Here is a 57,671-nt window from a genome sequence, read left to right as displayed (position 1 = left end):
CGGGGTGTGCAGCGAGATGGGCTCACGGCCGTACTTCTGGACCTCGATGACCTTCTCGGGGGTCATGTCGAGTTCCTTGGCCAGCTCCTCCGGGGTGGGCTCGCGGCCCAGGTCCTGGAGCATCTGGCGCTGCACGCGCGCGAGCTTGTTGATGACCTCGACCATGTGCACCGGGATACGGATGGTGCGGGCCTGGTCGGCCATCGCGCGGGTGATCGCCTGACGGATCCACCAGGTGGCGTACGTGGAGAACTTGTAGCCCTTGGTGTAGTCGAACTTCTCGACCGCGCGGATCAGACCGAGGTTGCCCTCCTGGATGAGGTCCAGGAACAGCATGCCGCGGCCGGTGTAGCGCTTGGCCAGGGAGACCACCAGTCGGAGGTTGGCCTCCAGCAGGTGGTTCTTGGCTCGGCGGCCGTCCTCAGCGATGATCTCCAGCTCGCGCTTGAGCTTCGGGGCGAGCTTGTCGGCGTTGGCCAGCTTGTCCTCGGCGAACAGACCGGCCTCGATGCGCTTGGCGAGCTCGACCTCCTGCTCGGCGTTGAGCAGCGGGACCTTGCCGATCTGCTTGAGGTAGTCCTTGACCGGGTCGGCGGTGGCACCGGCCACGGCGACCTGCTGGGCCGGCGCGTCGTCCTCGTCGTCGTCGGAGAGGACGAAGCCCTTGTTCTCGGCCCCCTCCTCTTCCTCTTCACCGGGCTTGATCTCCTCGAGGACCTCGTCCTCGGCGACCTCGGCGTCGTCCTTGCCGGAGGTCGTCTTCTTGGCCGCCGTCTTCTTGGCGACCGCCTTCTTCGCGACCGCCTTCTTCGCGGTCGTCGTCTTCTTGGCTGCGGCCTTCTTCACGAGCGCCTCGTCTTCGACGGAGGCTTCGGCGGAGGCTTCAGCGGCAGGCGCCGCCGGGGTGGCGGTGGCGGTGGCCTTCTTCGTGGTCACCGTCTTCGCCGCGACCGTCTTGGTGGCGGTGCGCTTGGCCGGACTCTTCGCTGCGACGCTCTTTCGGGTGCGCTTGGGCTCCGCGGCACTGACCATCAGCGTCACACCCTCTTCCTCGAGGATCTGGTTGAGGCTGCGCAGTACGTTCTTCCACTGAGTGGCCGGAATCTGGTCAGCTTCGAAGGCCCGACGCACGTCGTCGCCGGCGATCTGCCCCTCAGCCTTTCCCCGCTCAATCAGAGCCATGACAGAGACGGACTCGGCGATCTCCGGCGGGAGCGTACGGGATGTGCTGGCCGACACGAACAACCTCTCGGAACGTTGGAAAACGGCTTCCGGCCCCGTCCACGGCGGACAGGAGCCGACCACCGGCCTGGGTAGTGGCCGACGGCGCGGGCGGGGGCCGGGAAGATGCACAGCGCCTGAAACGGCGTCCGTATTCCCTCCGCGGCTGTCACCTCTTAGGTCATCGCGCTGTTCCCGCGAGCGTTACGCCCAATCTGCGTGGCCCGAGTCACACCCCGTAAGCAACCAAAAACGATCAAACATGGACAGACAAGGTCACCGGGCCGTCCCGACCAGTAGCGCCCGGGATGCCGTCACCGCGCCGCGCCGGTCGGACCCCGCAGGATCCCTGGGGGACCTGCGGGGTCCGACGGAGGCGGTTCGGCGGCCGAACGACGCGACTGGAGGAGGACATCCTCGGCCGCACTGCCCGCGGTGTGCGGTCAGTGCTCGCGCGGCGCGGGCACCACGCGCTCCACCTCAGGATGGACGGCGAGCAGTTGGCGCATGGCCGCTTCGGCCGCCGCACCGTCGCCGGCGGCGAGGGTGTCGGCGATCCGGCCGTGGTGGGCGAGCGACGACTCGGTCGGTCGGTCACAGCCGGTGACCGGGCCGCCGGAGACCTGAAGGGCAGCGGAGACGATCCCGGAAAGATGCTCCAGCATGCGGTTGCCCGCGAGCTGGATGAGCAGGGAATGGAACTCGGCGTCGGCACGGGAGAAGGTGAGCGCGTCACCCTGACTCATGGCGTGTCCCATGATCTCGACCATGTCGCCGAGGCGCTGCTGGACATCCGCACGGCCGTGCCCTGCGGCCAGTCGCGCGGCGAGGGGCTCGATCGTCCAGCGCAGTTCGCTCAGCTCCCGGCGCTGGTCGTCGCGCTGCGGCCCGAACGCCCGCCACTCGATGATGTCCGGGTCCAGGAGGTTCCAGTCGCTGACGGGACGCACGCGCGTGCCGACGTTCGGGCGGGCACTGACCAGGCCCTTGGCCTCCAGGACGCGGAGCGACTCACGGACGACGGTACGGGAGACCTCGAAACGCTGGCCGATCTCCTCGGGGACCAGTGGCCGGTCGGCCCCCAGGTCACCGGAGACGATCATCTGGCCCAGCTGCTGAACGAGTTGGCCGTGCAGTCCGCGCCCGCGGCTGCCTGCGGCCCGTCGGCCCACGCGGCCCAGTTCCGGCTCCGAGCCGTCCCAGATGGAGGCTCCGACACGGCCTGCGGCCGGGGCCTCGGCATAGGGGTAGCGGTCGAGTTCGCCCGGGCCGGCCAGACCGGAATCGGCGGAGCGGGCGGCGGTCATCATGGTGTGCGCAAGGGTACTCACGGATCCTTTGTCGGCGCCGCCTCCAACTCCCTTGAGGTCTTTGGTGAAAAGCACACGAAAGGGTGATCGCTCACGCCGTCGCAATTGACGCCTTATCGGAAAGAAATGCGCTTCCATCGGGAAATTGTGCGCAGGTCGGGACCGGAAGCGCCCGGACGATCGTCATCGGACCCTGCTCCGCAGGGCCGTGAGCAGATATGCGCACAGCAGGGCGGTCAGCGACAACGTCAGTGCGCCGCCCACGGGTTGGGCGACCACACGCACCGCTCCGGCCACATAGCGCTCTCCGCCGAAGGGCCACTGCAGCAGGAGAACCTCGCGCAGCCGCGCGGGAAGTCCTGCCGCCGCCCGCACGGACCCCCCGTCCAGCGCTTTCCGCACGAGAGGTACGACGAGAATGGGCACGGCGACCACCGCGGCGAGCCCGGCCGTGGTGGACCGGAAGATGCCGGCGGCCAGAACACCTGCCCAGGCGCACCCGACCACGAGCCCGAACCAACTAGCGCTCAGCGAAACCCAGTCGGCGGGAACTTCCGCGAGTTCCCGTCCGTAGACGATATAGAGCACTTCGGCGTCGCAGCCCACCACGAGAAGGGCAAGCGCCAGCGTGGTGACGGCGGCGACGACGAGTTTCGCGGTGAGCAGCCCCAGTCGGCGGGGGACGGTGCCGCGGTCCGCAGCCAGCGCGGGGTGCCGGAACTCGTCACCGAACGCGAGCGCGCCGAGCAGCCCGGCCCCGAGCGCCGCCGGGGGCAGCGGCAGCTCCCTCGGCCATGCGGCCAGCAGGCGCGCCTGTGGAGTATGACCGACCCGTGCCAGGAGTACGGCGGTGAGAGCGGACGTGACGAGTACGGCGACGCCGGTGAGGAACCCGGTGCCGATCCCAGCCGCGCGGCGCAGTTCGTAGCGCAGGGGGCGCAGGGGACTGGGGGCGGACCTGACGGAGATCGGGGGCGGGAGGGGGGGCGGGGGGGCGGGGGCCCTGGAGTCCGTGGCGGGGCTCAGAGCGGCGTGACCGCTTGCCTCAGCCGGGCCGCTGTGGGTGGCCCGGCTGCTGTGGGGCGCCTGGTCACCGTGCGCTTTCGGGTCTGCGGGCGCCACCCGGGCACCGCGCGTGTGTGAGCCGCTCTGTGATGCGGAGTCGTCTTGCGCAGCTGGGCCGCCTCGCATTTCCGGCCCGGCCACCCCGACAGCCCCGTCGCCAAGGAGCTCGCCGGTCTCCGACCCCGTGGCCCCCGTCCCCGGGTCCTGGGCGGCTTCTGCGGCCTCGCCGGGAAACGGGCCCGCACCGGGTCCCATGTCCCCGATCTCGTCGGCGAGTTGGTGGACCAGAACACCGTGGCGGAAAGCCGTTTCGCCGACGTCGGCACATGTACTGCCGTACACGGACAGACGGTTGCCGCCTTCCCGGACGACTTCGACAGAGCGGTGCGCCGTGCGGGCCTCCTTGGCGAGCAGGGCTGCGAGGCGGGCGGCGTGGGGAGTACGGACGGCGACACGGGGGCGGAGTCTGGTGCGGGCGAACTCCGTGGCCTCCTGGTCCGCGACGAGTCGGCCTTGTTCGAGGGTGATGACGTGATCTGCGGCGCGCGCGGCCTCTTTGGGCTCGGACGTGGTGAACAGGACCGAGCCTCCCTGGGCGGCGTGCGCTCGCAGCATGCCGTGCAGCCAGTGACTCTCGCGCGTGGAGAGCCCGTCGGCGGGGTCGTCCAGGACGAGTGTGTGGGGGTCCGGCAACAGAGCGCAGGCCAGACCCAGGCGGCGGTCCATGCCGCGCGACAGGGTGCCGAGACGCTCGTCGCGCAGGCTGACGAGGCCCACCGCTTCGAGCACTTCGTCAGCGCGCCGGACCGGGACGCCGGCCGCGGCGCACAGCATGCGCAGATGGCCGCGGACCGTGCGCGCGGGATGGCCGGGCACATCTCCCATGAGTACGCCGACCTCGCGCGAGGGATGCGCGATGCGATGCAGCGGGCGGCCTCTGAAGTAGGTGAGGCCACGGCCCTGTTGGAGCTCGAGCATCAGTCTGAGCACCGTCGTCTTGCCCGCACCCGTCGCTCCGAGAAGCGCGGTGACGTGGCCCGCACGGGCCTCGAAGGACACATCGTCGACCGCGGGCGGGAGGTCCTTGCGGGAGTTGCTGGTCAGTCCGAAGGCCTGGATCACCCGCAGCAAGATAGCGCGTTATGTCCGTTTTTCGGCGCCGTCACACTTCGGGGCGCAGCATCGGAGGGTTGAGAAGAGTGGCACCACCGGCCCGGAAGAGCTGGGCAGGGCGGCCGCCCTGTCGCGTGGTGGTGCCGCCAGTGGGGACCAGGAAGCCGGGGGTGCCCGTCACCTTGCGGTGGAAGTTGCGCGGGTCCAGAGCCACGCCCCACACCGCCTCGTAGACGCGGCGCAGCTCGCCCACGGTGAATTCGGGCGGGCAGAACGCGGTGGCCAGCGACGAGTACTCGATCTTCGAGCGGGCGCGCTCCACTCCGTCCGACAGGATCTGCGCATGGTCGAAGGCGAGCGGCGCGACCGGTTCCCCGTCTCGACCGTAGCCGCCCTGCTGCAACAGCTCCTCCACGGGCGCCCACCGCGCGTTGCTGGCGTCACCGCCGGCCCGTGGGGCGGGCAGGTCGGGGGCGAGGGCGAGGTGGGCGACGCTCACCACGCGCATTCGGGGATCGCGCTTGGGGTCGCCGTAGGTCGCGAGCTGTTCCAGGTGCGCTCCGTTGTCCTGGACGGGGACGGCCGGATCGTGGGCGCGCAGCCCGGTCTCCTCGGCAAGCTCACGGGCCGCGGCCTGCGCCAGATCCTCGTCGGCCCGTACGAAACCGCCGGGAAGTGCCCAGCGCCCCTGGAACGGCGGCTCACCCCTGCGCACCGCGAGCGCACACAGGGCGTGGCGGCGCACGGTCAGTACGACCAGGTCCACGGTGACGGCGAAGGGCGGAAAGGCTGACGGGTCGTAGGGCATGCGGCGATCATAGTCGTCTGCCTGACGATAAACACTTCCTTCGCCGGCCGCATCAGTAGCTGATCCACTCTGGCTCCGAGCAGGTCCGGTCCCCGGTACCCGGTCCTTTCCGGAGGGAGTGTCGTCCGAGGTCACGACCTCAGCTGCAGCCTCCCGGCGGCCTCCTCGACCATGGCGAGCCCGAGTCTGCTGACCCGGACCGAGAACGGGGCCCCCGCGACCCTCAGTCCGGTCAGTCCGATCTCACCGAGAGGCGCACTGCGTACGGGGCGCAGTGTGACCGTCCCCGCCGGGGCGTCGGGGCGGATTCCCGCGAGGGCGCTCAGCAGCAGGACGCCAGCGGCCGCTGCCATGGCCGCCGGACGGCAGGCCGCCGGGTGGGGAAGGGGAGCGCTCCCGCCGGTGCGCTGCTCACCCGCGTACATCTCGGGGAGCCGGTGGCCGAACGTCTCAGCCGCCGCCAGCAGACCCCGCAGGAGCGAGCCGGCCTCCTTTTCGTACCCGGCGGCGGCCAGGCCCGCGATGGCGATCGCCGTCTCGTGGACGCGTACCGCTCCGGTGCGATGGCCGAACGGGTTGTATCCCGCCTCTTTCGTACTCAGTCCGCGCAGCCCCCAGCCCGAGTCCATGACCGGGCTTCCGAGCAGCCGGGCGAGCTGCTCGATCTGCGCCCTGTCGAGCAGGCCGGGTGCCTGTTCACCCCCGCCCAGCAGGCCGGTGTCCAGGAGATGGACGGCTGCGGCACCGAGTTGCGGCACAAGACGTCCGTCGGGGGCACGCGCGGCCGCAGGGCGGCCACCGCCGCGGTCCTCGACCCAGAACTCCTCGCGGAAGGCCGAGCGCAGCTCGCCGGCCCACTGCCGCAGCGCCGCCCCGCCGGGTCTGTCGAACGCGTCGAGCAGATCAGCACCGAGGACGGCCGCGCGATGCGCATGGGCCTGAGTCTCGCAGCGGACGGGGCCGCCGGGCTGTGGATCGCACAGATACGTCCCCTCCCTCACGGCTGCTCGCAGCCAGCCCAGACAACGCTCGGCTGTCGGGAGCAATTCTTCTGTCTCTTCTCGGGAGAGCCCCCAACGTGAGGCCTCCGCGAGAAGGGCGGGGAAGAGCAGGGTGGCCTCGGTGCCCGTACAACTGGCCGGAAGATGTACGCCCGCGTCCCGGCGTGGCCCGGGGATCATGCCGGACTGTGCTGTCTGCCCCCGGAGTTGGGCGCGTGCGAGGGTGCGCAGGGTCCCGGCGGCGAGCCGGGTGCCCAGCGGCAGTGTCATGCGGGCTGCGACGAGCGCGTCGGCCGGGGCCAGGCCGACGCGCCAGGGGGCTCCGGCCGCGAGGTGGGTATCGATGGGGTGTGCCGGGTCGCGCAGCAGCAAAGACTGCAGATCGTCAATGCTCGTGTCCAGGAGCGGCCCGATTGCGGGGTGGTCTCCCGTCGCGCGGGCGGAAGCCAGGGGGCTGGTCGCCGCGCGCCCGACGGCCTGGACGGGGCCCGCCCCGTCCAGGCGTACCCGCAACTCAAGGCCGGCCGTGCCTCCGGGAGGCAGGTCGAACTCCCAGCGCAATAGACCTGCAGACGCCAGCGCGTCGGAGGGCGGTGGGTCGGCCGTGACCGACGCCCCGCCGGCGGCGCAGGACCAGCGCAGGCCGGAGTCGTGGACAGTCGCGGAAAGTTCGGGTCCCGCTCGGCCCGACGCGATCGCGCCGAGGTCCGCCAGATCCGTACCGAGTGCCACCTCCACCGGCAGTCGCAGTGGGCGGACGGCGGCGCTGTGCAGCGTGATGCGCTCCGTCCCGTCCGCGTGGCGTGTGCGTTCGACGACGACGTCCGGGTCCGGGCCTCCGCCCTGGGAGACACGAGCGGTGGCCACGAAACGTGCGCGATCCGCCGCGGTCGTCCGCGCCTGGACCGCGAGTGGCTCACGGCCGGCGATACGGATCTGGCACCGGGAGAGCACGCGTCGGCCCGCGCGGTAGAAGCCTTCCAGCCCGTGACCGGTCAGCTGACCTTGATCCGTGGAGATGGCGAGGCCCGGAAGGGCCACGCAGATGATGACCGAGTGCGCCGGGGGGAGTTCAGCTGGGCCTCGGGGGCCCGAAGGGTGGCTCTGCGGCGGCGCGGGTGAGGGCGGGCGAGATGGACGGCTCGGGGTCTGAGGCGGTGCCCAGTCCTGCCCCGGTGTCGACGAGCGCCGCGCAGGCGCCACCGACGGAGACCGCTCCCGGTCCCGTGACAGCGAGGAACCGGTGTTCTCCTGGTCCTGGTCCGCAGCCGCGTTCCAGCGCTGCTCAACGGCCACCGAGGTGCGCTGGGTGCCGCTCGGAAACCTCGGCTCAGACTCACCGGTGGCCGCGGCCCGCGGCGGCGGACCGGCGCTTGCTTTCCCTACCGTCGTCGGCGCGCCGAGGGCCGAACGGTCGTCGTCGGTGGAGGGCGGAGTCGGCTGATGCAAGGGGCGCTTCCTCTGCACTCTGCGCGGCTCGGGCGTGTTCGGCGCCCGGTGCGTGGCTCCTGCAGGACATGGGTGCTGCTGCGGTACGGCCCGATCGGGCGTTCCGCCACTCAGGTGAACGGGACGGACCTGTTCGGGGTCACGCCCACGAGCGCGGAAGCCGACCGAATGGCGGCGACCCGGAACCGTTACCCGGCGACACAGGCGGGACCACCCGCGTGTGACACACGTCCAGTGGTCGCTCATCCCTCCTCCTCGGTGGCACCCCCGGGCCGTGTGCCCTGGGGTCGGCGCTCGTCGCCGTTGCCCGTGGTGCGGCGGGCGGCACCGGGACGTGTACTGCGGGCCGGTCGAGAGCGCGGGCGGAATACCTCCGCGCGGGGCTGTCGCCCTTCCGCTTCCGCGGCATCCGGACGGGCGGCGGGGCGAGTGCCGGGACGCACACGCTTACGTCGGCGGGAGGATGTGGCGGGCGGTGGCACCGGCAGAGAGCGGTCGGAACCGGACGGGCACGGCGGCAGCGCGTCTTCGGCACGGGACGGGCACGCCGACGGCATGTCGCTGCGCTTGCCGGGCACAGGCTCGCCCGCCATGCCCCCGTCCGAACCTGGCTGGGTTGCCACCTGACCAGGAACGGGCGTGTTCGGCTGCACCAGGTCGTCGGTCGTCTCCACATCGTCCCCATCGGCGGACTGAGTGGTTGCAGCCCGCGCGGTTGCCTCGCGCCCCTCGCGTTCCGCGCGCAGGCATCGGCGAATGGATTCCGGGTCCAGTCCCTCGTTGCAGGCTTGGTGCAGGAGCCGGGCGAAGAGGTAGCCGGGATCCGCACCCAGGGCCATGGCCAGCGCTTCCCTGGCCTCGATCTCGTCGCCCGCGGCCCACGCGACCCATCCGGCGAGCGTGAGCGGCGCCGCCGCATGCTCGCCGTAGGGTCCGACGCAGCGGCGGGCCAATGCGCGCCACAGGCGCAGTGCCGGTCCGGCCTCCTCGGCCTCCATCCACTCGGCCGCGCGGTCCCGGGTCGTGCGGTCCTGCAGGCCGAGGATGAGTTCCGCCGCCTCTTCGTGCCCCAGCAGTTCGTCGTCTCGCAGGTCGGCCTGGAGCGCGCCCGACACGGGCGCTGCCTCGGCGAAGCGTGCCATGGTGCGCCTGGCCAGGCGCACCGTCTCCTCGGCCACCTCCGCCCTGCCCGTCAGGTCGAGCATCCTGGGGACCAGGGCCATGCCTGCGGTGTCCAGAGCGACTTCCTGTTCCAGCGCGGCCGCGGTCTCCCAGGGCTGCAGCCTGGCCCGCAACTCGCGCAGTGTGCCGCGCACCTGCAGTCCGGCATACGTGGCCGCCGCGGCGAGCACCGAGGTGCCGGGCAGACCCATCGGAAGTCCCTCAACCGGGCAGCATTCCTCGCTCGGGCAACAGTACGACCAGTAGCGGCCGTCGGAGATGCACAACGCCTCGATCACAGGAACGTCGAGCCGGCCGCACTCCGTGCGCAGCAAGGAGGCAAGCGGGGCGAGCCGCTCCGTGATCTGCCTGCCGGTCTCACCGGCCGCAGGTTCCTGGCAGAGGTAAGCGACCATCTGCTCGGGGCGGGCGCCCCGGCGCTCGCTGCCGGTGATCAGTCCGTGGGCCAACTGCCTGGCCACGGCCGCCCAGTCGTCCTTATTGGCGGGAATGCCGAGCCGGGCTCGCCCGCCGAACCGGCCGCGGCCGCACCGGTCGTGCAGGGCGACCAGAACGATGCTGTCCTCGGGCCGGTACCCGAGCAGGTAGGGCAGGGCGTCGGCCAGTTCCCCCGGGGTCCTCAGGGTGACCTGGTGTTCGGCGCCATGGGCGTCGAATCCGACGCGGTCGCTGATCCCCGAGCCGTCGTTGTTGCGTCCGTCGTTGTTGCGTCCGTCGTCGTCCCGCCCGCCGTCATTGCCGTTTGCGGCGGGTCCGGTCGTTTCGCTGTGATTCGTCATGCGCAGACGATCTCGCGGATCGCGACGTTCCGTTTGCTCCTGTGGATAAGTTCGATCAGGGTCACGACAAAGCCATTCCGTCGTCCACAGCCTGGCCGCCTCGAGGTCCCGCTGTCGGAGGCGTCCTGTTGTATGGAGGCATGACGCACACGAGCAAGACGGAGTTGCGCGAGGCTGCCGACCGGATCCTCGTCCGGCTCGTCGGGGACAGCACCGGATCGGCGCGCCTGCGCGAGGACCAGTGGCGGGCGATCGAGTCGCTGGTCGCCGACAAGCGCCGGGCCCTGGTCGTGCAGCGTACGGGGTGGGGCAAGTCCGCGGTGTACTTCGTGGCGACGGCCCTGCTGCGCGAGCGCGGTGCCGGGCCGACCGTGATCGTCTCTCCGCTGCTCGCGCTCATGCGCAACCAGGTCGAGGCCGCCGCCCGAGCCGGCATCCACGCCCGGACCATCAACTCCTCCAACCCCGAGGAGTGGGAGACCATCCGAGCCGAGGTCGCCGCGGGCACCGTGGACGTGCTGCTCGTGAGCCCCGAGCGGCTCAACAACCCGGACTTCCGCGACAACGTCCTGCCGGAACTGTCTGCCGCCACCGGCCTTCTCGTCGTCGACGAGGCGCACTGCATCTCCGACTGGGGCCATGACTTCCGCCCCGACTACCGCCGTCTGCGCACCATGCTCACCGATCTGCCTCCCGGGGTGCCTGTGCTGGCCACCACCGCCACGGCCAACGCCCGGGTCACCTCCGACGTGGCGGAGCAGTTGGGCACCGGCACCGGATCGGACGCGCTGGTCCTGCGCGGCCCGCTCGACCGCGAGAGCCTCAGCCTCGGCGTGCTCCAGCTCCCCGACGCCGCCCACCGGCTGGCCTGGCTCGCCGATCACCTGGACGACCTGCCGGGTTCCGGGATCATCTACACGCTGACGGTCGCCGCCGCTGAGGAGATCACCGCCTTCCTGCGGCAGTGCGGGCACACCGTCGCCTCGTACACGGGAAAGACGGAGAACGCCGAACGCCAGCAGGCCGAGGAAGCCCTCCTCTCGAACAAGGTCAAGGCGCTGGTGGCCACCTCCGCGCTCGGCATGGGGTTCGACAAACCCGACCTCGGCTTCGTCGTCCACGTCGGTTCACCGTCCTCCCCCATCGCCTACTACCAGCAGGTCGGCCGCGCCGGACGCGGCGTCGAGCACGCCGAGGTGCTGCTCCTGCCCGGCCGCGAGGACGAAGCGATCTGGTCGTACTTCGCCTCCGTCGCGTTCCCGCCCGAAGAATCCGTACGGCGCACCCTCGATGCCCTCGCCCGAGCGGACCGGCCGCTGTCACTGCCCGCGCTCGAACCACTGGTCGAGCTCAACCGCACCCGCTTGGAGATCATGCTCAAGGTGCTGGACGTGGACGGTGCGGTCCACCGGGTCAAGGGCGGATGGATCGCCACCGGAGAGCCCTGGTCGTACGACACCGAGCGCTACGCCTGGGTCGCCAAGCAGCGCGCCACCGAGCAGCAGGCCATGCGGGACTACGCCACCACCACGGGCTGCCGTATGGAGTTCCTGAGGCGGCAGCTGGACGACGAGGAGGCGGCCCCCTGCGGCCGCTGCGACAACTGCGCCGGACCCCGCTTCACCGCCGACATCTCCTCGGCCGCCCTGGACACGGCGGGCGGCTCGCTCGCCCGCGCCGGTGTCGTGGTGGAGCCCCGCCGAATGTGGCCCACAGGCCTCCCGGCCATCGGCGTCGACCTCAAGGGCCGCATTCCGCCCGGCGAACAGGCCTTGCCGGGCCGGGCGCTCGGGCGGATGTCGGACATCGGCTGGGGCAACCGTCTCCGCCCGCTGCTCGCACCCGGGACTCCGGACGCTCCCGCCCCCGACGACGTGGCGAACGCCGTGGTGACCGTGCTCGCCGACTGGGCCAAGTCCCCCGACGGTTGGGCGTCAGGCGCCCCGGACGCACCGGCACGCCCTGTCGGGGTGGTCGCCGTTCCCTCGCGCAGCCGGCCCCAGTTGGTCACATCCCTCGGGAGCCGAATCTCCGCCGTCGGCCGTATCCCGTTCCTGGGATCCCTCGCATACACGGACCACTCCGACGACCTCTTGCTGCCCCGCTCCAACAGCGCCCAGCGCCTGCGGGCCCTGCACGGAGCGCTCAGCGTCCCTCCGCCCCTGCGAGAGGCGCTGCAGGCAGCCGGGGGCCCCGTCCTGCTCGTCGACGACATGACCGAGACCGGCTGGACCCTCGCGGTCGCCGCCCGGCTGCTGTTGCGGTCAGGTGCCCAGGGGGTGTTGCCTCTGGTGCTGGCCGTCCGTGGCTGAGCAGGCACCGGGGGCGACGGCGCGCCACGCGCCCGTACCGATTCCGCCTCTCGAACGGCCGGGCTCGGAGGTTCCCTCGCATCGCCGGTCAAACACTGGGTAGGGATATAAGCCACGAACCGTCAGATTCGTGTCGGTGGACCCAATTGCTCGTTGCCGCAACCAAGTTCGACAGGAAGAATTGAGGTCCGCTCCCCGCACGGCTCGTCCGTTGACCGGTAGGGCTCTGCTGCGGTGCGCGCTCCCCCGAATCCGACCCCGCCCGCCGTATGGGCGCGTAGCCGAAGGGAGGACCGTGACCTTCGGATTCGCTCCGTCCTCCGCGGCGTCCACGTCGTCAACCGACCTGTCCGCCGCATCCGCCAACCCTCTGGCCCGTCTGCTCGAACCCGCCGAGTGGGCCGAGGCCGGCATCCCGCTGCTGCGCAATCCGCGCGAGGTCGTCAGCGGGCTGCACTCCCGGCACCGCCCCAAACCGGCGACCGCGATCGTGGCGGTCCTCGACCCCGACGAACGACTGCGGGCGAGCGCCTCGTTCACCCGCCGTCCGGCACCGGCCGACGGCTGGATGTTCCGGAACACGCTGCTTGCCCAGCTGCGCCGGGTGATCCCGCACGACCTGCGGCGCCGCACCCCCGTGCGGACCGCTGTGCTGCTCTACTGCCGTGAGGGCGACGCACGTTGGACCGAGGAGGACGGCGCGTGGATGTGGGGCCTGCGTGACGCCTGCACTTTGCACGGGCTGCGCTGCGGGGCATACATCACGCTGACGCGCGACGGCTGGCAGGTGCTCGGCGAGGGACGCGGCGGACGTCGGCCGAACGCGGACTCCGCGCCGGAGCCGTTCGCCACGTCCGAGTCACCCCCCCTGCTGCCACGCACCGGCGGCGCCGCCTCGGAGGTCCTGCGCCGTGTGGCGGCTCGCTGAGGGCTGAGCGCCGAGACTGGCCCGGTCGCCGTTCTTCGGCCGTACGTCCCGGACGTACGGCCCACGACGTCGTGGCGCACCGGGCGCACGCGTTCCTGGCACCGGCATGGCGCGTTCGCGAGGGGACACCCGCTCGGACGCGGGCATGCCGAAGGGCTCACTGTGCAGGTGCCGCGCAGGCGGCACCTTTCATCACCCCGACGTCCCTCCGGACGTACCGGAACCGGCTCAGACGCCGGCGCCCAGTACCGAGTTGATCTGCTGCGGGTCGCCGCAGACGATCAGCAGGGCGCCGGCCCGGGCGTGCGCCAGAGGCAGGGCCTCGGCGGCAGCGGCGGCGGAACCGCCGTTGACGGCGACCACGACCACCGGACGGGACGCGGCACGCGAGACCGCCGTGGCGTCCGCGTAGAACACGTCGTCACCGGCGTCGTGCTGCGCCCAGTAGGCGGCTTCACCGAAGGACAGCTCGTGGGCAGCCCACGGATGCTGTTCGCCAGTGGTGATCACCAGCACGTCACCGGGGGCGCGGCCCGACTCCAGCAGGAGGTCCACGGCTTCCTCGGCAGCGTCGAGCGCACCAGCGGCCGAGGCCGGGATGAGCTGGATCTGCGGGGCGGCCGAAGCTGAAGCCGGGGCTGGAGTCGCGGCGGCGGTGGCGGGGACAGCGGGGCCCGGCACTCCGGGCTTGGCCACGGCGACGTCGTGCGGCGTCCGCTGCACCGGCGGCGCGGGCCGCAGCGGGCCGGGGCGACCGGGGCGCGGCGGAGCCGCGGGGCGTGGACCGGGTACGGGACGAGGGGTCGGCGCGGTGCGGCCGCTGGCCGGAGTGGCGCGGGGACCCTGGGCACTCTCGTGAATCTGAGGCTCCTCGGGAATGAGAGGCATGGGCTGATGTTTATCAAACGTTGGTGCGGCTCACGTCAGCGGGTGGCACATCAGTGCGAGCGGAATCGTCAGAAGTCGAAGCCGAGCTGGCCCTCGATCTCCGGAACGCTTCCATCCGCCCAGCTGCGGGCCTTCTTGAGGTGCCGCCACTGAGGCAGCGCATCAAGATACGCCCACGACAACCGGTGGTACGGGGTGGGGCCCCGAACCTCCAGCGCGGCCTTGTGCACGGGCGACGGATACCCGGCGTTGGCCGCAAAACCGAAGTCTGCATGGTCGATACCCAGTTCGGCCATCATTTTGTCGCGCTGAACCTTGGCGATCACCGAGGCCGCCGCGACCGCCACACAGGATTGGTCACCCTTGATCACGGTCCGGACATTCCAGGGCGCTCCGAGATAGTCGTGCTTCCCGTCGAGGATCACCGCGTCCGGCCGGACCGGGAGCGCCCCCAGGGCGCGCACGGCGGCAATCCGCAGGGCGGCCGTCATCCCCAGGTCGTCGATCTCTTGGTGACTCGCGTGCCCCAGGGCGTACGACGTCACCCACGTCCGCAGTACCTCTGCGAGTTCAGTACGGCGTTTGACGCTGAGCAGCTTGGAGTCGGTGAGGCCTTGGGGCGGTCGACGCAGTCCGGTGACGGCCGCGCAGACGGTGACGGGGCCGGCCCAGGCACCTCGCCCCACCTCGTCGACACCGGCAATGATCTTCGCTCCGGTCGTGGCGCGAAGGGAGCGCTCGACGGTGTGAGTAGGTGGTTCGTACGGCATGGCGCCCTTAGCCTACGCCGCCCGGATCACCCTGCGACACCCGGTTTCCCCGGACGGCGTCCGGACGTCCACGATCAGCGCTCACAGGCCGGTCGGCCGCAGCAGCGGCAGCAGGAATTGGTCGATCATCTCTTCGACATCCCGGTCGCCCCATTCGCTACCGCGCATCTTGGAGCGATACATCATCATGGCGGGAATGGCATCGAAGACATAGTCGTTCGCCGCGTCAGGACGCACCTCACCCCGCTCTATTCCACGGGTGATGATCTCGCGAAGCAGCCTCACACTCGGCTCCACGACCCCGTTGAAGATCACGGCATGGAAGCGTTCAGCCTGAGCCTGGTCGCATTCGTGAATGACTGCGCGCAGCGCGAAGCCAGGCCTCGAGAACATCGCTTCGCGCGCCTGGTGGCACAGTTCGAGCAAATCCTCGCGCACACCACCGAGGTCGGGCGCCTCCTCGAAACGCGGCAGTCCGGCCCGAAGGGCGTCTGCGACCAGGTCCTCCTTGGAGGGCCAGCGTCGATATACCGCGGCCTTGCCGGTCTGGGCTCCGGCAGCGACACCTTCCATCGTGAGGCCGTTCCAGCCGACCGTGCTGAGCTGTTCCAGCGCGGCGTCGAGGATCGCACGCTCCAGCACGGCGCCGCGCCGACGGAGGGAGACCGCCTGAGCGGGGGCGGTCGTCCAGCGCGAGGTAACCATCTGAGTGACTCCAGCGAACAGGGAAGCGGGGATTTCGGGGAGGGACGGGGCAACGCGCGGCGACACAGGGGGACGCGCCACGCGCCAACAAACTTAAGTGAACGCTTGCGTTCACTACTAGGGACTCACTACCGTTGACGCAACAGTGAACGCAACCGTTCACTAACGTGCTTGTGGGGGACCCATAGTGACAACCTCTCAGTTGATCAAGGATCAGAAACCAGGTGCGGCCCGCCGGGAAGGGCGACCCGGCATCGCGCTCGCCGTCATCGCGGCCTGCCAACTCATGGTGGTACTCGACGCGACGATTGTGAACATCGCGCTGCCGCACATTCAAGACGCTCTCAAATTCAGCACCACCGACCTCACATGGGTCGTCAGCGCCTACACGCTCACCTTCGGCGGCCTGCTCCTTCTGGGCGGTCGCGCGGGTGACATCCTCGGGCGCCGCCGGGTGTTCATGACCGGCATCCTGCTGTTCACCTTCGCCTCGCTGCTCGGCGGCCTCGCCCAGGAGCCCTGGCAACTGCTGGCCGCCCGCGTCCTGCAGGGCGTGGGCGGCGCGATCGCGTCGCCCACCTCGCTGGCGCTGATCACCACCACATTCCCCGAAGGTCCCGAGCGCAACCGGGCCTTCGGCGTCTTCGCCGCCGTCTCCGCGGGCGGCGGTGCCATAGGTCTGCTGGCGGGAGGCATGCTCACCGAGTGGCTCGACTGGCGATGGGTGCTCTTCGTCAACGTGCCGATCGGCGTGCTGATCGCGGTACTCACCCCGCTGTACATCAGCGAGTCCGAGCGCCACAGCGGCCGCTTCGACATCGCGGGCGCCCTGACCTCCACAGGCGGCATGGCCCTGCTCGTCTACGGTTTCATCCGCGCCGCCGACGAGGGCTGGCGGGACAGCCTGACCATCGGGTCCTTCGGCATCGCCGTGGTGCTCCTGCTCGCCTTCGCCTTCATCGAGTCGCGCGCCAAGGAGCCGATCACCCCTCTGCGGATGTTCGCCGACCGCAACCGCTCGGGCACCTACGTGATCATGCTGAGTCTCGCTGCCGCAATGTTCGGCATGTTCTTCTACATCGTGCTCTTCGTCCAGAACGTGCTGGACTACACCCCGATCCAGGCCGGTCTCGCCTTCCTGCCCGTGACGGTCGTGATCGCGCTGGGGGCAGGCCTCTCGCAGCGGTTCCTGCCAGTGCTCGGCCCCAAGCCGTTCATGCTCACGGGTTCGGCGCTCGCGGTCGCCGGGCTCGCCTGGCAGGCACTCATCAGCTCCGACAGCTCCTACGTCGGTGGAGTTCTCGGACCGATGCTGATCTTCGGCTTCGGCATGGGCCTGAACTTCGTGACGCTGACGATCACCGCGGTCTCCGGCGTCGCCCAGCATGAGGCCGGCGCGGCCTCCGGGCTGCTCAACGCCACACAGCAGGTGGGCGGTTCGCTCGGTCTGTCCATCCTGACGACCGTGTTCGGGTCGGCCAGCAAGGACGAGGCCGAGAAGCAGCTGCCGCATTTCATGGCCGACGGTTCGGCGGAGCAGAAGGCGGAGTTCGCCAAGACGCACCAGCTGCCCGCCCCGTGGGGACACGAAGTGCTCGCCCAGGGCATCTCGTCGGGCTTCGTGGCAGCTGCCTCGATGGCCGTACTCGCCCTGGCCAGTGCCTGGTTGGTGATCAAGGTCCGCAAGAGTGACCTGGAGGCGCTCGCCGGCACGGCGGGTCCGGGCCTCGGCTGATGGAGCCGGGCTCACGATGAGCAGCGGATGGCCGGGCCGGGTCCGGAGGATCGACGGCGAGGACGAGAGTCCGGCCATCCGCACGACAAGCACCGTCCACAGCAGGGCGAACACCACCAACCACCCCATGGCCACACCCCGCGCCTCTCACGTGGCTTGTGCGTGCACCGGCCCATCCGTCGCACGGCAACTGCCACGACAACGAGCGGGCGGTTACGCAGAGTTCCCGGCATGCACGGAGAGTTTTCGAGGATGCGGCCGGAGGCGAGGCCTGGGCTCCTAGCCCGGCACCCGCAGCCACTCCGGAAACGCCTCGGTCCGTTGCACCCACTCGGCGGGCGGCGCCCCGGCCTTCCCCCCGGCGATCACACCACCCACGATGGCGCAGGTCGTGTCCACGTCACCGCCCACCTGGGCGGTTGTCCAGAACGCCTCCTCGTAGTCGCCCAGGGACCGGGCGGCGGACCAGAGCGCGAACGGCACAGTGTCGTGGGCCGTCGTCCGGCGCCCGCAGCCCAGAACGGCCGCGACGGTGGAGGCGTCACCGTAGTCGAGCATGTCGCGTGCCCGCCGCAGCCCCGCGCCGACGGCACTCTTCGGGACGAGAGCGATGACGCCGTCAAGAAATGCCCCGGGGCTGGGCGGACCACCGGGGGCGGCGGCCAGCGCGGCGGCCGCTGCGACGGCCATGGCGCCGACCACGGCCTCACGGTGCTGATGCGTGGGATACGCCGAGATCTCGGCCTGGTGGGTCGCCTGCTCCGGGTCGTCCGCGTAGAACGCTCCGAGGGGCGGGATGCGCATCGCGGCGCCGTTGCCCCAGGAACCCTGCCCGTTGAAGAGAGCCGCGGCGAGCTCGCGCCAGTCACCGCCCTCGCGGACCAGCCGCAGCAGGCGGTTGACTGCGGGGCCGTAGCCTCGATCGAAATCGTGGTGTTCGGCGAAGGACTGGGCCAGGACGTCCTGGTCGATGCGGTGGTGGGCGGCCAGGACGGCCACCACCGAGCAGGCCATCTCGGTGTCGTCCGTCCACTGCCAGTGGCCGGGCGGCAACTCGCGGTTCTTCAGCAGGGGGTAGTTCACCGGCACGAAGAACTGCGAGCCCAGCGCGTCCCCCACGGCCAGGCCACGCAGACTGGCCAGGGCGCGGCTCAGGCGCCCCTCGAGTGCGGAGTCAGCGGTCATCGGTCTGCCACTCTAATCGGTGATCCCGTAGGGTTCCGGCTCTCGCCAGCGCCCGAAGGGCCGGTCAAGGGCGTACTTGCCGTCGTCCCCGAGAACGAGCATCCGCATCTCCGCGTTCCCCGGGTTCGACAGTGACTCGAATTCCGCGACCGTCCAGTGGAACCAGCGCATGCAGAACAGCCGCATGGCGAGGCCGTGCGTCACGATCAGGACATTCGGCGGATGGTCGGGCGCCTCGAAGCTGCGGAACAGGCTCTCCAGGAAGCCACCCACCCGGTCGTACACGTCGGCGCCGGACTCACCCTGGGCGAACCGGTAGAAGAAGTGCCCGTAGGCGTCCCGGTACGCCTTCTGGAGACGTACGTCGTCGCGGTCCTGCCAGTTTCCCCAGTCCTGCTCCCGCAACCGCGGTTCTTCGCGCACCCGTATGAGCTCGGGGTCCAGATGGAAGGCGCGGAGCGTCTCGTGTGTACGGCGGTAGGGAGAGACGTACACACTGACGCGTTCGCGGCCCAGCACCTCTCGCAGCCGTTTACCGGTCTCCTCCGCCTGCAGCCAGCCCCGTTCCGTCAGGGCCAGGGCGTGGTCGGGCTCGCGTTCATACACGGTGTCATCAACATTGCCCGTTGACTCCCCGTGCCGGACAAGGACGATTCGCCGTGGTCGTGCCATGCCAAGACCCTAGATCGGGTGAGGGCGTATCGAGCACTCGTACGGGCTCCATACGGCGTAGGTCACACATTTCCCGCACCATCGGCCGCGCAGACGAGCACGAATGGTGAGTCGGGATTTCAAACCGTCCAGGCCGGTTCAAGATCCAGGATGTCGCCCGTGAGGGCGGCGACGTCGGCGTCGGTCTGTGCGCGCAGCGCGAGCCGTTCCACACGTTCGGTGCGGTATTTGCCGTGCTCGGCGGCCGACCGCCACATCGAGAGAACCAGGAACTCGTGCCCTGGGGCCTCCCCGAACAGACCACGGATCATGCCCGGCGAGCCGGCCATCGCCGGATTCCAGACTTTTTCCTGCATGAGCGTGAAGTGCTCCGCACGCTCTTCGTGGACGCGGCAGTGGGCGAACCGCACCAGGTCGGCGTCGGTGAAGCGCGGTTCGAAGCCCGTCTTCACGTCGAAGCGGTAGTCGAACAGCTTGACCTGGACGTCCTTGAACGTGCCTGACTGGGCCGCCGCGAGCCGGTCATGGGAACGGGCCATGAAGGAGTCGTAGAAGGAACGGCTCTCCCAGAAGGAGAAAATGTGCGCCACACCCTGCCGCCCCCGGCTCCAGCCTCCGCCCTGTCCCCGAAACCCCGGCTCTCCGAGAAGCCCCGCCCACTTTCGCTGCCCCCGCTCGAAGCCGCGGCGGTCCACCACGGTGCAGCGAATCCACTTGACCAGCACCGCGCCATGGTAAGGCCACAGAGCGTGGCGCCGGTCACGCTCGGCGGCAGAGGTGACGCTCAAGTGGCACACGCGCGTGGCAGGATGGACAACCGGTCTTGTCTGACTGGCAGTTCGGGCCGTGGACACAGGGGGAAGGGGAAATCCGGTGAGCGGCATCAACAAGGGGATCCGCAAGGTCGAGGTCGCGCTCAAGTGGGATCCGAGTCCGGCGGGCCAGCCGGACACCGACCTGGACATCGTCGCCGCGACCTACGTGGCGGGGGATCCGTATGGCGATCCCGCCTATGTGGTGCACTTCGACAGCCGTTCCCCCGACGGCACCATCTATCTCAACCGGGACAGCAAGGACGGCAAGGGCTTCGGCTGGGACGAGGTCATGACCCTCGAACTCGACCGCCTGGACGCCCGGTACACGCGCGTGGTCGTCGGCACCGTCATCCAGCAGCGTTCCGCACCCCGCACTTTCGTCGGCGTGACCAACCCGGCCCTGCGCATCCGTGAGGGCTACACCGTCCTGGCCGAGGACGACTTCGGCGGCGTCCTGGGCGCTACGGCCGCGAAGGTCGCGGAGTTCGTACGTCAGGAATCCGGCACCTGGGACTTCCACCCCGGGATCAACGGCTTCGAGGACGACCCCGCGACGTTCACCCGGAGCATGGGCCGGGCGTGACGTGTCAGCCGGCGGTCCAGTCCGGGACCGTCGGCAGCACCGTCTCGGCGACGCGGAGCAACGCGAGGTCATCGGGCACGACGTCGTCCTGACGCCATATGGAGACCTCGTAGAAGCCGCCGCCGTCCTTGGTGTCCTTGGCGACCAGCAGGCTGCGGGCGATGCCGCCGGGACCGGTGTCGACCTTGCCGCCACCGAGGTTGAAGTTGAGGGCGATGGTCCGGTCCGAGTAGAGGACCGCCGGGTGCCCGCCTATCGTCCTGTTCTGCGCCGAACTTCCCAGAAAGCCCGCCATCTCGGCCACCGGGATGTCGTCGTCGGACGTCGAGAGCTTCACGGAGTAGGTGGACAGCTGGACCTCCGCCTCAGGTGTGACGGTCTTGGTTCCGTCGGCCCAGGTGCCCATGCTCTCGTTGCCGCTGGCGTTCATCGCGTACTCGGTCGGCGTGCCGAGCAGTGTGGGCAGGTCCGCACGGTTCAGCGCGTTGCACAACTGCACCCCGGATACCGGCTTCGACGGCCGGGCGTCGTCCGACGTGTGGCACACGGCCGGTTCGGGATCGCTGGACTTCTGCTGAAAGAGTCCCTGACAAGAGAAGAGCCGCGAGGCCCCCGACCACCACCAGCGCCGCGACAGCCTGGCCCCACTCGCTCGGGCCCTTCTCGGGCTGCCTCACGCTCCCTGGGACATCCGCAATCTGCTGCTCAGCCATGTTCCCCGTGTCCCCCACCCTGCCGTTCGCGCCGGTCGTGCGCTGGGGGAGCCTAACGTGTGATCGTCCCGTGGAGAAACGGAAAAGCCGAAGGCGGTGCAGCCGATGTCCGACTGCACCGCCCCGGGCTCACATCAACTGCAGCCGCTGGTCGAACCGCAGCCCTCGCAGATGTAGCAGGAACCGGCCCGCTGCATCTTCGTACCGCAGGAGAAGCACAGCGGGGCATCGGCCTGGATGCCCAGCTGCATCTCCACCAGCTCGGCGCTGGTGTGGGCCTGCTGCGGGGCGGGCTTGGCCGCCTCGACCTCGGCCTTCGGCGTGACGACCGCCTTCAGCTCCTGGGCGCGCGGCGCCGACTGGGCCAGACCCTCGACGTCGACCTCCTCCTCGGTCGGCTCGTAGGAGCCGGTCTCGAGGTGGCGCTGACGCTCCTCGGCGGAGTGGATGCCGAGCGCGGAACGCGTCTCGAAGGGCAGGAAGTCCAACGCCAGGCGGCGGAAGATGTAGTCGACGATCGACTGCGCCATCCGCACGTCCGGGTCGTCCGTCATGCCGGCCGGCTCGAAGCGCATGTTGGTGAACTTCGAGACGTAGGTCTCCAGCGGCACGCCGTACTGGAGGCCCACCGAGACGGCGATGGAGAAGGCGTCCATCATGCCCGCGAGGGTGGAGCCCTGCTTGGACATCTTCAGGAAGACCTCGCCGAGACCGTCGTCCGGGTAGGAGTTGGCGGTCATGTACCCCTCGGCGCCGCCGACCGTGAAGGAGGTCGTGATGCCGGGCCGGCCCTTGGGCAGACGCTTGCGGACCGGACGGTACTCGACGACCTTCTCGACCGCCGCGCGGATGGTCTCCTCGGCCTTCTCCGTGACCTCTGCCTTCTCCTTCTCCTTGGTCTTGGCGGAGAGGGGCTGGCCGACCTTGCAGTTGTCGCGGTAGATGGCGAGCGCCTTGACGCCCATCTTCCAGGCCTCGAAGTAGACCTCTTCGACGTCCTCGACGGTCGCCGTCTCCGGCAGGTTGACCGTCTTGGAGAGCGCGCCGGAGATCCAGGGCTGGATCGCGGCCATCATGCGGACGTGGCCCATCGCGGAGATGGAGCGCTCGCCCATGGCGCAGTCGAAGACCTCGTAGTGCTCGTGCTTGAGGCCGGGAGCGTCGATCACATTGCCGTTCTCGGCGATGTGGGCGACGATCGCCTCGATCTGCTCCTCCTGGTAGCCCAGGCGACGCAGGGCCTGCGGGACGGTGCCGTTGACGATCTGCATCGAGCCGCCGCCGACCAGCTTCTTGAACTTGACCAGCGCGAGGTCGGGCTCAAGACCGGTGGTGTCGCAGGACATCGCGAGACCGATGGTGCCGGTCGGAGCGATGACGGACGCCTGGGCGTTACGGAAACCGTTCTTCTCACCGAGACGCAGCACGTCCTGCCAGGCCTCCGTGGCGGCGGCCCAGATCGGCGTGTCCAGGTCGTCCATGCGGACGGCCTTGGTGTTCTCGTCGGAGTGCTGCTTCATGACACGCAGGTGCGGCTGCGCGTTGCGGGCATAGCCGTCGTACGGGCCGACGACCGCGGCGAGTTCGGCGGAACGCTTGTACGACGTGCCGGTCATCAGGGAGGTGATGGACCCGGCGAGAGCGCGGCCGCCGTCGGAGTCGTACGCGTGGCCGGTAGCCATGAGCAGAGCGCCGAGGTTGGCGTAGCCGATGCCGAGCTGGCGGAACGCGCGCGTGTTCTCACCGATCTTCTGCGTCGGGAAGTCCGCGAAGCAGATGGAGATGTCCATCGCGGTGATGACGAGTTCGACGACCTTGGCGAAGCGCTCCACCTCGAAGGACTGGTTGCCCTTGCTGTCGTCCTTGAGGAACTTCATCAGGTTCAGCGAGGCGAGGTTGCAGGACGTGTTGTCCAGGTGCATGTACTCGCTGCAGGGGTTCGAGCCGTTGATACGGCCGGACTCCGGGCAGGTGTGCCAGTGGTTGATGGTGTCGTCGTACTGGATGCCCGGGTCGGCGCAGGCCCAGGCGGCCTCGGCCATCTTGCGGAACAGCGCCTTGGCCTCGACCTCTTCGATGACGTCGCCGGTCATACGGGACGTCAGGCCGAACTTGCCGCCCGTCTCGACGGCCTTCATGAACGTGTCGTTCACGCGGACCGAGTTGTTGGCGTTCTGGTACTGCACCGACGTGATGTCGTCGCCGCCCAGGTCCATGTCGAAGCCCGCGTCGCGCAGGGCGCGGATCTTCTCCTCCTCCTTCACCTTGGTCTCGATGAAGTCCTCGATGTCGGGGTGGTCGACGTCGAGGATGACCATCTTGGCGGCGCGACGCGTGGCGCCACCCGACTTGATCGTTCCCGCGGAGGCGTCGGCGCCACGCATGAAGGAGACCGGACCGGAGGCGTTGCCGCCCGAGGACAGCAGCTCCTTGGAGGAGCGGATACGGGAGAGGTTCAGGCCGGCACCGGAGCCGCCCTTGAAGATCATGCCCTCTTCCTTGTACCAGTCGAGGATCGACTCCATGGAGTCGTCGACGGCCAGGATGAAGCAGGCCGAGACCTGCTGCGGCTGGGGCGTACCGACGTTGAACCACACCGGGCTGTTGAAGCTGAAGATCTGGTGCAGGAGGGCGTACGCCAGCTCGTGCTCGAAGATCTCCGCATCGGCGGGCGACGCGAAGTACTTGTAGTCCTCGCCGGCCTTCCGGTACGTCTTCACGATGCGGTCGATGAGCTGCTTGAGGCTCACCTCGCGCTGGGGGGTGCCGACAGCACCGCGGAAGTACTTGCTGGTGACGATGTTGACCGCGTTCACCGACCAGAAGTCGGGGAACTCGACGCCACGCTGCTCGAAGTTGACCGAGCCGTCGCGCCAGTTGGTCATGACGACGTCACGATGCGCCCATTCCACCTCGTCGTACGGGTGCACGCCGGGGGTGGTGTGGATGCGCTCGATGCGCAGGCCCTTGTTAGCAGCCGCCTTGGTGCCCTTGGCGCGGGAACTCCGTGCCGGACCGCTCGCCGTCTCTGTCATGCCGCCTCCCTGTACGGGCGAAAACGCCCTGAAGTGCCCCGTTGTTCCCGTGGCACGGTGTTCTGTCTGGTATTGCGGGCACCCAACTCACTACTGCCCGCAACAGGTCTTCGGTCGCCGCCGTCCGGCCGGCCCGGGGCCCTGGCCCGGTCCGGCCCGCCGATCAGTCGGCGGCGCGGGCGGGCTCGGGGAGTTGAGCAGTCCCTCCGGGCCCGCGATCGTCTTCCTGGCTCCCCGCGACGGCCCCTTCGCCGTCCGCAGCCCCTCCGCGGTCCTCGTCGTCCGCGGCGGGGGGTCCCGTCTCCCTCAGTTCCGCGATGGCCGCATCGAAGTCCTCGAGCGAGTCGAACGCCCGGTAGACGGAGGCGAATCGCAGATAGGCGACGAGGTCGAGCTCCTGCAACGGGCCGAGTATGGCCAGCCCCACGTCGTGGGTGGTCAGCTCGGCACTCCCGGTGGCTCGCACCGCCTCCTCGACCCGTTGGCCGAGCTGGGCGAGCGCGTCCTCGGTGACAGGCCGCCCCTGGCATGCCTTGCGCACGCCGTTGATGACCTTGGTACGACTGAAGGGCTCGGTCACTCCGGACCGCTTGACCACCATGAGCGAGCACGTCTCCACGGTCGTGAAACGACGGGAGCAGTCCGGGCACTGGCGGCGCCTGCGGATCGACGTGCCGTCGTCGGTCGTACGACTGTCGACGACGCGGCTGTCGGGGTGCCTGCAGAAGGGGCAGTGCATGAACTCCCAACCCTCCTCACAGCAGACTCAATAGCCTCGCTGAGCCCCATGGGCCCCTCGAAGCAGCCCCCAGCATAGGCGATCGCGGCGGGCGTGGAGACCCGGGGGACCACAACTTCTGGGCTGCTGTAGCAATCCAAGCACTACATGTAGGGATTGGCACGGCATACACGCCGTACATGCACGTCGCGCCTGTATGGGCATGTGCCATACGACTGCCCCGGCCCCCGGCGAACACGACGCACAGCCGTATCGCTGCGGCGCATGCGGAGATACCGTGGGCGCCACAAGGAGGGGACGTGGGATTCCCGCACAGATGGGAGCCGGTACCCGGCCGACTGGGCACTGGATGGCAGACTGGGGCAACAACCCGTGAGGTCGCCATCCGGCGGTGAAGAGTACAGCAATGGGCCCTTTTGTTCGGCAGGCGGAGCGTTAGCCATACATCCAGACACATGATCGCGTCAGGTGATCCGCGATTTTTCACTCGAACGTGTGTTTGGCGCAACCTTTCGAAAGCAACTACCGTTGTCCAGCAGGGAGACCATCGAGAGGGGCCGACGTGACCACGACCGCAGACAGTGCCACCATCACTGCCCAGGACCGTTCCCAGGGCCGACTCGAGCCGGTGCATGCGATGAACGAAGCCGCGAATCCCGAGGGACACAAGCGATCCCTCCCGGGCCGACCTCCAGGCATCCGGGCGGACAGCTCGGGACTCACCGACCGGCAGCGCCGGGTGATCGAGGTCATCAGGGACTCCGTCCAGCGGCGCGGCTACCCGCCGTCCATGCGGGAGATCGGCCAGGCTGTCGGGCTGTCCAGCACCTCATCCGTCGCACATCAGTTGATGGCACTGGAGCGCAAGGGCTTCCTGCGCCGCGACCCGCACCGCCCGCGCGCGTACGAGGTGCGCGGCTCCGACCAGGGCGCCTCGGTGCAGCCCACGGACACCGCGGGCAAGCCCGCCGCGTCGTACGTCCCGCTCGTCGGCCGGATCGCCGCCGGTGGCCCGATCCTCGCCGAGGAATCGGTCGAGGACGTGTTCCCCCTCCCCCGCCAACTCGTCGGCGACGGTGAGCTGTTTGTGCTGAAGGTCGTCGGTGACTCGATGATCGAGGCCGCGATCTGTGACGGCGACTGGGTCACCGTCCGCCGCCAGCCCGTCGCCGAGAACGGCGACATCGTGGCCGCGATGCTGGAAGGCGAAGCCACCGTCAAGCGCTTCAAGCGCGAAGACGGCCACGTCTGGCTCCTCCCCCACAACTCCGCGTACGAGCCGATCCCCGGCGACGACGCGACCATCCTCGGCAAGGTAGTGGCAGTACTGCGGCGCGTCTGAGCACCGCGGCAGGCCTCGCCGATCCGACCGGGCCCCGGAACCTCTGCGCCGGTTCCGGGGCCCTGCGCTGTCCGGCCCCGGTGACGGGTCGCTCCGCATCGCGGGTTGGCCGGACCCATCACCGGGTCAGGCCAAGCTGCGATCATCCGGCTTCCGCCTGCGCCTTCTCGGCCTCTGCCGCAAGTTCCGCCGCTTCCATCGCCCTCGCCGCGGCGTCGATCGCCGTCAGCGACTTCCGCACCTGATTACGGTCCGTGGTGTACCAGAAGTCGGGCAGTGACGCCTTGAGGTAGCTGCCGTACCGCGCCGTCGCGAGCCTCTGATCCAGTACCGCGACCACACCACGGTCCCCCGAGGCCCGGACGAGGCGGCCGGCACCCTGGGCCATGAGCAGCGCGGCATGCGTGGCGGCGACCGCCATGAAGCCGTTGCCCCCCGCGTCCTCCACCGCCTTCTGGCGGGCGCTCATCAGAGGGTCGTCGGGGCGCGGGAAGGGGATCTTGTCCATGACGACCAGCTGGCAGCTGGGGCCGGGGACGTCGACGCCCTGCCAGAGCGACAGGGTGCCGAAGAGGCAGGTCTGCGGGTCAGCCGCGAAGTTCTTGATCAGTTCGCCGAGGGTCTCCTCGCCCTGGAGGAGGATCGGGAATTCCGGGATGCGGGAGCGCAGCTCCTCGGCGGCCAGCTGGGCAGCCCTCATGGAGGAGAAGAGCCCCAGAGTGCGGCCGCCTGCCGCCTGGATGAGCTCGGTCAGCTCGTCGAGCATGTCCGCTCGGTCGCCGTCACGCGCGGGGCGCGAGAGGTGCTTGGCGACGTAGAGGATGCCTTGCCTGGGGTAGTCGAAGGGCGAACCGACGTCGAGGCCCTTCCACTTCGGCACGTCTTCACCCTCGGTTCCTTCCGCAGCGAGCCCCAGGGACGCTCCTACGCCGTTGAAGTCGCCACCCAGCTTCAGGGTCGCCGAGGTGAGGACCACGGAACGGTCCGCGAACAGCTTCTCCCGCAGCAAGCCGGACACCGACATGGGGGCCACGCGCAAGGAGGCGCCGAAGCGGTCGTGGCGCTCGTACCAGACGACGTCCCACTCCGAGCCGTTCGTGATCCGCTCCGCCACGTCGTGCACCGCCTCCACGGAGGCCAGCGCCTGTTTGCGGACCGCGTCCTCGTCCTGGACCGACTTGTCGCGGGTCGCTCCGATCGCGGAGATGACCGTACGAGCGGCGTCGCGCAGGGCCATGAGCGCGTACCCGAGGTCCTCCGGGATCTCCTCCAGCCTGCCGGGCAGGGCGAGCTCCATCAGCCGCTCGAAGCCTTCCGCCGCGGTCTGGAGCTGATCGGCCGCCTTTTCGTTGACAAGCTTCGCGGCGCGGCGCACCGCCCGGTTGACCTGGCCGGGGGTGAGCTCGCCGGTGGCGACACCGGTGACCCGGGAGACCAGCTCGTGCGCCTCGTCGACGATCAGTACTTCGTGCTGAGGGAGCACGGGGGCGCCTTCGATGGCGTCGATCGCGAGCAGTGCGTGGTTGGTGACGACGACCTCGGCGAGCTTCGCACGCTCGCGGGCCATCTCGGCGAAGCACTCGGCGCCGTAGGCGCACTTCGTCGCTCCCAGGCACTCCCGGGAGGACACGGAGATCTGTGCCCAGGCGCGGTCGGAGACACCCGGCGTGAGGTCGTCGCGGTCACCGGTCTCGGTGTCCTGCGACCAGTCCCGCAGCCGCAGCAGATCCTGGCCCAGCTTGCTGGTGGGCGCGGCGGCCTCGAACTGGTCGAAGAGCCCCTCCTCCTCGTCCTGCGGGACGCCCTCGTGGAGGCGGTGCAGGCACAGATAGTTCGACCGGCCCTTGAGCATCGCGAACTCCGGGCGGCGGCGCAGCAGCGGGTGCAGCGCCTCGACCGTGCGCGGCAGGTCGCGCTCGACGAGCTGTCTCTGCAGGGCGAGGGTGGCCGTCGCGACGACGACCCGCTCCCCGTGCGCGAGCGCGGGCACGAGATAGCCGAGCGACTTTCCGGTACCGGTGCCGGCCTGCACCAGCAGGTGGGAGCCGTCGTCGATCGCGTCCGCGACGGATTCGGCCATGGTCACCTGGCCGGGGCGCTCCGTACCGCCGACGGCAGTGACGGCAGCATGCAGGAGTTCGGGGAGTGAGGGCTTCGTCATAGCGCGACCACCCTACGGCCCGGCACTGACAAAGGGGTGATCAAGGCGGGGGCGAGAGGCGGGATCAAGACCGGGAACTCCTCGGAGGGGTAGGGGGGCGGGGTCGGATCAGCTCGACTCGCTTCGACTTCGGTCGGGTCCGATCCGGTCGGAGGCGACTTCGGTCGGGCGGCGGCCGGAATCGACCGAGGCCTTGTGGGCGGGACCGGTATGGCGGAACCCCGGGGGGTGCGAGGTCGTTTGCGGAAGTCGTGCACCCCGGGTCGTGCGTCCGGGAACGTGGGTCCGGGGGTCGCGCGTCCAGGGGGCGTGCGTCCAGGGGTCGTGCGTCCAGGGGTCGTCGAAAAAGTCTCGCGGCGGGTGGGAACCGGTTCGGCGCGAGCGGTGTACCAAAAGTGATTGCACGATGACGCATTGCTACAGCAGATCGCGCAGGGACCGGTCTCGGATCATGAGGGCCGCCCGCTTGGCGGGCAGGTCGACCTCAGCTGAGAAGCGAAAGCCTGCGCTCAGAAAGGCGGTGACGGACGGGATGTTGCGAAGGTCGGGTTCCGCGATGACACGAGCACAGGCTGGTCGCCTGTCGAGTACGAGATCGGCGACGGCTCTGAGAAGAGTGCCGCCGAGACCGCGCCCTCGATCGGTGACGGCGCCGATGAGGAGATGGATACCGGTGTCGTGCGGTCTGACCGGATAGTGGCGAGCCAGCGGATCCAGGTCTGCCCGGTAGATCTCCCAGTAGCTCATCGGAGTGCCCTCCAGCACCCCGAGGCAGGGAAAGCTGCGCCCGTCACCGGCCAGCTGGGGACGCAGGTGGTCCTCCGTCACGTTCTGGGGCCCGGCCAGTTCCCAGAACGCGGTGACGGCGGGGTCGTTCATCCAGCGGCACACGAGGGCAAGGTCCCGTTCGACGCGTACGGGCACGAGTTGGAACACGCCTGCCGGGGTCGCGATCGGCCCCCAGTCGGCGACCCCGTCCAGCAGGTCGTCGCCGCCCGGGGTGCGTGCGGCGTGCAGGGCGGTGCTGTCGCTCCAGCTCCGTTGCCCGTGACCGGCTGCAACATCGGCCGTGGCTGCATCGACCCTTGACCGTCCCTCCTCGAAGAGCGCGACGAGTTCGTCGGGCAGGCGCAGTTCCAGCGTGTCCTCGTTGTCGGTGCTCCGGCCGATGCCCCGGGCAACGCTGTCCTCGCTCTCGTCGGGACCGGCGCCGTCGCCGACGTCGGTCGAGGCGGCGGAAACGGCATCGGCACTCGCGTCGGTGGGAGACACAGGACGCTCCTCTCAGAAGGCGGGGCGGGTCATGTCCCTCAGGAGTGAAGGGGGTTGGGGATGGTGACGTAGACGGACTGGGTGTCGACCGGGCCGACGAGTTCGTCCAGACCGTGCACGCGGGTCAGCAGATTGGCCTTGCAGCGCAGGACGGGTGAGTCGAGCAGGCGGCCCGGGAGCGTGGTGCGCAATCGGGCGGGTCCGCAGGCCACGTCGTCGAGGAAGCGACGGAAGGCAGCGAGCAACAGCCGTTCGTCGGCCAGTCGCTGCGAGCCGAACGCACCGATGAGGCCGAAGACGTTGTTGATCGCGAGGTAGTAGGCGAAACGCTCGTCGGTGACCTCATCGGAGACGAAGGTGTCGCTGTGTGCACCGATGCCGGCCAGGCGGGCGTCGAGCTCCGCCCGTCGGGACTCGCGGAAGTAGTAGCCCTGGTTGTCGCGGTACCGGCCGCCGGCGGGCCAGCCGTCGGCGTCCAACAGGACCAAGGTGTTCTGCTGATGCGCCTCCAGAGCGATGCCCGCCTCTCCGTCGAGCCACAGCACCGGGCGGATGACGTGTTCCAGGTAGCGCAGGAACCACTCGGCGGCGACGACTCCTCGATGGCGGCCGGTGCGGGCGGCGAGACGGGTGACGACCTCGGCCAGACGGGACCGCCAGACCGGCCGGTCCGTCTCCGGACGGTCTCGGTCCGGCCTGTCACTGCGCGGGCGGTCCTCGGTGGCAGCGGCCCGGGCGCGGGGATCGGGACGGGGTGAGACGAGTCCGGCGATGCAGGAGACGTCGTGAGAGGGGCTGAAGGGGTTGTGCCGGATCATCACGTCGATGCCGGGGACGGGACTGCCGTCGGGCCCGTCGACGGCGAGCCAGGCAGGGTCACGGACGATGTCGAAGGCCGGGTGGACCGCCTGCCACTGCTTGGACAGGCCGCTGCGCAGGAGCCGGTGCACCTCGACACCCCGGTGAAGTTCCTTGCGGAGGTTTTCGCGGCGGGAATTGGTGATGCGCAGGCCCAGCGAGAGCTTGAGCATGGCGGGGGCGCCGGAGCGATGGACGGTGCGCACGGAGGAGGTGGGATGCCACGGGGAGCCGTGGGCGCCCAGGTCCTGGAGCAGTCCGGCATCGAACAGCGAGGCGGTCTCGGAGCGGTGCCGGACCTCGCGGAGTTGCCAGGGGTGCAGCGGCAGGGCCGTGCGGCCGTCGGGCAGCGGAAGGTCGGGGCCGGCCAGACGTTGGGTGAGCTGGACAGCGGTGACGGGACGGCCCCGCTCGGTCCAGGCCGAGTCGGTGGCGAGGAGAGAGGGGTCGACAGCGATCCAGTGCAGGAGAAAGGAACCGCGCAGCTCGGGTGAGTACGAGGCTGCTTCGGCTTCGGCGAGACCTTCGCGGCTCTTCGGGGCCGGGTGCAAAGGGTGGCCGAGGACGAGTGCCTGTTCGGCGGCGCGGAAGAGGTCGGGGCCGTCGTCGGGGTGCTTGCGTCGCTCGCGGACGAAGGTGGCGGTACGGCGGACGGAGTCGGCTACCCGGGCCACGACTTCGGCACCGGCTGCAGAGGCGGGGGATTCTGCCGTCAGTGACTCCCGGGTGAGCAGCGCCGAGACGGTGACCGCATCGACCGGCGGGGCCTGCCCGGGGGCGTCGGCGAGATGGGGAAGGCCGAAGCGGTGCCATCCCGTCGGCGACCAGTAGCGGACGGGGACGAGGAGGGAGGTGCCGCTGGCGGGGAGGGGAATGTGGAGGGTGCCGCCGGTGGGGGCGGGCAGGTCCGTCTCGCGGGCCCAGCAGCGCAGCAGATTCTCCACAGTGGCGGCTTCGGCCGCGGCCTGCGGGTCCGGGTGGTTCAGCGGGTCGCTGGTGGCGCCCCGCAGGCGTTCCCGTTCGGGAGGGCCGCCCTGGAACGGGGCGTGGTCGGGGCGGGAGGGACGCTGCGGAGAGGGGGCTGTCTCGGAAAGGTTGAGCGGGTGCGTGGGGGTGCGGTCCTGGGGGGTGGGGGTGGTGTTCAAGTTCGATGTTCCTCGGGGTGTTTCTGCCTGGGAGGGACGCTATGTCGTAGTGCGAGGGCGACCGGTTGATCGGGGATCTGGGGCACAGAGAGCGGTTGCATCGCGTGGAGGTGAGGTGAGTGGTGTTCGGGAGGGATCCGGTGAGCAATCGGCGTGATGACGGTGACTGTTCAGAGGCGTTGGTAAGCGGCTCGCGTCTCGGCCTGTGGCGCGAGGGGTTGCGGAAACTATGGGCCCGGCCCGGACTCCGGCTTCCAGCCGTTGCCCGATTCCGACTCAAGTGCAGACCCCGGATCCAGTCCCGGCTCCGACCTCAATACCAACCCCAGTCCCAGCTCCGACCCGAGCCCCGACTCCGGGCCCGGCTCCGTGTGCGGCTGTCACGCCGACTTCGCCGGGAGTTGTCGCTCCGGTTCAGGGCGTGGGTGCGGCCCCAGTTCCCGGTGCGGCTCCAGCCGATACGCCAGTTCCTGCCGCCCCTTCGGCCCCCGCCGCTACCCCGTCCCCTCGCTCCGGCGCCGACGCTGCTGTTGTCTCCTGGCACCGCTGCCGTGGCCGCGGGCCGCTGCTGCCACGGCGTCGGCGAGTCGGTCGAGGACGGCGGTCGCCTGTTCGTCGGTGATCGTCAGAGGTGGGAGCAGACGCACGACGCTCGCGTGACGACCACCGAGTTCGACGATCAGGCCACGCCGGAGGCACTCCTGCTGGACGGCGACGGCAAGCTCAGGAGAGGCAGGGCGAGGGGACGGGTTGGAACCCGGCGTCACCACGGCCCCGGCACCACCGGCGCTACTCAACCCGACCGAGCCCAGCAAGCCAGCGGTCCCACCGTCCTCATCGAACCCACCGGACCTACCGGACCTGTCAGACCCACTGGGCCCACCGGACCTACCGGACCCCTCAGACCCACTGGACCCACTGGACCCACTGGACCCACCAGCCTCACCGGGCCCGTTGGGCTCCCCCGGCCCAATGACACCCCACGCCTCCCCTTCACCTTCCCCCTCAACCGTTTCCACCATCTCCACCCCGATCATCAACCCCCGCCCCCGCACATCACCGATCACGGAAAACTCCCGGCTCAGCCCTCGGAGTTGCTCCAGCATCCGCGCCCCGAGCGTTGCCGCGCGTTCTGTGAGGCCGTTCTCGCGGACGTAGGCCATCGTGGCCGTGCCCGCGGCCATGGCGAGTTGGTTGCCGCGGAAGGTGCCGGCGTGGGCGCCGGGTTCCCAGACGTCGAGCTCGTCGCGGTAGACCACCACGGCGAGGGGCAGGCTTCCGCCGATGGCTTTGGACAGGACCATGACGTCGGGGGTGATGCCGCTGTGCTCCACGGCCCAGAAAGCCCCGGTACGGCCGACTCCTGTCTGGACCTCGTCGGCGATGAGCGGGATCGAGCGGTGGGCCGTGATCCGTCGCATGCGTCGCATCCACGCGTCAGGGGCTGGAAGAACGCCACCCTCGCCCTGGACGGGTTCGAGGATCATCCCTGCGGGCAGCGGCACCCCGGACTTGGGGTCGTCGAGGACGGACTCGGTCCAACGTGCGGCGAGTTCGGCGCCGTGCGGGCCGCCGACCCCGAAGGGACAGCGGTAGTCCTGAGGGTAGGGCAGCCGGGCGACCCGTACGTCGAAGGCGTCGCCGGACGCTTCGAGAGCGCCGGAGGTCATGCCGTGGTAGGCGCCGGCAAAGGCGAGCATGCCGTTGCGGCCGGTCGCGGCGCGCACGAGCTTGAAGGCGGCCTCCACCGCATCGGTGCCGGCCGGGCCGCAGAACTGTACGCGTGCGTGGTCGGCCAGGCCGGGCGGCAGGGTGCGGAACAGTTCGGTGATGAAGGCGTCCTTGACGGGCGTCGCGAGGTCGAGGACGTGGAGGGGCGCGCCCGAGTCGAGGACCTTGCGGATCGCCTCCAGGACGACGGGGTGGTTGTGTCCGAGGGCAAGGGTGCCGGCGCCCGAGAGGCAGTCGAGGTAGCGGCGGCCGTCGGCGCCCTCGATGGTCAGGCCGCGTGCACGTACCGGCACGATCGGGAGGGCACGGGCATAGGTGCGTGCCGCCGACTCGCGGGCCGACTGACGCCGCAGGATTCCCTCGTGCGCGGAGCGGGTCGCCGACGGTTCCTCGACGGAGGTGCGCCCCGCCATGGCCTCACCGGGTGCGGTCTCGGTCACGGCCATGGTTCTCCCGTCGTCGCGCTGTGCAGGGGCAAGCGGTTCCCTCGCGGACTCACCCGCCCCGACATACGGAGCCCCGGGACCGTTTGCTCGACATCTCGGCACATCGATGTCCCGACTGTGGGGAAATCTCCGGGGATTGAGGCGCCGGGGACCGACCCGTCCGCCGGCAGCAAGCCCCCACCGCTACCAACCCCGGACCGTTCACCGGGTTACGGGTTGGCTGAAGATCTTTGGCGTGACGGAACTGTTGCGGTTCCGTCGGAAGTCCCCCATAACGGGCGCATAGTGTGTGATGCCGTTCCAAGGCGCGGTGCCGGAAGGTGAACTCGCGGGACGTCTGCGGGAAGTCCCCGGTTGCGCACCCGGGTTCGTCCACACAGGGGGAGGCAGAGCATGCGATCCGAACCGCTGTCGTTGAACGCTCACGGCGAAGACGGAAAGGGGGCGCGCCGCAGAACCTCTCCGGCGCTTGCCGCAGTGGCCCTCGCCTCCGTGCTGGCGCTGACCGCCACCGGCTGTGGTTCGGGCGATTCGGACGCGAACGCGCAGGCCTCCGCCCCGGCCGTGCCCGAGGGCGACGGCAAGATCACGATCCCGGACAACATCGGGGACAAGCTCAAGGAGCACGGGATCGATGTCGACAAGTGGAAGAACGGCGCCTGGAAGAACTGGGACAGGGACGACTGGCTGCGCGAGGCCCAGGACTACATCAACCCGATCATCGAGGGCCTGTGGGACCCGGACCGGATGCGGGAGGCCGCGGATCCCGACCGCGGTGTCCAGGAGAGCGACCTCTCGGGTGACCAGGGTGTGACCGACCCGGAGCCGACGCCGGTGGACGCGAAGCCCGTATCACCTACGTACCACGACAACGTGCCCGAGGCGGGCAAGGTGTTCTTCGACTCCCCCGAGGGCACGATGGTCTGCTCGGCGACGGTCGTGGAGGACCCGGCCCACCCGGGCAAGTCCGACTTGGTGTGGACGGCGGGTCATTGTGTGCACGCGGGCAAGAGTGGTGGCTGGTACCGCAACACCGCGTTCGTGCCGTCGTACAACGACCAGGCCTTGTCGGCCCCGGAGTTGGAGAGCGCGACTGAGAAGGAGGTCGCTCCGTACGGCGTCTGGTGGGCCGACTGGGCACAGACCTCGGACCAGTGGATCGCCCAGGGTGGGCCGACAGGCGGGGACGGTGCCCCGTACGACTTCGCCGTCATCCATGTGACGCCGGAGGAGGGTGGCAACGGCAAGTCTCTGGAGGAGACGGTCGGTTCGGCCTTGCCGGTGAACTTCGCCGCGTCGGCGGTGCCGCAGGTGGAGAGCATCACGGTCGGCGGGTATCCGGCGGCGGCACCGTTCGACGGGGAGACGTTGTACCAGTGTCAGGACAGGCCGGGACGGCTGTCGATCAACGCCTCGGACCCGACGATGTACCGCATCGGCTGCACCATGACCGGTGGTTCGTCCGGCGGCGGCTGGGTCACGGCCGATGCGGACGGGCGACCGGCCCTTGTGTCCAACACCTCGATCGGGCCGGTGAACGCGGGCTGGCTGGCTGGGCCCCGGCTGGGTGAGGTGGCCAAGGGCCTGTATGACTCGGTCAGCGAGAAGTTCGCGGGCCAGTGAGCCCCTCGGCCTTCCCGAGCATCCTGACCGGCCCGACGATCACAAGGACCACGACCGACCACGAACCGTAGGTGACCTGAACACGCTGGAGGCCCGCCCTTCGGGAAAAGGGCGGGCCTCTCAGAGAGCTACGGCAATCAGGCGACAACCGGTGTCGGCACGTACGGCGCGAGATCCGCGGCCAGCTCCTCATGCACTCGCACCTTGAGCAGGGTGCCCTCCGCCGTGTGCTCCTCGGAGATCACCTCGCCCTCGTCATGAGCACGGGCGACCAGCTTGCCGTGGGTGTACGGCACGAGCGCCTCGATCTCGACGGACGGCCTGGGCAGTTCGTTGTCGATCAGGGCGAGCAGTTCGGTGATGCCCTGGCCGGTACGGGCCGAGACCGCGAGGGAGCGCTTCTCGTTCCGCATCAGCCGCTGGAGCGTCAGCGGGTCGGCCGCGTCGGCCTTGTTGATCACGACGATCTCGGGCACGTCGGTGGCGCCGACGTCCCTGATCACCTCGCGCACGGCGGCCAGTTGCTCCTCCGGGTTCGGGTGCGATCCGTCCACCACGTGCAGGATCAGGTCGGACTCGCCGACCTCCTCCATGGTGGAGCGGAACGCCTCGACCAGGTGGTGCGGCAGGTGCCGTACAAAACCGACGGTGTCGGCCAGCGTGTACAGGCGGCCGCTCGGGGTCTCCGCGCGGCGGACGGTCGGGTCGAGGGTCGCGAACAGGGCGTTCTCGACCAGGACGCCCGCGCCCGTGAGGCGGTTGAGCAGCGACGACTTGCCGGCGTTGGTGTAGCCGGCGATGGCGACCGAGGGCACCTTGTGGCGCTTGCGCTCCTGCCGCTTGATCTCGCGGCCGGTCTTCATGTCCGCGATCTCCCGGCGCATCTTCGCCATCTTCTCGCGGATCCGACGCCGGTCCGTCTCGATCTTGGTCTCACCGGGACCACGGGTGGCGAGGCCGCCGCCCTTGCCGCCGCCCATCTGACGGGACAGCGACTGACCCCAGCCTCGCAGCCTCGGCAGCATGTACTGCATCTGCGCGAGCGCGACCTGCGCCTTGCCCTCTCGGGACTTGGCATGCTGGGCGAAGATGTCGAGGATCAGGGCCGTACGGTCGATGACCTTGACCTTGACGACGTCTTCGAGGGCGATGAGCTGGCCGGGGCCGAGCTCACCGTCGCAGATGACGGTGTCCGCGCCGGACTCGACGACGATGTCACGCAGCTCCAGTGCCTTGCCGGAACCGATGAAGGTGGCCGCGTCGGGCTTGTCCCGGCGCTGGATCACGCCGTCGAGCACCAGTGCGCCCGCGGTCTCCGCGAGGGCGGCGAGCTCCGCGAGGGAGTTGTCCGCGTCCTGCGCGGTCCCCGTGGTCCAGACGCCGACGAGGACGACCCGCTCCAGACGGAGCTGGCGGTACTCGACCTCGGTGACGTCCTCGAGTTCGGTGGAGAGGCCGGCCACACGGCGCAGGGCCGCGCGCTCGGAGCGGTCGAACTGATCGCCGTCCCGCTCTCCGTCGATCTCGTGGCTCCAGGCGACGTCCTCTTCCATCAGGGCATCGGCCCGAAGACCTTCGGCGTATGTGTGCGCGAGGCGCTGCGTGTCCTGGGAAGGGGATGAAGAGGAGGTCATTTGATCCTTACGTCGATGGGGATTCCGATTCGGCGGTCATGTGTCACAACGCACGAGCACCCCGGGAGATTCCCGCGCCCCGTGCCGCGCCGACCTGAAGATGGTCGCACGGTACGGGGCGTCTCGTCACCGCCTTTTCGCCGGCGCCACGGCCCTCCAGCCCGGGCGGCCGGGCATCGGCGGGGTCTTCTCGCCGTAGAGCCAGCCCCGGAGGAAGCCGCCGAGGTCGCGCCCGGCGATCTCGGAGGCGAGGTGCACGAAGTCGGCGGTCGACGCCGTGCCGTCCCGATGTTCCTGTACCCAGGCCCGTTCCAGGTTCTCGAAGGACCTGCGGCCGATCTCCTGGCGCAGGGCGTACAGGACCAGGGCGGCGCCGTCGTAGACGTTCGGCCGGAAGATGCTGATCTTCTGGCCGGGCTCGGGCGGCTTCGGCGCGGCGGGCGGTCCGCCTTCGGCCCGCCAGCGGTCGGAGGCGCCGTACGCGGCCTTCATGCGGGCCTTGAGGGCGCGGCCCGCCTTCTCCTCCGCGTACAGGGCCTCGTACCAGGTGGCATGTCCTTCGTTGAGCCACAGGTCCGACCAGGTGCGGGGGCTGACGCTGTCGCCGAACCACTGGTGGGCGAGCTCGTGGACCATGATCGACTCGACGTACCACTTGGGGTGGGCGTGCTCGGTGAAGAGGTCACTCTCGAAGAGGGACAGAGTTTGAGTTTCCAACTCGAAGCCGGTGTCGGCGGCGGCCATGAGGATGCCGTACGTCTCGAAGGGGTACGGCCCGACCTTGCCCTCCATCCAGGCCAGCTGGCCGGGGGTCTTCTTGAGCCAGGGTTCGAGCTTGGCGCGGTCCCTTGTGCGCACGACGTCCCGGACGGGCAGTCCGTGCGGGCCGCTGCGGCGCAGCACGGTGGAGCGACCGATGGACACCTGAGCGAGTTCGGTGGCCATGGGGTGCTGGGTGCGGTACGTCCAGGTGGTCGTCCGGCCTGCGCGGTCCACGTCCGTCGGCAGGCCGTTGGCGACGGCCGTGTAGCCGTCGGGTGCGGTGACCCGGACAGTGAACATCGCCTTGTCGGAGGGGTGGTCGTTGCAGGGGAACACCAGGTGGGCGGCGTCGGCCTGGTTGGCCATGGCGAGCCCGTCCGCGGTGCGCACCCAGCCGCCGTCCCGGTCGTCGGCGGAGACGGGGTCACTGGTGTGCCGGACGGTGATCCGCATCCAGCTGCCGGTGGGCAGCGGTGCGTCGGGCGTGACGACGAGGTCCTCGCCGGCGCTGGTGAAAGCCGCGGGCAGACCGTCGACCTCCACCGACTGGACCTCGCCGTGTGCGAAGTCGAGGTTGAAGCGGTCGAGTTCCGTCGTCGTCCAGGCGTCGATCGTGGTGACGGCCGCGAGTGGCTTGCTGTTGTCGCCGGGATAGGTGAAGGAGAGGTCGTACGACGCCACGTCGTAGCCGGGGTTGCCGAGGTGCGGGAAGAGGCGGTCACCGACCCCGAGCGGTGTGGCCGGTGCGCTCGCGGCGAGCAGGCAGACGGAGACGGCGGAGGCGAGCAGCGCGGCCGCCTTGCGCCGTCGGGCGTTTCCGGTACGGCGACGGGGGGCCTCGGGGCCGAGCCGGTCGGCGTGGGTGGGGTGCGTGGGGGTGGGGTGAGTGGGGGTGGGACCGGCGTGAGTGTGGGAGCTGAGCGGCATGCACCACCGCTACCAGCGCGCGCGTGCGCCACGGCGGCAACGCGCGACTGTCCCACTCGAACGGGGTGCTTCGGTTCCGTTGAGGGGACGCGTGAGGTTCTGTGGCCGCCACACACGCGTGAGGTTCTGTGGTCGGCACACGCGCGTGAGGTCCTGTCGACCGATCCTGCATGCGCTCACGAAGACCTGTGGACCGGCCCCCCACGCGCGTGCAGACCTGTGGCCCCGGTCGGACGCGACCCCCGGGTCGCCCTTCAGGCTCCCGGCGTCTGCGCCCTGCTCACGTCGTACACCCCGGCCACGTTCCGCATCGCCCGCATCAGCGACGGCAGCCGGGCCGCATCCGGCAGCTGGACGGTGTAGGTGTGGCGTACCCGCTGCTGGCTCGGGGGTTCGACGGTCGCGGAGACGATCTCGGCCCCCTCGCCGGCCATGGCCTCCGTGAGGTCGGCGAGGAGGTGCGGTCGGCCGAACGATTCCGCGAACAGCGTGACCCGGCACTCGGCGGTGTCGCCCCAGCGCACGCCGACCTCCGTGCGCCCCACGCTCTTCATCCGCGCCACCGCGGCGCACTCGACCCGGTGCACGGTGACCACTCCCCCGCGCACGGCGAAGCCGGTGATCTCGTCGGGCGGTACGGGCGTGCAGCAGCCGGCGAGCCGTACGGTCGCACCGGGCTGGTCGACGAGGGCGACGGCGGCGCCGGGGCGGTCGGCGGCCGGGTTGTCGGAGGCCTGCGACTCGGCGGTGATCCGGCCCACGCTGTCGGGAGTGTCGGCAACCGGTGGCTCTGCGGTGGTGGCCCGGAAGGGGTTCGAACTGCCCCGCCCGGCCTGCACGTCCTCAGTGGTCGCGCCGGCCGTGCCGCCCCGCTCCACGATCTCCTCCGGCGTCTCGTGCGACGGATGGGTCGCGATCCACCGCCGGATGGCGATCCGTGCCGCGGGCGTGTGCGCGTGCTCCAGCCACTCCTTGGAGGGCTCGGCGGCGGGGTCCTGCCCCATGAGGAGCTGAACGGTGTCGCCGTCCTTCAGAACGGTGCTCAGGGTCGCCAGACGGCCGTTGACGCGGGCACCGAGGCACGCGTGCGCGTCTTCGCCGTACTGCGCGTACGCGGCGTCCACACAGGTCGCGCCCTCGGGTAGGCCCAGGGTGCCGCCATCGGGCCGGAAGACGGTGATCTCGCGGTCCTGGGCGAGGTCCTCACGGAGGGTCGACCAGAAAGTGTCGGCGTCGGGCGCGGCCGCCTGCCAGTCGAGGAGGCGGGAGAGCCAGCCGGGGCGGGTGGGGTCCACCCGCTCCTCGTCGGCCCCTGCGCCGGTGGGCGCGCTCGTCGCCTCCGAGGTGTCCGAAGGTGAGGCGTACGGATTGCCGAGCGCGACCACGCCGGCCTCGGCGACCTTGTGCATCTGGTGGGTGCGGATGAGGACTTCGACGACCTGGCCGTCGCCGCGGGCCACAGCGGTGTGGAGCGACTGGTACAGGTTGAACTTCGGTACGGCGATGAAGTCCTTGAACTCCGAGACGACAGGCGTCATACAGGTGTGCAGTTCACCCAGGACGCCGTAGCAGTCCGCGTCCTCGCCGACCAGGACCAGCAGTCGGCCGAAGTCCGCGCCGCGCAGCCTGCCGCGCTTGCGGGCCACCCGGTGCACGGAGACGAAGTGCCGTGGCCTGATGACGACTTCGGCCGGGATGCCGGCCTCGCGCAGCACGGAGCGCACCTCGTCGGCGATCTCGGCGAGCGGGTCGTCCGCGCGGGAGGCGTTGTCGACGATCAACTCGCGCGTGTGCTCGTACTCCTCGGGGTGGAGGATCGCGAAGACCAGGTCTTCCAGCTCTGTCTTGAGTGCCTGGACGCCGAGGCGTTCGGCGAGCGGGATGAGAACGTCCCGGGTGACCTTGGCGATGCGGGCCTGCTTCTCGGGGCGCATCACGCCGAGGGTGCGCATGTTGTGCAGCCGGTCGGCGAGTTTGATCGACATCACGCGGACGTCGTTGCCGGTGGCGACGAGCATCTTGCGGAAGGTCTCGGGCTCAGCGGCGGCGCCGTAGTCGACCTTCTCCAGCTTGGTGACGCCGTCGACGAGGAACCGGACCTCCGCGCCGAACTCCTTGCCGACCTGATCGAGGGTCACCTCGGTGTCCTCGACGGTGTCGTGGAGCAAAGAGGCCGTCAAGGTCGTGGTCTCGGCACCGAGTTCGGCGAGGATCAGGGTCACGGCGAGCGGATGGGTGATGTACGGCTCACCGCTCTTGCGCATCTGGCCGCGGTGCGAGGACTCGGCCAGGACCCAGGCGCGGCGCAGCGGTTCGAGGTCGGCGTCGGGGTGGTGGGCGCGGTGGGCCTCGGCGACATGGCCGATGGCGTCGGGCAGCCGGTCTCGGGCGGCGGGGCCGAGCAGCGCGGCGCGGCCCAGGCGGCGCAGGTCGATCCGCGCCCGCCAACGGGCGGCCGCACCTGTTACCGGACCTGGGGTCGCGGGGTTCGTGGCCTCCGCACTCATGGGCACCTCCGGCTGTGGACCGGCGGACGGGGTGCCCCATGGCGGACACGGCTCAGGGGATGGCATCTGTCCCCGTCCGGGCCGGTGCTTGATGCTACCGAGCCCATCACGCCCGGCTGACCGCCTCTCGGCGAGCGTGAAACGGATCACCCAATCGAGCGAAGGCTTCCAGGTTTACGATTTCGCGCCGCCTGACCTGCGGCCGACCATGGATTTGAATCGCACAGAGGGCCGAAGGCTGTGGTTCCACGCCTTGGGCCGTCCGAGTGCTGTGATTCATATGGTCAACCAACCGCGTTTTCCAGCCAGTCGGCGTCGATCTCGCCCTCGGCGACGATCACCGCGGGACCGGTCATCTCGATCTCGCCGTCGCTCCGCTCGGTGATCACCAGGGTGCCTCCGGGCACATCGACGGTGTAGGTCGCCGGGGTGCCGGTGGCCACCGGGTCGGCGCCGTCCCTGCGGGCCGTGGCGACAGCGACGGCGCACGCGCCCGTGCCGCAGGACCGGGTCTCGCCCGCCCCGCGCTCGTGCACGCGCATGGCGACATGGCGGGGGCCGCGGTCGACCACGAACTCGACGTTGACCCCGCTCGGGTAGGCGGCGGCCGGGCTGAACGGCGGCGGGGAGTACAGGTCACCGGCGTGCGCCAGGTCGTCCACGAAGGCGACGGCGTGTGGATTGCCCATGTTCACGTTGCGTGCGGGCCAGCTGCGGTCGCCGACACTCACCGTGACGTCCCCCTCGGGGAGCAGCGCCTTGCCCATGGCGACGGTGACGTCACCGCCCTTCGCGATGTGCACGGCCTTCACGCCCCCGCGCGTGGCCACGGCGAGGTCGCCCTCGGCGACGTGACCGGCGCGCTGGAGGTAGCGGGCGAAGACGCGTACGCCGTTGCCGCACATCTCGGCGATGGAACCGTCGCCGTTGCGGTAGTCCATGAACCACTCGGCCTCCCCGGCCATGTGCGTGGCCTCGGGGTGCTCGGCGGACCGTACGACGTGGAGCAGGCCGTCACCGCCGATGCCTGCCCGGCGGTCGCACAGGGCGGCGACGGCGGCGGGGGGCAGGTCCAGGGTGTTCTCGGGGTCCGGGACGATCACGAAGTCGTTCTCGGTGCCGTGGCCCTTGAGAAAGGGGATCCGGGTGCTCATGTCTCGATCGTACGTGCAGGCCGGTGCGGGCTGGTCGCGCCCACGCGCCGGTAGCCGCAGACCGACACAGCCCCGCGCCCCTGAAAGCCTCTAGCGGAGCCTCGCTACGCGCCAGACCGCGAGAACGACCACAATCGCCACCAGCAACGCGTACCCGAGCACGACCCGCCAGTCCGCGCGGCGGCCGGACCCCCGCTGCGGCAGTCCCGGCCACGTGTAACCAACCCGGCGTGCGGCCATCATGCCCCAGCCCGCCGCGCAGGAGCAGATCAGCAGGCCCAGCATCGCGATCACCGCTCCGCTGTCGCCGAAGTCGAAGGCCAGGGGAAAGGCGAACATCAGGGAGCCGACCGCGGCCAGCGAGACGATGGGAGCGAGCTGCCAGATCCGCAGACGGCGCTGCGGGCGCAGCTCGACCTCGACCTCTTCCCCGCCCGGGAACATCTCCTCGGGCTCGGGACCGTCGGCGGTCACACCACCCTGGGTGTCGTCGGGCCCGTCGGGGCTCAGACGGTCTGCGTCCTGCTCCGGCCCACCGCTCTCGGCGGTGAGGGGCTCGGTGCCTTGTGCGGTGTCGCGAGGGCCGGCCTCCATCGCCACGCGCCCTCCCAACTCGGACTCCACTTGGTCGATCGAAGCTCGATGATGGCACGGCGCCGGAGGCCGGGATGACGGCCGGAGCGTCCCGATGCCAGGACGTGATCAGGCTGTGACCGGTCGTTCGACCAACGCCAGCGCGAGCTGCGGAAGTTCTGTGAGATGCGCCGCGGCCCCACTCAACCAGTGCACCCGCGGATCGCGCCTGAACCATGAATCCTGACGGCGCGCGAAGCGTTTCGTGGCACGGATGGTCTCGGCCCGCGCGTCCTCCATCGTGCACTCCCCCGAGAGCGCCGCGAGCACCTGCTGGTACCCGAGCGCACGCGAGGCCGTGCGCCCCTCACGCAACCCGCGCGCCTCCAGCTCCCGCACCTCGTCCACGAGTCCCGCCTCCCACATCCGGTCGACGCGGCGCGCGATGCGCTCGTCGAGCTCGGGCCGCGCGACGTCGACGCCGATCTGGACGGTGTCGTAGACCGAGTCGTGGCCGGGGAGGTTGGCGGTGAAGGGCTTGCCGGTGATCTCGATCACTTCGAGGGCCCGGACGATACGGCGGCCGTTGCTGGGCAGGATCGCCTGGCCGGCCCCGGGGTCGGCGGCGGACAGACGGGCATGCAGCGCGCCGGAGCCGCGCAGCACGAGTTCCTCCTCCAGACGGGCCCTGACCTCGGGGTCGGTGCCGGGGAACTCCAGGTTGTCGACGGCCCCGCGGACATAGAGCCCGGAGCCGCCGACGAGGATCGGCCAGCGGCCCTCGGCGAGCAGGTCGTCGATCCGGGCGCGGGCCAGCCTCTGGTACTCGGCGACGGACGCCGTGACGGTCACGTCCCAGATGTCCAGGAGGTGGTGCGGGACGCCGTCGCGTTCCTCGGGCGTCAGCTTGGCGGTGCCGATGTCCATCCCTCGGTAGAGCTGCATGGAGTCTGCGTTGACGACCTCGCCTCCCAGTCGCTGGGCGAGGAAGACGCCCAGATCGGACTTTCCGGCCGCGGTGGGTCCGACGACGGCGATGACGCGGGGGGAGGGGGGTGCGCTGCTCACCGCCCCAGTCTCGCAAACCCAGGAGCACCACCTCGAACGAGTTACGTGACGACGCGGGTCCGGTGTCGTTGCCAGTTGCGTGGTTTCCGCCGCCCTGTCTGCGGAGGCGGCGATCCGGGTGGCGCAATCGGGCGCTCCGGACGACGCGGGGTTTGCCCCGCACGAGTAACGTATGGAGTGGATATGGGCGTTTTCGCACGACTTCTCAGGAGGTCGAAGGCCACGGAGGAGGCGTCAACCGCCGAGACGCAGGCCGACATCCGGACGGCCGAACCCCCGGCGGAGGAGGCGGGAGAGGCGAAGGAGTCGACCGACACCAAGGCCGAGGTCGAGATCGAGCCTCAGGTCGAGGGCAAGCCCGAGGTCGAGGTCGCCGAGACGCCGGGAGCCGGGGACGCGGACGGAGCGACGGCGACGGAGGCCGTCGAGGACGCCGCAACCGAGGGCGTCGAGATCCCCAAGCAGCAGTCCGCCGACGAGGCGGCCGACCGTGAGGCCGGTGAGGGCGCCCGCACGTAACTGCCCCGCGCGGGAAGGTGAACGATGGGTCTCCTGGACAACGTGAAAGCCAAGCTCAGCCCGGCCAAGGACAAGGTCTCCGGCCTCGCGCAACAGCACGGGGACAAGGTTCGGCACGGCCTCGACGAGGCCGCGAAGATCGTGGACGAGAAGACCAAGGGAAAGTACAGCGGCAGGATCCAGACGGGCACGGGCAAGGCCAGGGACGCCGTGGACCGACTCGCGCACAGGGACGGCACAGAGGGGCCGGGGGGCGGCAGCACGCCGCCGCCGGCTTCCTGAACGGCAGCACGGCACACCGACGGACGGCCGCGGGGCAGGACGCCCCCGGTCGGCCGCCCTTTCCCGCCCAGGACTCCTCTACCGCTCCTGCGGCTCCTCCAGCCGTCAGGACCAGGTCGCGACCACGTACCCCACGCCGTACGGCGCGTCCTCGTACAGCAGCGATCCTCCGAGGTCCGCGCCCTCGGCCGCGCCCGCGAGGACCTGCCAGCAGGCCCGGCCGGAGGCCTTCAGTTCGTACGCCGGCTCGGCGTCCAGCGCTTGCAGGGCCGCCACGTCGGCCGCGCCCAGCGCACGCGCGACCTCCGCGTCGAACGGGGCCGCGCGCTCGTCGAGGTAGCCGGGTGCCTTGAGCGTGCGACAGGCACTGGCGTCGCCCATCACCAGCAGCGCCACCCGCTCCGCCCGGGCGGCGATTTCCCTCCCGGTCTGAATACACCGCTCGGGCTCCAGAGGTTCCCCCACCCCGAGTCCCTCGATCGGGGCGTCGGACCAGGCGACGCGGTCCAACAGCCAGGCGGCGACGGCGAGTGAGGTCGGCAGCGGGCGCTGCGGGGCCGGCCCCCGCTCCGGTCCGAGCCGCACGTCCACATCCACGCCGAAGCCGCGGAACGAGCCGCGGGCGCCCTGCGGGTGCGGGCCGCGCCCCCTCTGCTCGGCCGGCCCCACGACGACGAGGCGGTCGGGCCGGGCCGCCGCGAGCACGCCCAGCGCGTCCGTGCAGGCGGCGCGGGCCCCGTCGAGCTCGGGCGCCGCCCCGGCGGCGACCGGCGGCACGAGAAGGGGCGGACACGGACAGACAGCGGCTGCTACAAGCATGATCGGCAGCCTACTTCCAGGCCCAGGGCCAGGACTCGGGATGGGTGCTCCACTCCAGTTCGCCGAGCCGGTACACCACGCGGAAGGTGGCCATCATGCCCTCGATGTGCGCGTAGTAGGCGTCCCCGTCACCGATCCGGTAGACCTGCCGACGCTTCTGGCGCAGACGGACGCCCGGGCGGTGGGTGCAGGCGATCTCGTACAGGCGGGCGCGGGCCTCTTCCCGGGTGCCCTCGAAGTGCGCCACCTCGTCGAGGTCCTGATGGTCCCCGAACCTGCGGTCGACCAAGATCACCCAACGCCCCATGCCCCGCCAGCCTCTCCTCGTGCCCGGCGGTGTGCGCTCAGTGCGCCGCGCAGCCGCCCGTGGCCGCCGGCAGCGGCTCGGGAATCCCGATCTTCGGGAGGCCCAGCATGACACCCGCGGGTTCGGCGGCCTCGGCCGCGTTCCGCTTCTCCCATGCGTCCCCCGCGCGCGTGCGGCGCACAGCGAGGACGGCGCCCTCGGCGAGGAGGTGGTGGGGGGCGGCGTAGGTGATCTCGACCGTGACCACGTCGCCGGGGCGGACCTCCTGGTCGGGCTTGGTGAAGTGGACCAGGCGGTTGTCGGGGGCGCGGCCGGACAGGCGGTGGGTGGCGCCGTCCTTGCGGCCCTCGCCCTCGGCGACCATCAGCTCCAGGGTGCGGCCGACCTGCTTCTTGTTCTCCTCCCAGGAGATCTCCTCCTGGAGGGCGACAAGACGCTCGTAGCGCGCCTGGACGACCTCCTTGGGAATCTGGTTCTCCATGGTCGCGGCGGGGGTCCCCGGACGCTTGGAGTACTGGAAGGTGAAGGCCTGCGTGAAGCGGGCCTCGCGGACCACGTGCATGGTCTGCTCGAAGTCCTCCTCGGTCTCGCCGGGGAAGCCCACGATGATGTCGGTGGTGATCGCCGCGTGCGGGATGGCGGCACGGACCTTCCCGATGATGCCCAGGTAGCGCTCCTGGCGGTACGAGCGGCGCATCGCCTTCAGGACCGTGTCCGAACCGGACTGCAGGGGCATGTGCAGCTGCGGCATGACGTTCGGCGTCTCGGCCATCGCCGCGATCACGTCGTCCGTGAAGTCGCGCGGGTGCGGGGAGGTGAAGCGGACGCGCTCCAGGCCCTCGATCGCGCCACACGCGCGCAGCAGCTTGCTGAACGCCTCGCGGTCGCCGATGTCGGAGCCGTACGCGTTGACGTTCTGACCGAGCAGCGTGATCTCGGAGACGCCCTCGCCGACCAGTGTCTCGATCTCGGCGAGGATGTCGCCGGTGCGGCGGTCCTTCTCCTTGCCGCGCAGGGCCGGGACGATGCAGAAGGTGCAGGTGTTGTTGCAGCCGACGGAGATCGACACCCAGGCCGCGTAGGCGCTCTCGCGCCGGGTCGGCAGCGTGGACGGGAACGCCTCGAGGGACTCGGCGATCTCGACCTGCGCCTCTTCCTGCACACGCGCGCGCTCCAGCAGGATCGGCAGCTTGCCGATGTTGTGCGTGCCGAAGACGACGTCCACCCAGGGCGCCTTCTTCACGATGGTGTCGCGGTCCTTCTGTGCCAGACAGCCGCCGACCGCGATCTGCATGCCGGGCCGCGAGGCCTTGCGCGGCGCGAGCCGGCCGAGGTTGCCGTAGAGCCGGTTGTCGGCGTTCTCCCGGACCGCGCAGGTGTTGAAGACGACGACGTCCGCGTCCCCGTCGGCGCCCTCGGGGGCGGGCACGTATCCCGCCTCCTCCAGCAGGCCGGACAACCGCTCGGAGTCGTGGACGTTCATCTGGCACCCGTAGGTACGGACTTCGTATGTCTTGGATGATCGAACGTCCACTGCCGGGCTCCGGTCGCTGCTGCTGGTCATGGGTCAAGGGTAGGCGCTCGCGGGAGATGCGAGACCCGGCCGCCTACGGCCGGCACGGGACCGCTGTGAGCCCGGGCACGCTCGGACCGCGGTCAGGCCGGCATGCCTCGCTCGGCCAGGCCGCCCTCGTAGGCGATGATGACCAACTGCGCGCGGTCCCGGGCGTGCAGCTTGGCCAGGAGGCTGCCGACGTGGGTTTTCACCGTGGGCATGCTGATGACGAGGCGTTCGGAGATCTCGTCGTTGGACGGCCAGAAGCAGCCGCGCCGCCAGCCGCGCCACGCCCGCCCGGATCCAGGCCGTCCTCCGGGTGGGCGCCGCCCTCGTCGCGTCGGCCGTGATCAGACGACGGCTCCGGCCGGCGCGCGCGGGACGCCGCTCGCGCCCAGCCAGGAGCCGTGGGACCCGAGTGCCGCCTGCGTGACCAGGTAGCCGAGGACGGTGACCGGGACGGAGACGCGAGCGGGGGTGGAGGGCGGACGCGCATGCCCGCGCGCTCGTGCGCGCGAGACAGGCCGCCAGGGCGGTGACGCTCATCTTCGCCGCGTCGAGGCGTCCGCGCCGGGGCACCGCGAGGAGGGAGACGCGCATCATGCCGGACGTGTGCTCGCCGGTGACGACGAGCACGCCGAACACGATCAGCGCCAGCTTGGCCGTAGAGAATGCCGTCGAGTTCGGCCTGCTCGGGGGCGAAGTCGGAGCGTGGGCTCGGGTTGTCGGACCAGCGCGTTCTTTGCGGACCTGCCGCCGAAGGCCACGATGAGGATGCTGACCACGGCGAACAGCAGCAGCCACACCTGGGTGCCGCGGATGCCGCGCAGCCTGGTGGTCTCGGCGTGTACGGCCGCGTGCGTCCCGGACACGGGAGTCCCTGCCTTCCTCACCTGTGGTACCTGCGTCGATGCCCCCGCCACGGGCGGCGCCCGCCTCACCGATGACCCCGAGGAAGGTGTCCTCCAACGATCCGGCGTGGGTGCTCCGTTCGTCCAGCGGGAAGCCGCCCTTCGCGGCGATCCGGCTGACGTCCGCGGCCGGCATCCCGACGACGTCGAGGCCAGCGCCGGAGATACGCGTCACGGTGGCGCCGTACATCTCCAACTCCCTTCCGAGTCTGTCCGGTTCGGGAGTGCGGACCCGGACGTAGGAGCGCCCGTGGCGCGCGAGGAACTCCGACATACCGGCGTCCGAAAGGCGTTGGCCGCGGCTGATGACGACCAGGTGATCGGCGACCAGGGCCATCTCGGTCATCAGGTGGCTGGAGACGAGGACGGTACGGCCTTCGTCGGCCATCGAGCGCAGCAGGTCGCGCAGCCGGCGGATGCCTCCCGTGTCCAGGCCGTTGACGCCCGGCGGCTCTTCCTCGCCGAGAAAACCGTGCGCAACCACGTCTCCCGCATCTTCACCAAGCTGGAGGTGCACGACCGGGCCGCCGCCGCACTGGGCGCTCGCGACGCCGGTTTCGGCAACCAGGCGGACGCCGTACTGCCCCAGCCCGCCTGACGAACTGAGCGGTCGCGCACCAGGCGGCCCCGGTCGGAGCGCTCGCCGTGTGCACCGCGCTGTCGACGGCCCCGGCACGGCCGGTGGAGTCATCGACCGGCACAACGTCGACGCGGACCTGGATCTTCGACGGGAGACGCGGGATCCGGCGCGTCGGCCAGGGGCGGGCAGATCTCTCCGTGCAGTGGGCCGCCGGACGGATGACGTGAATCACGTGAGGGGTGACACCAAGGGGCTTTGCATGACCATGCGCGGTGATGCATAATCTTCCTATGTCCAAGGTCCTCACGTCCCTCCCCGCCGGCGAGCGCGTCGGCATCGCCTTCTCCGGCGGTCTCGACACCTCCGTCGCGGTCGCGTGGATGCGCGACAAGGGCGCCATCCCCTGCACCTACACCGCGAACATCGGCCAGTACGACGAGCCCGACATCGACTCGGTGCCCGGTCGCGCGCAGGCCTACGGTGCCGAGATCGCGCGCCTGGTCGACTGCCGTGCCGCGCTGGTCGAGGAGGGACTGGCCGCGCTCACCTGCGGGGCGTTCCACATCCGTTCGGGCGGGCGGGCGTACTTCAACACCACGCCCCTGGGCCGCGCCGTCACCGGCACGCTCCTGGTCCGGGCGATGCTGGAGGACAACGTCCAGATCTGGGGCGACGGTTCGACCTTCAAGGGCAACGACATCGAGCGGTTCTACCGCTACGGCCTGCTCGCCAACCCGAACCTGCGGATCTACAAGCCCTGGCTGGACGCGGACTTCGTGACCGAGCTCGGCGGCCGCAAGGAGATGTCCGAGTGGCTGGTCGCGCACCAGCTGCCGTACCGGGACTCGACCGAGAAGGCGTACTCCACCGACGCCAACATCTGGGGCGCCACGCACGAGGCCAAGACCCTGGAGCACCTCAATACCGGCATCGAGACCGTCGAGCCGATCATGGGCGTCAGGTTCTGGGACCCGTCGGTCGAGATCGCGCCCGAGGACGTCACGGTCGGCTTCGACCAGGGCCGCCCGGTGACCATCAACGGCAAGGAGTTCGGCTCTGCCGTCGACCTGGTCATGGAGGCCAACGCGATCGGCGGCCGGCACGGCCTCGGCATGTCCGACCAGATCGAGAACCGGATCATCGAGGCGAAGAGCCGCGGCATCTACGAGGCGCCCGGCATGGCCCTGCTGCACGCGGCGTACGAGCGTCTCGTCAACGCGATCCACAACGAGGACACCGTCGCCCAGTACCACAACGAGGGCCGGCGCCTGGGCCGTCTCATGTACGAGGGCCGCTGGCTGGACCCGCAGGCCCTGATGATCCGCGAGTCGCTCCAGCGCTGGGTCGGCGCGGCGATCACCGGCGAGGTCACCCTGCGTCTGCGGCGCGGCGAGGACTACTCGATCCTCGACACCACGGGCCCGGCGTTCTCGTACCACCCGGACAAGCTGTCGATGGAGCGGACCGAGGACTCGGCCTTCGGCCCGGTGGACCGGATCGGCCAGCTCACCATGCGCAACCTCGACATCGCCGACTCCCGCGCCAAGCTGGAGCAGTACGCCGGCCTCGGCCTGATCGGCACCGGCAGCCCCACGATCGGCGCCTCCCAGGCCGCGGCCACAGGCCTGATCGGCACCATGCCGGAACTCCCCGAAGGCGGCGCCGAGGCGATCGCGTCCCGCGGCGAGGTCTCGGAGGACGAGGCCCTGCTGGACCGGGCGGCGATGGAGTTCGGCACGGACTGAGGCACCTCCGGACAGACCTGTTCACCTCGTGAGCGAGGCCGGTGCGACCGCGCACCGGCCTCTTCTCATGTCCGCCCCTCCCGCGACCGCATCAACGGCTGGATCCGCGTCCCGAACCTCTCGATGCCCTCGAGGAAGTCGTCGAAGACCAGCATGATCCCCTTGGTCCCCTCGACCCCGGCGACCTCGTCGAGCATGCGCGCGACACTCTCGTACGACCCGACGAGCGTCCCCATGTTGAAGTTGACGGCGCCCTCGGGCAGCACGATGGTGCGGGCCGTGGAGGAGTCGTCGGCGGTGGTGTCGGTGGCCGACTCCCCCGCCATGTAGGCGAGCGCCGCGTGGTCGGCGCCGTCGTGGTAGTCCTGCCACTTCGCGCGGGCGGCCTCGTCGGTCTCGTCGGCGATGACCATGAACAGGGAAAGGGCACCGACGTCACGGCCGGTCTCCCGCGCCGCCTCCACCAGCGTGGCCGCGCTGTCCGAGAAGGCCAGCGGTGTGTTCACCCCGCTGCCCAGGATGAAGTTGTAGTCGGCGTGCCCGGCGGCGAACCGCATGCCCGTGCCGCTCTGCCCGGCGGCCACGATGTCGATGCGCCCGTCCGTGGGCCGCGGCGAGAGCACGCAGTCGTCCATCTCGTAGAACTCGCCCTTGAAGTTGCTGACGCCCTCGCTCCACAGCTCCTTCATCACCGTCACGTACTCCACGGCCCGCGCGTACCGGTTGCCGAAGTGCTCGTCGCCGGGCCACACGCCCATCTGCGCGTACTCGCCGGGCGCCCAGCCGGTGACGATGTTGACGCCGAACCGCCCAGGGGCGATGGAGTCGACCGTGACCGCCATGCGCGCGACGATCGCCGGCGGCAGGGCGAGGATCGGCGTGGAGGCGTACAGCTTGATCCGCTCGGTGACCGCGGCCAGGCCCGCCATCAGCGTGAACGACTCCAGGCAGTGGTCCCAGAACTCGGTCTCGCCGCCGAAGCCCTTGAGTTTGATCATGGACAGGGCGAAGTCGAACCCGTGCTCCTCGGCCTTCTGCACGACCGCCTTGTTGAGCTCGAAGGTCGGCATGTACTGCGGGGAACTCTTGGAGATGAGCCAGCCGTTGTTGCCGATGGGGATGAAGACACCGATGTCCATGCCGCTCCTCATGATCGGAGACTGCCCGGTCCGACGGCACGGTACACGGCCGGTATTTCGGCAACTTCCTGTGAAGTATGGGTAGTTGAGGTAAAGGAGGGGTGGGAAACAGCTCGTCGGAAACTGTGAAGCAGGTTTCGAACGGAAACGGGAACGATAGGTTCCCTCCATGAACGCGCGGCTCGCTCTTCTCGGCACGGTCACCCCTGGAGCGACGGAGAGCGAGGTCTTCCGGCTGGCGCTCGGGCATGCGGTCGGCGAGCTGAGCGCGCTCGGCGGGGCCATGCACCTGCGCGGCCCGATGTCCGCGCTGCGTCTGGTGTCGTCCGTCGGTCTGCCGCCCGACCTCACCCGCTCCTTGGAGATCGTCGACCAGGAAGGCCCCCTGGCTCCGGCCCGCGCGCTCCAGCAGGGCGAGGGTGTCTGGGTGCCGCTGTCCCAGGACGCGCAGGACGAGGTTCCCTGGCCCGGCACCGGCCTCGCCGCCCTCCCGGTGTTCAGCGGCCGGCGCAGCATCGGCGCGCTGACCGTCCTGGCCGGCGACCGGGGCGAACCCACCCCGCAGCACTGGGACTTCCTGCGGGACGTCGTCGCCTGGACCGAGGACCGCATGGCCCAGGCACCACCGCCGTCCGGCCCCTCCCAGACGGAACTGGGCGGCGAACGGCTCCGGCAGGCCCTGAAGGAGGTTCAGGTCGGCTCGTGGGACTGGGACATCCGCAACGGTGATCTGATCTGGGACGAGGCCGCCCTGGCGTTGTACGGCACCCGCCCGACCGACTTCACCGGCCGGATCGACAACTGGATGCGGATCGTCCACCCCGACGATCTGGCACCCACGCTGGCGGCGGCGCAGCAGGCCATCCTCGACCACAGCGTCTTCGAGGCCGAGTACCGCGTACGGCGCCTGGACGGCACCTGGGGCTGGACGCAGGCCCGCGGCCGGGCCACCTACGACGAGCAGGGCGAGCCGCTCCGGATGATCGGGGTGGGCTGGGAGAGCAACGAGTCGCGCACCGCGCGCGACGCCCTCAGCAGGGCCCTGAGACACATGAGCGACGGCTTCCTCGCGGTGGACGACGAGTGGCGGATCACCTTCGCCAATCTGGAGGCGGAACGCTTCCTCGGCTTCTCCGAGGAGGAGCTGTTCGGTCGCCTGCTGTGGGACCTGCCGGCCACCCGGCAGGTCCCGGGCCTGAAGGAGGACTGTCTGGAGGCCGGGGCCCAGGAGAAGCCCGCCGGTTTCGACGTGTATCTCGCGGACTGCCGGCGGCGGCTGCATGTGCGGCTGGTGCCGGGCCCCGACGGCCGCACCCTGTACTTCCAGGACGTCACGGAGAAGCGCCGGCTGGCGGAGGAGCGACAGGCCACGGAACGGGCCGCGGCCGAGCGGGCGCAGCGCATCGCCGAGCTGACCACGGAGCTCGCCAAGGCGACGACGTCACGGGACGTGGTGGACGCGGTCGCCCGGCGGGTGCTGCCGCCGTTCGCCGCCTCCGGGCTGATGGTCCAGGTCAGCGAGGGCAACCGGCTCCACCACGTCGGTGCGGTCGGCTACCCCCAGGAATTCGTGGCCCTTCTCGACAGCCGCTCCCGGGCGGCGACCGGCGATCCCGCCTGGGACACGATCGCGTCCGGCCTCCCGCTGTTCATGTCCTCGGCACACGAGTACGCCGCCCGCTATCCCGAACTGGCCGGCTTCCCCGCCCGCGGCGAGAAGAAGTCCTGGGCCTTCCTGCCGCTGACGGCGTCCGGGCACACCTTCGGGGTGTGCGTGGTCTCCTTCGACCGGCCGCGGCTGCTCGACGACGAGGAACGCGCCCTGCTCACCACGATCACCGCTCTCGTCGCCCAGTCCCTGGAGCGGGCCCGCCTCTACGACGCCGAGCGCACCCGGTCCCGGGAACTCCAGCGCAGTCTGCTCCCCCAGGCGCTGCCCGACCTCCCCGCGTGCACGGCGGCCGCGCGCTACCTGCCGGCCGGACCGGGCGCGGACGTGGGCGGCGACTGGTACGACCTCATCCCGCTCTCCGGCGGACAGGTCGCGCTGGTCGTCGGCGACGTGATGGGCCACGGTCTGCCGGAGGCGGCCACCATGGGCCGGCTGCGCACCGCGGTGCACACCCTGGCCGACCTGGAGCTGCCGCCCGGCGAGATCCTCGGCCACCTCAACGACATCGTCGGCGGCATGGGCGAGGCGTCGTACGCCACCTGTCTGTACGCGCTCTACGACCCGACGACCCGGGTCTGCTCCATCGCCCGGGCCGGCCATCCACCGCCGGCTCTCGTACGGCCCGACGGCACCGTGCACTTCCCCGAACCGGACGCCGATCCCCCGCTGGGGGCCGCCAAGCCGCCGTTCGAGACGGCCGAGCTGGAGGTGCCCGAGGGCAGTCTGCTCGTGCTGTACACCGACGGGCTGGTGGAATCGGCGAAGCGGGAGATCGACGAGGGCATGGCGGAGCTGGCGCGGCTGCTCGGCGCCGCCCACGCCGACGGGACCGCCGTAGACCTTGAACGCCTGTGCGACACGTTGACGGCCGGCCTCCTGCCGACGGACCAGCAGGCGGCCGACGACGCGGCGTTCCTGGTCGCCCGCCTGCACGCGCTGCCGGCCGACCGGATGGCCGGCTGGTCCCTGCCCGAGGACCCGAAGGCGGCGAGCCAGGCCCGCCGCCACGTCCGTGAACAGCTCGCGGCCTGGGAGCTGGACGCCCTGTCCGCCACCACGGAGCTCCTGGTCAGCGAACTGGTCGGCAACGTCGTCCGGCACGCCCGCGGTCCCGTCCGCCTGCGCCTTCTGCACACCACCGAGCTGATCTGCGAGGTCTACGACGGCAGCCAGACCATGCCCCGCATCCGCCGGGCCACGGAGACCGACGAGGGCGGCCGGGGTCTGCAGCTCATCTCGGCCCTCTCCACCCGCTGGGGCGCCCGCTACACCCCCACGGGCAAGTGCATCTGGACGGAACAGTCCCTGCGGGGCCCGGACCGGCCGTCGGACGTGCTCTTCCTGAACCCCGGGGACTTCGACGAGGACTGGGACGCACTCCTGTGACGACGCGTGCCCGTTCGGCCCAGCACAACGGGCCGGACGCCGGGGCGCGTCCCTAGGGTCGCGGTGACGGCTGTTCAGGCCCCACCCGAAAGGCACGACCCATGGGAATACGCACCACACTCACCGGCGCCGCGATGGCGGTCCTGGCCACCGCGGGACCGCTGACGGGCGTCGCACACGCTGAAGGCGACCTGGACTGCGCCGACTTCCGCTTCCAGGAGGACGCGCAGGCGGTGTTCGACCTCGACCCCACCGACGCCGACCGGCTCGACGAGGACCAGGGACGGGACGACGGCATCGCCTGTGAGGTGCTGCCCCGAAGGGGCACCGAGGCCGTGAGCGTGGCCACGCCTCTTCCGACGCTCGGTGTCCAGGGCGGGTCCGGTGGCAGCGTGGGCCCGGCCGGCTTCGAGCGGGCGGTCGGGGGGGCGCTGGCACTCGGCGGGGCCGGGCTCGCGGGTGCGTACGTGGTGCGGCGGCGTCGGGCCACACAGCCGCAGACCCGCCTCAAGGGTCGATGAGCCCTGCCCGTATCGCATACCGGGTCAGCTCCAGCCGGTCCCGCATCCCCAGCTTGTGCAGCAGATTCGCGCGATGCCGCTCGACCGTCTTCGCGCTGATGAACAGCAGCTCGCCGATCTCCTTCGTGGTGTGCCCCTCGGCGACGAGCTTGAGGATCTCCTCCTCGCGCTCGGTGACGGCCCGCGCGGGAAGGTCGTCACCGCGGTGCAGCCGGTCGAGGTAGGAGCGGACGAGGGCCCGCTCGGCCCCGGGGTAGACGAAGGACTCGTCGCGCACGGCGGCCCGGCACGCCTCGACGAGATCGCGGTCGGCGACGGACTTGAGGACGTATCCGCTCGCCCCGGCCTTGAGGGCCTCGAAGAAGTACTGCTCGTTGTCGTACATCGTCAGGATCAGGATCCGCAGGTCCGGCAGCCGCCGGGACAGCTCGCGAGCCGCCTGGAGCCCGGTCATCCGTGGCATGGCGATGTCCAGCACGGCGAGATCGACCTCACGCGCGCGTGCCAGCTCCACCGCCTCCGCGCCGTCGCCCGCCTCGGCCACGACCGTGAGGTCCGGCTCGCCCTCGAGAATCAGCCGCACCCCCCGCCGTACGAGAGTGTGGTCGTCGGCGAGCAGCACACGGGTCGGCCCGGACATCAGCGCACCCCCGCCGCGACCGGTATCCGCAACCGCACATCCGTCCCCCGCCCGGGCCCCGGCGCCACCGAGAACACCGCCCCCACCAGCAGCGCCCGCTCCCGCATGCCCTGTATCCCGGCTCCCTCGACCGCCCCGCCCAGCCCGCTGCCGTTGTCGCGCACGAGGAGCTCGACACCCCCGGCGACCAGCTGGAGCCGTACCTCGGCCCGGTCGGCGGCAGAGTGCCGCGCGGTGTTGGTCAGGCCCTCCTGGGCCACGCGGTAGACGACCAGTTCCGACTCCTCGGTCAGCCGGGGCAGATCGCCCCCGACGTGATGGCGCACGGTCAGCCCGTGCGTGGTGAACTCGGCCGCCAGGGAGCGCAGCGCACTCGGCAGCCCGAGCTCCTCCAGCACCCCGGGCCGCAGTCGGCGCGCGATCCGGCGGATCTCGTCCAGACCGGCCCGAGTGGCCTCCTGCGCCTGTCCCACGTCCTCCCGCAGCTCCTCCGGCGCCCGGTCGGCGACTCGCTTCAGCTGGAGCAGAACGGCGGTCAGCGTCTGCCCGACCTCGTCGTGCAGCTCACGCGCGATGCGATGCCGCTCCCTCTCCTGCGCGGAGAGCGCGTGGGCCGCGCCGGTCGCCCGCTCGGCCTCCAGCCGGTCGAGCATGGTGTTGTACGTCGTGATCAGCGCGGCCGTCTCGGAAGGACCGGAGACGGGCGCACGCACCCCGGGGCGCAGCAGATCAGCGGCTGCCATGGCCCGCCCCAGCCGCTGGAGCGGGACGAGCCCGACCCGCAGCACGACAGCGTTGGCGGCCAGCAGCAGAGCGAGCCCCCCGAGGACGACCACGGCCTCCCCCTGCCGGACGGGCGTCGACACGGTGACCGGCCCCAGCAGCAGCGCGGCGGCGACGACGAGGCCCACGGCGTTGAGCGAGAAGATCCGCCAGAACAGCGACACGGTCCTGCCCTCGCCCCTCTCGTACGACGCTCGAGGAGCCAGTCTCGCCGGGCCCCGCCGCTCGCGTATATCCGTCACGTCACCCATGTCGCCACCGTACGGGGACCTGGCAGCATGCGAACCCGGCACCCGTGACCACACGAACCACAAGGGGAAGAAACGTGTCTGCACCACGCCTGAGGGCGACGCCGCTGCCGGGGATCGGGGTCCAGTACGACCTCATGACCCGCGAGGACCGCCATCTCTCCGTGGTGGCGCACCGCGACGGTGCCCGCACCGTGAGCGTGTACCGGGCCGACGACCCCGACTCCTGCGCCCAGTCGCTGCGCCTGACCGGCTCCGAGGCGGGCGCCCTGATCGACGCGCTGAAGCCCTCCCACCACAGCGCGAGCCTGCTCTACACCTCGGACCTGGGCCTGGTGGCGGAGCGCATCGAG

44 protein-coding genes and 1 pseudogene (2 of these 45 only partly in view) are annotated in these 57,671 nt (G+C 70.4%); 13 read left to right on the top strand and 32 right to left on the bottom strand.

Going from position 1 to position 57,671, the window contains the following annotated elements; genetic code table 11:
- The 6 genes from QF027_RS35390 to QF027_RS35365 all read right to left on the bottom strand — a co-directional run.
- Positions 1-1,239 carry the 5' portion of an RNA polymerase sigma factor gene (locus tag QF027_RS35390; protein WP_307079195.1) on the bottom strand. 309 nt of this gene lie to the left of the window's left edge, so the window shows 1,239 of its 1,548 coding nt (coding positions 1-1,239); the start codon lies at positions 1,237-1,239; its stop codon lies beyond the left edge, outside the window.
- 425 nt (positions 1,240-1,664) lie between these two features.
- Positions 1,665-2,552: a FadR/GntR family transcriptional regulator gene (locus QF027_RS35385; protein ID WP_306975448.1), complete on the bottom strand. Its 888-nt coding sequence runs from the start codon at positions 2,550-2,552 to the stop codon at positions 1,665-1,667.
- A 162-nt stretch (positions 2,553-2,714) separates the two neighbouring features.
- Positions 2,715-4,718: an ABC transporter ATP-binding protein gene (locus QF027_RS35380; RefSeq protein WP_307079193.1), complete on the bottom strand. Its 2,004-nt coding sequence runs from the start codon at positions 4,716-4,718 to the stop codon at positions 2,715-2,717.
- A 40-nt stretch (positions 4,719-4,758) separates the two neighbouring features.
- Positions 4,759-5,517, bottom strand: coding sequence for an NUDIX hydrolase (locus QF027_RS35375; RefSeq protein ID WP_030326766.1), 759 nt, complete (start codon positions 5,515-5,517; stop codon positions 4,759-4,761).
- Between the two features lie 131 nt (positions 5,518-5,648).
- A complete protein-coding gene (locus QF027_RS35370; protein ID WP_307079191.1) occupies positions 5,649-7,559 on the bottom strand; it encodes a glycogen debranching N-terminal domain-containing protein in 1,911 nt (636 codons plus the stop codon).
- A gap of 650 nt (positions 7,560-8,209) precedes the next feature.
- Positions 8,210-9,928, bottom strand: a complete 1,719-nt coding sequence (locus tag QF027_RS35365) for a DUF4192 domain-containing protein (protein WP_307079189.1) — start codon at positions 9,926-9,928, stop codon at positions 8,210-8,212.
- A 140-nt stretch (positions 9,929-10,068) separates the two neighbouring features.
- Between QF027_RS35365 and QF027_RS35360 the strand changes: the two genes are divergently transcribed.
- Together QF027_RS35360 and QF027_RS35355 are read left to right on the top strand one after the other, a co-directional pair.
- Positions 10,069-12,240: a RecQ family ATP-dependent DNA helicase gene (locus QF027_RS35360; RefSeq protein WP_307079187.1), complete on the top strand. Its 2,172-nt coding sequence runs from the start codon at positions 10,069-10,071 to the stop codon at positions 12,238-12,240.
- 295 nt (positions 12,241-12,535) lie between these two features.
- Positions 12,536-13,168, top strand: a complete 633-nt coding sequence (locus QF027_RS35355) for a hypothetical protein (RefSeq protein ID WP_306975458.1) — start codon at positions 12,536-12,538, stop codon at positions 13,166-13,168.
- 228 nt (positions 13,169-13,396) lie between these two features.
- Here the strand turns inward: QF027_RS35355 and QF027_RS35350 are convergent, their stop codons facing one another.
- From QF027_RS35350 to QF027_RS35340, 3 genes are all read right to left on the bottom strand, one after another.
- Positions 13,397-14,056, bottom strand: coding sequence for a hypothetical protein (locus QF027_RS35350; RefSeq protein WP_306975460.1), 660 nt, complete (start codon positions 14,054-14,056; stop codon positions 13,397-13,399).
- A gap of 68 nt (positions 14,057-14,124) precedes the next feature.
- Positions 14,125-14,826, bottom strand: coding sequence for a ribonuclease HII (locus QF027_RS35345; RefSeq protein WP_307079185.1), 702 nt, complete (start codon positions 14,824-14,826; stop codon positions 14,125-14,127).
- Between the two features lie 81 nt (positions 14,827-14,907).
- Entirely contained in the window at positions 14,908-15,531 is a 624-nt protein-coding gene (locus QF027_RS35340) for a TetR/AcrR family transcriptional regulator (RefSeq protein ID WP_307079183.1), read from the bottom strand.
- A 187-nt stretch (positions 15,532-15,718) separates the two neighbouring features.
- Here QF027_RS35340 and QF027_RS35335 point away from each other — a divergent pair, with 187 nt between their 5' ends.
- A complete protein-coding gene (locus QF027_RS35335) occupies positions 15,719-17,266 on the top strand; it encodes an MFS transporter (protein ID WP_306975467.1) in 1,548 nt (515 codons plus the stop codon).
- 279 nt (positions 17,267-17,545) lie between these two features.
- Here QF027_RS35335 and QF027_RS35330 read toward each other — a convergent pair whose 3' ends face one another.
- The 3 genes from QF027_RS35330 to QF027_RS35320 all read right to left on the bottom strand — a co-directional run bounded on the left by QF027_RS35330 (position 17,546) and on the right by QF027_RS35320 (position 19,848).
- Positions 17,546-18,451 (bottom strand): ADP-ribosylglycohydrolase family protein, encoded by a 906-nt coding sequence (locus QF027_RS35330; RefSeq protein ID WP_307079181.1) that lies wholly within the window; start codon positions 18,449-18,451, stop codon positions 17,546-17,548.
- Between the two features lie 12 nt (positions 18,452-18,463).
- Entirely contained in the window at positions 18,464-19,123 is a 660-nt protein-coding gene (locus QF027_RS35325; protein ID WP_307079180.1) for a histidine phosphatase family protein, read from the bottom strand.
- Positions 19,124-19,242: 119 nt separating this feature from the next.
- On the bottom strand, positions 19,243-19,848 hold the full coding sequence (locus tag QF027_RS35320) for a YdbC family protein (protein ID WP_266529371.1): 606 nt from the start codon (positions 19,846-19,848) through the stop codon (positions 19,243-19,245).
- Positions 19,849-19,996: 148 nt separating this feature from the next.
- Between QF027_RS35320 and QF027_RS35315 the strand changes: the two genes are divergently transcribed.
- Positions 19,997-20,521 (top strand): TerD family protein, encoded by a 525-nt coding sequence (locus QF027_RS35315; protein WP_307079178.1) that lies wholly within the window; start codon positions 19,997-19,999, stop codon positions 20,519-20,521.
- A gap of 4 nt (positions 20,522-20,525) precedes the next feature.
- On the opposite strand, the gene QF027_RS35310 is transcribed toward QF027_RS35315, so the two are convergent.
- The 3 genes from QF027_RS35310 to nrdR form a co-directional block, all read right to left on the bottom strand.
- Positions 20,526-21,068, bottom strand: a complete 543-nt coding sequence (locus tag QF027_RS35310) for a DUF6215 domain-containing protein (protein ID WP_307079175.1) — start codon at positions 21,066-21,068, stop codon at positions 20,526-20,528.
- 300 nt (positions 21,069-21,368) lie between these two features.
- Complete coding sequence (locus QF027_RS35305; RefSeq protein ID WP_307079173.1) at positions 21,369-24,269, bottom strand: vitamin B12-dependent ribonucleotide reductase; 2,901 nt, start codon at positions 24,267-24,269, stop codon at positions 21,369-21,371.
- 163 nt (positions 24,270-24,432) lie between these two features.
- Positions 24,433-25,008, bottom strand: a complete 576-nt coding sequence (gene nrdR / locus QF027_RS35300) for a transcriptional regulator NrdR (protein WP_307079171.1) — start codon at positions 25,006-25,008, stop codon at positions 24,433-24,435.
- A gap of 562 nt (positions 25,009-25,570) precedes the next feature.
- Between nrdR and lexA the strand changes: the two genes are divergently transcribed.
- Entirely contained in the window at positions 25,571-26,350 is a 780-nt protein-coding gene (gene lexA, locus QF027_RS35295; RefSeq protein WP_007385161.1) for a transcriptional repressor LexA, read from the top strand.
- Positions 26,351-26,492: 142 nt separating this feature from the next.
- On the opposite strand, the gene QF027_RS35290 is transcribed toward lexA, so the two are convergent.
- From QF027_RS35290 to QF027_RS35275, 4 genes are all read right to left on the bottom strand, one after another.
- On the bottom strand, positions 26,493-28,511 hold the full coding sequence (locus QF027_RS35290; protein WP_306975482.1) for an ATP-dependent DNA helicase: 2,019 nt from the start codon (positions 28,509-28,511) through the stop codon (positions 26,493-26,495).
- 417 nt (positions 28,512-28,928) lie between these two features.
- The gene (locus tag QF027_RS35285) at positions 28,929-29,783 is read right to left on the bottom strand and encodes a GNAT family N-acetyltransferase (protein WP_307079169.1); all 855 of its coding nucleotides are present in this window, start codon (positions 29,781-29,783) and stop codon (positions 28,929-28,931) included.
- 38 nt (positions 29,784-29,821) lie between these two features.
- Positions 29,822-31,786, bottom strand: coding sequence for an IucA/IucC family protein (locus QF027_RS35280; protein WP_373432452.1), 1,965 nt, complete (start codon positions 31,784-31,786; stop codon positions 29,822-29,824).
- 494 nt (positions 31,787-32,280) lie between these two features.
- Complete coding sequence (locus QF027_RS35275) at positions 32,281-33,963, bottom strand: diaminobutyrate--2-oxoglutarate transaminase family protein (protein WP_373432451.1); 1,683 nt, start codon at positions 33,961-33,963, stop codon at positions 32,281-32,283.
- Between the two features lie 393 nt (positions 33,964-34,356).
- Here QF027_RS35275 and QF027_RS35270 point away from each other — a divergent pair, with 393 nt between their 5' ends.
- Entirely contained in the window at positions 34,357-35,586 is a 1,230-nt protein-coding gene (locus tag QF027_RS35270; RefSeq protein ID WP_307079167.1) for a trypsin-like serine peptidase, read from the top strand.
- Between the two features lie 137 nt (positions 35,587-35,723).
- Here QF027_RS35270 and hflX read toward each other — a convergent pair whose 3' ends face one another.
- The 6 genes from hflX to miaA all read right to left on the bottom strand — a co-directional run bounded on the left by hflX (position 35,724) and on the right by miaA (position 44,211).
- Positions 35,724-37,220 (bottom strand): GTPase HflX, encoded by a 1,497-nt coding sequence (hflX, locus tag QF027_RS35265; protein ID WP_307079165.1) that lies wholly within the window; start codon positions 37,218-37,220, stop codon positions 35,724-35,726.
- Positions 37,221-37,346: 126 nt separating this feature from the next.
- Entirely contained in the window at positions 37,347-38,909 is a 1,563-nt protein-coding gene (locus QF027_RS35260; RefSeq protein WP_307079163.1) for a M1 family metallopeptidase, read from the bottom strand.
- 254 nt (positions 38,910-39,163) lie between these two features.
- Positions 39,164-41,416 carry a RelA/SpoT family protein gene (locus QF027_RS35255; RefSeq protein ID WP_307079160.1) on the bottom strand — a complete coding sequence of 751 codons (2,253 nt, stop codon included), beginning with the start codon at positions 41,414-41,416 and terminating at the stop codon, positions 39,164-39,166.
- A gap of 284 nt (positions 41,417-41,700) precedes the next feature.
- On the bottom strand, positions 41,701-42,570 hold the full coding sequence (gene dapF / locus QF027_RS35250) for a diaminopimelate epimerase (RefSeq protein WP_307079158.1): 870 nt from the start codon (positions 42,568-42,570) through the stop codon (positions 41,701-41,703).
- A 90-nt stretch (positions 42,571-42,660) separates the two neighbouring features.
- Positions 42,661-43,164, bottom strand: coding sequence for a hypothetical protein (locus tag QF027_RS35245; RefSeq protein WP_307082609.1), 504 nt, complete (start codon positions 43,162-43,164; stop codon positions 42,661-42,663).
- Between the two features lie 108 nt (positions 43,165-43,272).
- On the bottom strand, positions 43,273-44,211 hold the full coding sequence (gene miaA, locus QF027_RS35240; protein ID WP_306975495.1) for a tRNA (adenosine(37)-N6)-dimethylallyltransferase MiaA: 939 nt from the start codon (positions 44,209-44,211) through the stop codon (positions 43,273-43,275).
- Positions 44,212-44,394: 183 nt separating this feature from the next.
- On the opposite strand from miaA, the gene QF027_RS35235 reads away from it, so the two are divergent.
- Both QF027_RS35235 and QF027_RS35230 read left to right on the top strand, forming a co-directional pair.
- Complete coding sequence (locus QF027_RS35235) at positions 44,395-44,730, top strand: hypothetical protein (protein WP_306975497.1); 336 nt, start codon at positions 44,395-44,397, stop codon at positions 44,728-44,730.
- Between the two features lie 24 nt (positions 44,731-44,754).
- Positions 44,755-45,012, top strand: a complete 258-nt coding sequence (locus tag QF027_RS35230) for an antitoxin (RefSeq protein WP_306975499.1) — start codon at positions 44,755-44,757, stop codon at positions 45,010-45,012.
- Between the two features lie 105 nt (positions 45,013-45,117).
- Here QF027_RS35230 and QF027_RS35225 read toward each other — a convergent pair whose 3' ends face one another.
- From QF027_RS35225 to QF027_RS35210, 4 genes and pseudogenes are all read right to left on the bottom strand, one after another.
- Positions 45,118-45,831 (bottom strand): class III extradiol dioxygenase subunit B-like domain-containing protein, encoded by a 714-nt coding sequence (locus QF027_RS35225; RefSeq protein ID WP_306975501.1) that lies wholly within the window; start codon positions 45,829-45,831, stop codon positions 45,118-45,120.
- A gap of 10 nt (positions 45,832-45,841) precedes the next feature.
- Positions 45,842-46,126 (bottom strand): hypothetical protein, encoded by a 285-nt coding sequence (locus QF027_RS35220; protein WP_306975503.1) that lies wholly within the window; start codon positions 46,124-46,126, stop codon positions 45,842-45,844.
- 49 nt (positions 46,127-46,175) lie between these two features.
- Entirely contained in the window at positions 46,176-47,702 is a 1,527-nt protein-coding gene (gene miaB / locus QF027_RS35215) for a tRNA (N6-isopentenyl adenosine(37)-C2)-methylthiotransferase MiaB (protein ID WP_306975505.1), read from the bottom strand.
- A gap of 92 nt (positions 47,703-47,794) precedes the next feature.
- Positions 47,795-47,950, bottom strand: a pseudogene (locus QF027_RS35210) (response regulator transcription factor); the annotation flags it as partial.
- A 511-nt stretch (positions 47,951-48,461) separates the two neighbouring features.
- On the opposite strand from QF027_RS35210, the gene QF027_RS35205 reads away from it, so the two are divergent.
- Together QF027_RS35205 and argG are read left to right on the top strand one after the other, a co-directional pair.
- A complete protein-coding gene (locus QF027_RS35205) occupies positions 48,462-49,202 on the top strand; it encodes a LuxR C-terminal-related transcriptional regulator (RefSeq protein WP_307079156.1) in 741 nt (246 codons plus the stop codon).
- A 272-nt stretch (positions 49,203-49,474) separates the two neighbouring features.
- Positions 49,475-50,929 carry an argininosuccinate synthase gene (gene argG / locus QF027_RS35200; RefSeq protein WP_306975512.1) on the top strand — a complete coding sequence of 485 codons (1,455 nt, stop codon included), beginning with the start codon at positions 49,475-49,477 and terminating at the stop codon, positions 50,927-50,929.
- Positions 50,930-50,994: 65 nt separating this feature from the next.
- Here the strand turns inward: argG and rutA are convergent, their stop codons facing one another.
- A complete protein-coding gene (rutA, locus tag QF027_RS35195) occupies positions 50,995-52,068 on the bottom strand; it encodes a pyrimidine utilization protein A (RefSeq protein ID WP_307082607.1) in 1,074 nt (357 codons plus the stop codon).
- A 169-nt stretch (positions 52,069-52,237) separates the two neighbouring features.
- Here rutA and QF027_RS35190 point away from each other — a divergent pair, with 169 nt between their 5' ends.
- Both QF027_RS35190 and QF027_RS35185 read left to right on the top strand, forming a co-directional pair.
- The gene (locus QF027_RS35190; RefSeq protein ID WP_306975514.1) at positions 52,238-55,126 is read left to right on the top strand and encodes a SpoIIE family protein phosphatase; all 2,889 of its coding nucleotides are present in this window, start codon (positions 52,238-52,240) and stop codon (positions 55,124-55,126) included.
- A gap of 101 nt (positions 55,127-55,227) precedes the next feature.
- Positions 55,228-55,647, top strand: coding sequence for a hypothetical protein (locus tag QF027_RS35185; protein WP_307079154.1), 420 nt, complete (start codon positions 55,228-55,230; stop codon positions 55,645-55,647).
- On the opposite strand, the gene QF027_RS35180 is transcribed toward QF027_RS35185, so the two are convergent.
- Together QF027_RS35180 and QF027_RS35175 are read right to left on the bottom strand one after the other, a co-directional pair.
- The gene (locus QF027_RS35180; protein WP_069761575.1) at positions 55,634-56,287 is read right to left on the bottom strand and encodes a response regulator; all 654 of its coding nucleotides are present in this window, start codon (positions 56,285-56,287) and stop codon (positions 55,634-55,636) included. The two genes, QF027_RS35185 and QF027_RS35180, sit on opposite strands and share 14 nt — an antisense overlap.
- Complete coding sequence (locus tag QF027_RS35175) at positions 56,287-57,321, bottom strand: HAMP domain-containing sensor histidine kinase (RefSeq protein WP_307079152.1); 1,035 nt, start codon at positions 57,319-57,321, stop codon at positions 56,287-56,289. The genes QF027_RS35180 and QF027_RS35175 overlap by 1 nt, the downstream gene beginning before the upstream one ends.
- 74 nt (positions 57,322-57,395) lie before the next feature.
- On the opposite strand from QF027_RS35175, the gene QF027_RS35170 reads away from it, so the two are divergent.
- A protein-coding gene (locus QF027_RS35170; RefSeq protein ID WP_059207261.1) for a cation:proton antiporter regulatory subunit crosses the window boundary here: on the top strand, positions 57,396-57,671 show its 5' portion. It continues 210 nt past the right edge of the window; only the first 276 of its 486 coding nucleotides appear in the window; it begins with the start codon at positions 57,396-57,398; its stop codon lies beyond the right edge, outside the window.

Source organism: Streptomyces canus (assembly GCF_030816965.1).
Classification (GTDB): Bacteria; Actinomycetota; Actinomycetes; order Streptomycetales; family Streptomycetaceae; genus Streptomyces; species Streptomyces canus_E.
The sequence above is the reverse complement of the archived record's forward strand: the minus strand, read 5'-3'. Positions and strand labels throughout refer to the sequence as shown.

What these genes read in the sequence shown, in the direction of transcription:
- QF027_RS35260 (WP_307079163.1), bottom strand. Translation starts at nt 38,909, where the DNA reads ATGCCGCTCAGCTCCCACACTCACGCCGGTCCCACCCCCACTCACCCC.
- QF027_RS35230 (WP_306975499.1), top strand. Translation starts at nt 44,755, where the DNA reads ATGGGTCTCCTGGACAACGTGAAAGCCAAGCTCAGCCCGGCCAAGGAC.
- dapF (WP_307079158.1), bottom strand. Translation starts at nt 42,570, where the DNA reads ATGAGCACCCGGATCCCCTTTCTCAAGGGCCACGGCACCGAGAACGAC.
- QF027_RS35345 (WP_307079185.1), bottom strand. Translation starts at nt 14,826, where the DNA reads ATGCCGTACGAACCACCTACTCACACCGTCGAGCGCTCCCTTCGCGCC.
- QF027_RS35270 (WP_307079167.1), top strand. Translation starts at nt 34,357, where the DNA reads ATGCGATCCGAACCGCTGTCGTTGAACGCTCACGGCGAAGACGGAAAG.
- QF027_RS35290 (WP_306975482.1), bottom strand. Translation starts at nt 28,511, where the DNA reads ATGACGAAGCCCTCACTCCCCGAACTCCTGCATGCTGCCGTCACTGCC.
- QF027_RS35360 (WP_307079187.1), top strand. Translation starts at nt 10,069, where the DNA reads ATGACGCACACGAGCAAGACGGAGTTGCGCGAGGCTGCCGACCGGATC.
- rutA (WP_307082607.1), bottom strand. Translation starts at nt 52,068, where the DNA reads ATGGACATCGGTGTCTTCATCCCCATCGGCAACAACGGCTGGCTCATC.
- QF027_RS35330 (WP_307079181.1), bottom strand. Translation starts at nt 18,451, where the DNA reads ATGACCGCTGACTCCGCACTCGAGGGGCGCCTGAGCCGCGCCCTGGCC.
- QF027_RS35350 (WP_306975460.1), bottom strand. Translation starts at nt 14,056, where the DNA reads ATGCCTCTCATTCCCGAGGAGCCTCAGATTCACGAGAGTGCCCAGGGT.
- QF027_RS35225 (WP_306975501.1), bottom strand. Translation starts at nt 45,831, where the DNA reads ATGCTTGTAGCAGCCGCTGTCTGTCCGTGTCCGCCCCTTCTCGTGCCG.
- QF027_RS35375 (WP_030326766.1), bottom strand. Translation starts at nt 5,517, where the DNA reads ATGCCCTACGACCCGTCAGCCTTTCCGCCCTTCGCCGTCACCGTGGAC.
- miaB (WP_306975505.1), bottom strand. Translation starts at nt 47,702, where the DNA reads ATGACCAGCAGCAGCGACCGGAGCCCGGCAGTGGACGTTCGATCATCC.
- QF027_RS35205 (WP_307079156.1), top strand. Translation starts at nt 48,462, where the DNA reads ATGAGGATGCTGACCACGGCGAACAGCAGCAGCCACACCTGGGTGCCG.
- QF027_RS35340 (WP_307079183.1), bottom strand. Translation starts at nt 15,531, where the DNA reads ATGGTTACCTCGCGCTGGACGACCGCCCCCGCTCAGGCGGTCTCCCTC.
- QF027_RS35175 (WP_307079152.1), bottom strand. Translation starts at nt 57,321, where the DNA reads ATGGGTGACGTGACGGATATACGCGAGCGGCGGGGCCCGGCGAGACTG.
- QF027_RS35180 (WP_069761575.1), bottom strand. Translation starts at nt 56,287, where the DNA reads ATGTCCGGGCCGACCCGTGTGCTGCTCGCCGACGACCACACTCTCGTA.
- QF027_RS35235 (WP_306975497.1), top strand. Translation starts at nt 44,395, where the DNA reads ATGGGCGTTTTCGCACGACTTCTCAGGAGGTCGAAGGCCACGGAGGAG.
- nrdR (WP_307079171.1), bottom strand. Translation starts at nt 25,008, where the DNA reads ATGCACTGCCCCTTCTGCAGGCACCCCGACAGCCGCGTCGTCGACAGT.
- hflX (WP_307079165.1), bottom strand. Translation starts at nt 37,220, where the DNA reads ATGACCTCCTCTTCATCCCCTTCCCAGGACACGCAGCGCCTCGCGCAC.
- QF027_RS35325 (WP_307079180.1), bottom strand. Translation starts at nt 19,123, where the DNA reads ATGGCACGACCACGGCGAATCGTCCTTGTCCGGCACGGGGAGTCAACG.
- QF027_RS35305 (WP_307079173.1), bottom strand. Translation starts at nt 24,269, where the DNA reads ATGACAGAGACGGCGAGCGGTCCGGCACGGAGTTCCCGCGCCAAGGGC.
- QF027_RS35245 (WP_307082609.1), bottom strand. Translation starts at nt 43,164, where the DNA reads ATGGAGGCCGGCCCTCGCGACACCGCACAAGGCACCGAGCCCCTCACC.
- QF027_RS35275 (WP_373432451.1), bottom strand. Translation starts at nt 33,963, where the DNA reads ATGGCCGTGACCGAGACCGCACCCGGTGAGGCCATGGCGGGGCGCACC.
- QF027_RS35365 (WP_307079189.1), bottom strand. Translation starts at nt 9,928, where the DNA reads ATGACGAATCACAGCGAAACGACCGGACCCGCCGCAAACGGCAATGAC.
- QF027_RS35185 (WP_307079154.1), top strand. Translation starts at nt 55,228, where the DNA reads ATGGGAATACGCACCACACTCACCGGCGCCGCGATGGCGGTCCTGGCC.
- QF027_RS35190 (WP_306975514.1), top strand. Translation starts at nt 52,238, where the DNA reads ATGAACGCGCGGCTCGCTCTTCTCGGCACGGTCACCCCTGGAGCGACG.
- argG (WP_306975512.1), top strand. Translation starts at nt 49,475, where the DNA reads ATGTCCAAGGTCCTCACGTCCCTCCCCGCCGGCGAGCGCGTCGGCATC.
- QF027_RS35255 (WP_307079160.1), bottom strand. Translation starts at nt 41,416, where the DNA reads ATGAGTGCGGAGGCCACGAACCCCGCGACCCCAGGTCCGGTAACAGGT.